Genomic DNA, 53,292 nt, shown 5'->3' with positions numbered 1-53,292 from the left:
CAGATGTCGCAACGGTGCAAACGACCATGAGCTTGGCGATGCCGATGCCAAGGCCGGACGGCACTGTGACAAATCCGCCGATCCGCGTGTCGAATACCTCGCTGGCGACGCTGTTGCCGCCGATGTAAGTTCCAGCAGCACTGAAATAGCCGACGAACAGGCTTGCTGAGCTCATGTTGCCCGTCGAGACGATGCCGCTCAGCTCAAGGCGATCGCCTTCGATAACTGGCACGCCGCAAGCCGTATCCTGCCCGATGTTCACTCCGGTTCCGGCAGGAACGCTCGATGTTGAGCGCTCGATAAACCGCTTGGAAGTCAAAGCCGTGAAGTAATTCCAGCCCCACGTTCCGGCCGAGGCGTAAGCCTCGGTCCAAGACTTGTTGCCAAGCGTGAACTCGCTGTCGATAGCCTGATTGGCGAACCCGGACACGAAATTGTTATCGACCGCCGCCTGCGAGCCATTGGTGGCTGCCCACGCTTGACCAGCGATCGCCGCGGCAGTCCGCGTCTCCGTGACGTTCGCGTTCGCCTCGGCCGGCTTGAGGCTGTCGATCGTCTGGCCCGACTGATAGAGCGCGCCATTGGTCGCCTCATCGGTCCATGGTGTGCGCGCGCCGCCAAACTCGAGCTTCCACTTGGAGGTCCAGATCGTGCCGCCTCCAAGGGCGATCTTGTTTGAATTCATCACGCACCGGGCAAAGGCAGCGCCCGGCGGCGAGGTCACAGTGACAGAATACACCGCATATCCGACATTCATGGTGATGAATTGGCCAGCGCTGCTCGAAATAAAGGCCCCAGCCGAATTGTGCCAGTCGACGTAAAAAACCGGACGATCATTGCCAGTAGAACTGCCGTTGGCGGCAGCGTAGACCTGAAACGTATAGGTGTTGTTGGCGAATACCGGAGTTTTGGTGACATCGGCGCTGTAGAGGAATTGATCGTTCGTGGTGCAGGCCATGAACCATGCGCCGACATCGCCGCCAGATTTGCCCGGGCCAGCCCACCCATTCACCACGTAGCCCAGCGTGCCGATATTGAAGCTGCTGTTGAACAGCAGGTTCGCGCCCGGGTTGGTCACCTGCGCCGGGGTGAAGCCGGTGTAGGTCGCCCACGCCGCCTGCCCGGTGATCCCCGCCGCGGTGCCCATGATCGTGCGGATGTCCGCGTCCGACAGGGTGCCGAATGAGGTCGACACCAAGCTGTTGCCGGTGATCGCGCCATAGCTCGCCTGCCGGTCAGCCTGCCCGGGCGAGTAAGCCGGGATGGCGGTCTGATTGACCGGCACCTTGGCGAGGAACGGCGCGGCGATCACGGCGCGAGGGTTGACCGGGGATCCGGTGATGAAGAACCGCGTGCCGAGCGTCGCCCACCGGCGGCGCCCGGTCCCCCCGCCGGTGCCATCGGCCGGCACGGTGACCGCGTGCGATGCCTGAGTGAGGCTGCTGCGGGTCAGGGTGTTGTAAGCCGCCGCGCCGATGTTCGCCGTGACCGACGAGCCGCCGTACTCGTCCACATAGGCGTAATTCTCGTCGTAGAAGAAGATCGTGACGCCGGCGTTCTGGCACCCCTGATAGCCGAGGAGCGCGCTCGCCACGATCCGCTCGCCCGGCAGGACCGGGATGCCGTAGCGGGCAAATGCGTTGCCCGGCGGGTAGCTGCCAGCGCAGTCGAAAGCGGTTCCGTTCGGCGCCCCGGTCACATCGCGCGCGATGGCGAACGAGCCGTCCCGCAGCGCCACCCGGCGGTCGTTGAAGGTCACCGAGCCGAGGTTGGTCGAGTTGCCGAACCACCCCGGCTGCCAAGCCACCGGCATGTTGCCGCTGTAGTGGGTCGGCTCGGTCAGCGCGAACTCGGTGTTGATCAGCAGGTTGGAGCCAAAGGGCAGGGCCGCGCGGTTGGTCGTGGCCAGATCGCCCTGGCCGACAATCGCGTTGGCAAGGTCGGCCGGGCTCTCCAGCGCCTTCATGTTGCCGGTGATCGTGTAGGTGTAGGCGCTCACCGAGGCGAGACTCTGCTCGGCCGCGCCGTAGACGTTGAACGAGCACACCTTGATGTAGACCGTCTGGCCGATCATCGACAGATCGAGGTCGCTCATGACCAGCACGCCATCGTCCACGCGGACCCACGTTGTGCCGCTGCCCTTGGCGCCGCTCGCCGTCCCGTAGAGCCCGCGGTTGAGGGTGGTCAGGCTGTAGGCGTTGGTCCCCGTCAGCGTAGCGGTCTGATAGGCGAGGTACTCGCCGCCGACGTTGATCAGGGTGGTCTTCTTGGCGAGGTCGGCTGCCGAGCCGGACAGCATCTGGCCGCCCGAGCGCAGCGATACCGCCAGCGTGCTGGTGCCGTCGATGCCGGCCGCCGCCGCGGGCAGGGTCGCCGTGGTCGTCCCGTATCGGGACTTGCCGACGATCACCCCCTGATCCTTGTAGTTGACCCCATCCAGCGACAGCCACACCCGGCACCCGCCGTACATGCGGTCGTTCGGCTGGCCGCCGCAGGCGATCGCCACGGCGAGGCCGGTGGTGACCTGATCGGGCGGCATTTCGAAGATGACCGGCGCAGCGCAGTTGCCGGCCGGGATCGCGGTGGTGTTCTGCCAGCGCAGGCCGTTGTCGTGGGTATAGGTCGCAGCCGCCGCTACGCCGATCGGCAGATCCTCGGCGACGCACCGATACCCGTTGTCCGTCTCCTCGATTTCGATCAGGCGGACCGGCACCCGGTTCATCGCCAGCCCGGGATCGGTCAGGGTCACGATGTCCATGGGCTCGAGCATGGCGAAGCGCGCGCCCAGCTCGAACTCGTACTCGTTCCGCTTGTAGAGCTGGCGCTGGAGCGCGAGCTGGACGACCTGCTTGGCGACCGCGGTTTCGCAGATGAAGTCGCAGGTGATCGTGGAGGCGACCTTGAGCCCGTACCGCTCGATCGCGTCCTGATCCTCGGCGCTGACGACCTCCTGGTTGTACTGGTTCGCGCGGTTGCGGAACTGCACCGACATCCGGTTGTAGGCGTCGGCCGGGGTCTTGCGGGTGATGATGATCGGCCCGCCGTCGATGTCGATGAAGTCGTCATCGGTCAGGTCGAACAGTGGCGTCAGGTTGGGAGTGTAGGTGGCGCCGTTCCCGGTGATCGCCGTGTCCCCATAGGGGATGATCTTGAGCAGGCCGCCAGACCACACCGGGGCGGCGTTGGTCGCGTCACACAGCTCCTGAATCACGTCGGACGCGGGCCGGGCCTGCGTGTAGGCAGGCGAGACGAACAGGCCAGCGGCTTGGCAGTAGGTCGCGTAGCTGGTCGAGGCGTCGACGTTGGCGGCCGGGAACCCGACGCCGTAGCGCTGGGCGGTCAGCACGTCATTGATGACCGCGCTCGGCAGCGCGTCGTTGCCGCCGGCGAAGATCAGCTTGCCCTGCACCTCGAACGAGTGGTTCGGGATCGTCGCGCTATCGCCCAGCTCGTAGGCCGAGGCGGCGAGGTAGGCCGTGCCGGAATAGTTGATCGCCTGATCGACGAAGGTGGGCGAGCCGAGGTAGCCGAACGAGGTGTCGTAGTCGAAGTTGGCCGGGGTCGCGTAGCCGGTCAGGAAGGACCACGGCGCCTGTGTGTCGCTGCCATTGAACACGCTCAGGCCGAGCGCCGCCAGCGTGGTCTTGTCCTTATCCTTCCAGACGCTGCCGATGCCGGTGATCGTGCCCTCGGCCAGCGCCAGAATGGCAGCCGCGCGGTAGGTGTACGTCGTCGTGGTCGACGATCCGCCCTTGCCGCCGGTCTTCTGCGTGGCGGAGATTGGCGTGAAGTTGCCGAACCACACGAGGTTCCCGCCGATCCGGTTGGTCCCGTAGACCACGGGCACGCAGATGCCATAAGCGCTGGTCTGGATCTGGATGCTGGTCTGCCGATCGGCGACGGTACGGCTGGAGGGACCGGCCATGTCAGTCCTTCACGAACAGGGAGAAGTAGAGGGAGGGGCGGCTGATCAGGTCCGCGTCGCGGTCCATGTCGCCCAGCTCGACGCGCCCGGCGCGGTTCACCGCGTGGATGATCGTCGGCCGCTCGATCACGATCGCGCTATGCGAGTAGGTCCGGCCGAACTTCCACATCACGAGGTCGCCGGGCTCAAGCTGGTCGCGCTCGATTTCCCGGGCGTGCGGCCGAACCCACGCCAGATACTGCTCCTCATCCCGGTGGAGCATCCACTGCGGCGAGTATTCCGGCTGGAGGTCGGGGATCAGGCCGACAGCGTGGTAGACGGCGGCCGGGAGCTGAGCGCAGTCGACGCCGACGCCCTTGATCCGGGCGTGGTGGTGATAGGGGGTGTCGATCCAGCTCATCGCCTCGGCGACGATGGCGGCGCGGGCCTCGGCTTCCGTCACAGGCCGCTCCTCGCCATGCCTTCGGCAACGCGCATCATCGCCGCGGCTACGTCCTCGAGCTCGAGGTCAGCGAGCAGCCAAGGCGCCGCGGACAGCAGGCACACCCCTGCCACCGCCAGAACGGCGGCTGTGGTTTCAGGGTCGATCAGCATTGCTAGGTGCGGTCCCTCACTTGCCGCTCTTGGTGTAGCCGGGCACGGCCGGCGCTGCCGTTTCGGGGTTTGGCACCCACGGGAAGCCGCGGAAGTTGCCCGCGTTGTTGAACTTGGACCGGCACGTCGCCAGCGTCTTGTCGCACCCGGCGAACACGCTGATCGTGTCGCCGATCGCCGGCGCCACAGGCAGGGGCAGCGCGAACGTGAACCCGGTGGCGGGGTTGTAGCTCTTGACCGTGCGGCGGATGCCGGCATTGGCCCCGCTGGTGAACGTGATGACGCCCTGATCGAAGTACCCGGCCGCCTGCGCGTGCCCGGTCTTGAAGCTGGTCGTGGTCGGCGCCGGGCTCGAGGCCACAGTCCCGGTCGACGTGAACAGCGCCTTGTTCGCGCCGCAGCCAGCATCATAGACCGTGCGGCTGCAAACCGACTGGTAGACGTTCCGGGGGAACGGCTGGGCCAGAAGCTCCTGCAGCGACTTCACGACCACCCGGATCATGGTGCGCTCAGGGTAGCAGTCCGACACGAAGCCCTGGAAAACATGGAGCACGCCCACCACGGTCGGCCATGCCTGCAGGTAGGCCGTCTCGACCAGCACGGTGGCGCCGTCCAAGTACCCGGTCCGGGCCGCGGCTTGCCACGTCATGCCGCCAACGATGTCGACGGGCTGGGGCAGCACGGTACTGGCGCAGCACGGTGGCGACGGTGGCCGGCATGTCGCGCTGGTTGAGCGTGACCGTCTCGCTGGCCAGGCTCTTGCTGACCCACTCGATCTTGTCGCGCATCCGGAAGCGCAGGGTCACAAGCTCGTTGACCGCCTGTGCGATGTCGGCCGGAATTTGCGGGTAGCCCGCGGTGAACTGGATCCGGACGTTGCTGTTGCCGATGGTGAACACGGCCCCGCCGGAAAGGATGATCTGCTGGTTGTCGAAGCGGTAGCCGTAGCTGCCATATGCCGGGGCCGCAGGCAGGGCTTGCCCGTCGACCTCAACGAGCTGGACGCTCTGGATCGGCCACTGCGGCAGCATGAGCACCGGGCCGCCGCGGCCGCTGCGCACGATGTCGTAGGTCTGCACGGCGAAGTTGCGGCCGGTCACCGAGCAGACCCACTGCGAGTAGGCCGCCACCATCGACTCCAGCAGGCTGTCGTCGACGTTATCGACCCGGCCCATGAACTGCTTGACGGATTCGACGGTGGTGAGGTCGGCCATTTCGATCAGCCCTCCTTGGCGGGCTTGGCCTTGGCCTCGGGCGCTGCCGGGGCGTTCGGGATCGGAGCGAACCCGGCACCGCACAGCGCGGCATGGTCGCCCGGGGACAGGTCGTCGCGGACCGTCACGGTGCCGTCCTCATCGACCGGCACGGGGCCGTCACTGAGAAACACGGTGCTGATCTGCGGGGGTGCCTTGAACTTCATGGTCTAGCTCCTCGCTTACTCGGCCACCACGAAGCCATGCGCGAGCAGCGTCGCAGCTTCGTCAGCGGGGACCAGAACGGCGGTGACGGTCTGGCCGTCGACCACGCGCTCCTCCGAGGCGTAGGCGTCACAGGTTCCGCCTTCCGGGTGGTACATCGGGATGAGGGTGGCGGCGTTGAGGTCGAGGATCGACGTGTCCTCGGCCGCGTCATCCTCGGCGGGCTCGGCTTCGGTCACCGCAGCGCCGGCTTCGGGCGCAGGATCGGCCGGTGCCGCTTCGTCGGCGGCGGGCTCGGTGGCGGCCACTTCGGCCGAGAGGGCTTCGGGCTTCTCGGCCGGTTCGGCTGCTGCATTCCCGGTCTTGGTCGGGGGTTTCGCCATGATTGCCTCCAGATGAAAAGGCGCCCCCTGCATCACGGCGCAGGGGGCGCGAGGTTGTCGCCGGCCAAGGGGAAAGACGCCGGCGGGTCCGTGGTCAGGCCGGGCTTATGCTTACGGCGCGATGTTGGTGATGACCGCCAGGCAGAACGGCGCGTAGACCGCCGGGACCGTCTGGCAGTAGGTGCCGTAGAACTGCTGGCGCGAGGTGCGCGGCCACTTCTCGACGTAGTAGTCCTGCCGCACGAGCAGCTCGGCCACGGTCGGCGTCTCGTTCGACATGTAGGTGGCCGGCAGGGTTTCCGCGTAGCCGAAGATCGTGCCCGGAACCATGTTCGGGTGCAGGATGATCGGGATGTAGCGGCCGCCGTCAGCGGTGTAGGGGTTGAAGTACCAGCCGACCACGGCGCCGGCGGTGTACTTGACATCGGCCGGGCTGGTCGAGCCGCCGGTGGTGTTGAGCCGCACGAGCGGACCCGAACCGCTGGTCAGGACCAGACGGGTGATCGTCGCCAGCTCCTGCGACGACACATACAGGCGGGTGATCGAAATCCGGAAGTTGTCCCACTGAGTGCGGAGCATGTCGCGGATTTCGGTGACTTCGCCGGTGCCGGTGGCGGTCAGCGAGGTGCCAGTGCCGGCAACGCCGGTCGCCAGCCGGTTGATGAACGCCTGCGTGTTGTTGGTGTAAGCCTGCGTCATCAGGCCGTCGTAGGCGGTGGCGTTGAGCGACCAGTTGGCCGTAATGGCAGTGGCGAGCTGGCCAGTGCCGTTGAGGGGGGCTCGGAAGGTCACCGAGTTGATGGTGGTGACGGCCTCGAGGCGCTCGCTGCCGGCGGTGCCGACATACCACGCATAGGCGACCGCGCCGTTGACCGGGGTGACCGAGGCCGAGAGGGTCTGGCCAAGGGTGACAGCCGCCGAACCGGCAGTCGAGCGAGCCGACGAACCGCCGTTGAGGGTGAACGAGCCCTGCCCGTCGTTCGACACAACCGACTGCGGCAGCAGCAGGCTCATCGGCGCGGTGAGGGTGGCATTCAGGTAGCCCATGGCGGTCAGCGCCACGCAGATCACCGAGTAGGTGGCGGCGGGCAGGGTCGCGCCGGTGCCGGCCGCCGAAACGGTCGGGGTTGCCGGGGTGGCGAGGTTGAGCGTCGCGTTGCCGTGCAGGAGCGAGGCTTCCTCGATCTGCATCAGCTTGTAAAGCGAGCGCATCTGGATCAGCGCTTCCTCGTCCTCGAAACCGACAGCAGCCAGCTTCGCCTCGTCGGTCACGTTGTCCTCGACGCCCATCGTCGCATAGGCGGCGCTGGCGTTGACGACGGGGTAGGTGATCGAGCCGGCGCGGCGGCCTTCCGGCACCCAGCCCATGAAGTTGGGCGCGTAGTTGAGGCTGTTGATCACCTTCCACTTGGCCGAGTCGCCAGGATTCTGGCGGATGGTGCGCTTGAGGCTGTTGCGCAGCGGCGTGATGGTGGGCGAGAACAGGAGCGAAGGCGAGCCGCACGGAGCGAGGCGATTTCGTCCGCCATCTTCTCGATCCGGGGCAGGGCATCCATGACTGCCTTGCTCAGGCGCTCGTTGGTCTGTTCGAGCTCGGCCGCCTTGCCGAGCGCGGCCTCGTCGCTGGCGCAGGTCGCGCCCAGCTCGTGCGCCTTGTCGTGGATCGTCTGGATCCGGGAGAGGTCGCCGCGGCTGTTGCGGGCACCGGCCTTCTCCATGAGGACCGTGTTGGCCTTCACCAGATCCACGATCTGATTGGCCAGCTCCATGTCGTCGCCCTCGATCACCAGCTCGACGTTGCTCGAGTTGGCGTCGAGGCGGGTCAGCATTTCGGCCACCTCCTCCTCGACCAGCGCGATCAGGAACGCCTTGAGCGCGAGCACGATGTCGACGGCCTTCTGCGGGATGCCCGACCCGTTGTCGCGGTAGTCCGCCTCGCAGGTGACCTCGCGGGCGACCCACGAGAACGACTGGAGCGAGGCGACGGCATCGGTCAGCGAGTACATGCCCTTCTCGAGCAGGGGCTCGGCGGCCGCGCGGATCGCAGCGACGGCCGACAGGCTCTTGCCAAGGTCAGCGCCGATCAGTGCCACGGCGTCCGCGCTCGGCGGGGCGATGGGCAGGTCGGTGTCGCACTTGAGCAGGTCGTCACCCAGCGCCGAGGCATAGGCAGCGACCGGCGTGATGGTGGCCGCACGCGCTCGAGCATATCAGCGTCGAACAGGCCAAGCTGCGACAGCGCGCCTTCACCGGCCGCCGCCACGATGCCGGCGAGAAACGGCTCGATCACGGCAGGCAGGTCAGACCACGACCAATCGAGATCATCCAACGCCCGCTCGATCTTCTCGGGCTCCTCGCCCATGGCCTTCCTGAGGACGTTCGCCAGTTGATCCGCGATCGCATCAGCCTTGCCTGCCAGGTAGCTCCCCAGCGCGACCGCCAGCTGCGCCGTGACCGCCGGATCAGCTGCCTTCGCTAGGTCGTCCTCCGCGTCGTCGCTGGCGCCCTGCTCGGGCTCGGCCGGCGGCGTCTCCGATTCGCGCGCGCCGGGCTGACCGCCGGACAGTGCCGCCGGGACCGGCTCGGGCTCGGCGCTGCCGCGCTCGATCGCAACGTCGATCGGGGCGAGGCCGCCGTTCGTCTCGACCAGCGGCTTGTCGCCCCACGGCACGGGCTTATCGCCGCGGCGATCGCGCACCTCGTTGATCGTGCGGCTCAGGTTTTTCAACGCGATGTCGTCGATTTCCGCGGCGGTCTTGGGATCGAACTCGCGGTTGTCGACGAACGCGAACTCCAGATCGGGGCGGCCGAACCACTTGGCGACGATCATCGACATCAGCCGCTCGACGTACTGGAGGATCGGGGCGATGCCGCCCTCCTGCGCCGCCTCGTGATCAGTCTTGGCGCTGCCCTGGCCGAGGCCGACCTGCTTCATGAAGGGGGTCGGGGCGACGCCGAAGGGGAAGCAGAGAAGGCGGATCACCGATGAGCAACTCGACGCCCTTGAGCGCGCTGCCCAGGCACTTGCAAACGGAACTGGAGGCGCTGGCGGGTCAGCCTAACGCCTACCTCGCCAACATCGAGGCTGAGCGGCAGCGGCGGTTCCTGGAGCGCACCCAGCGCGAGGCTGCCGAAGTACGTGAGCGCTGCCGGACGCTGGCCGGGTTCGTGCGCGAAGCCTGGCCGGTGCTGGAGCCGCGCACCAAGTTTGCCCATGGCTGGCACATCGACGCGATCTGCGCGCACCTGGAGGCCGTGACCTTCGGGCGGATCAACCGCCTGCTGATCAACGTGCCGCCGGGCAGCTCGAAGTCGCTCTTGACCAGCGTCTGCTGGCCGGCATGGGAATGGTCGCAGGGCCTCGCCTCGCTCCGCTACCTCGCCACCAGCTTCAACGACGGCCCGGTCAAGCGCGACACCCGCAAGAGCCGAGACCTGATCCTCTCGCCCTGGTATCAGGCGCTCTGGCCCGAAGTGCGGCTGGTGCGAACAGGAGAGACCAGCTTCGCCAACAGCCAGACGGGCAACCGCATCATGAATTTGGTGACCGAGCAGGGCGTGGCGCGGTCGATCGACAGCGACATCGCCGCCAAGCGCAAGCATCTGCGCGGCCAGGCCGAGGGCTAAGCAGGGAGATCTGACATGCAAAGCTCGACCATCGAACAGACCACCACAATCGCGTCGGCCTTTTTCGCCAACAACGCGATCCCTGCAGCCGACGTGCCCGGCCTCGCGTTACGGCATCACGCGCAGTCAACTGGCGGCCATGCGAGCGCGGGTGACTCGCTGCGAAATCTGCGCGGCCGAGGGGAGGTTGGTGATCGACCACGACCACCGGACCGGGCGGGTCCGCGGTCTCCTTTGCCAGAACTGCAATTCGGCGATCGGCAAGCTCCGCGAGGACCCGGAGCTTTTTGCCAACGCGCTCAACTATCTGGAGAGACACCGTGGCTGAGAACACGAAGATTGAATGGTGCGACCACTCTTGGAACCCATGGATCGGCTGCACCAAGGTCGGGCCGGGCTGCGATCATTGCTATGCGGAGACCCTGTCGCGCGCCAGACTGGGCGTCGTGTGGGGTCCTGGGCAGGAGCGCCGCCGGACCAAGCCCGCCAACTGGGCGAAGCCGCACAAGTGGAACCGCGAGGCGCGTGCGTTCGCCGAGGCCAACGGCGGCCGGAAACAGCGGGTGTTCTGCGCCTCGCTGGCCGACGTGTTCGACAACGGGGTCGATCCGGCATGGCGCCGCGACCTGTTCGACCTGATCGCCGCGACGCCGAACCTCGACTGGCTGCTGGTCACGAAGCGGATTGGCAACGTCGCGAAGATGCTGGCCGAGATTGGGATCGACCACTTGCCACCGCACGTCTGGCTCGGGATCACCGTCGTCAACCAGGCGGAGGCAGATCGGGACATCCCGAAGCTGCGCGAGGCGCCGGCGACGATCCGCTTCCTGTCGATCGAGCCGATGCTGGGCGCCGTGGTTCTCAGGTCCGAGTGGCTGGCCGAGCTGGATTGGGTCATCTGCGGCGGCGAGAGCGGTCCGGGCGCGCGGCCCATGCACCCGGATTGGGCGCGGTCCCTGCGCGACCAGTGCGCCGACGCGGGCGTGCCGTTCCTGTTCAAGCAGGTCGGCGAATGGCTGCACGAGGATCAACTAGGCTGGTGGCCGTATGGTGACGACGCGATCGAGAGCTGCCGCTGGGCCGATGGATTCTACCGCGTCGGCAAGAAGGCCGCCGGCCGCCTGCTCGATGGTGTCGAGCACAACGGCTATCCCCATGCGTGAGGCGCCGATCTACACCGCCTGCGGCAAGCAGGTGCTCCGCGACGGGCGGCACTTCGCCGACCTCTGCGGCCCCGCCGAGGCGTCCGCGGTGGCCGACCTGCTGAACCATTCGCAGGTGATGTTCCCTGATCTCGACTTCACGCGCGTGGACGAAATCGTCGCGGCCCTGTGGCCCGATGCTCGCCCCGCGGCGGACACCACCCCTTCAACCGATAGGATCCCCGCATGACCGACACCATCGAAGCCGAGCCGCAGGTCGCCCAGGCGGCGCCCATGATCCCGCTGGCCAGCATCACGCCGGCAGCCAACCCGCGGCGCTTCTTCAGCCCCGCCAAGCACGAGGAGCTGGTCGCCTCGATCCGTCTCCGAGGCGTGCTGCAGCCGATCCTCGTCCGGCCAGCAGGCGAGGGCTATGCGATCGTCGCCGGTGAGCGCCGGTATCGCGCCGCGGCCGAAGTCTATGGGCGCACCGGCATGATCCCCGCGATCGTCCGGACCATGACCGACCAGGAGGCGCTGGAGGCGGCGATCGACGAGAACGACATTCGCGAGGATGCCTCGGAGACCGAGCAGGCCGACGCCGCGGTGCGCGTGCTGGCGGCGTGCGGCGACGATCGCGCCGAGGCGGCCAAGCGCCTCGGCTGGTCGACGGCCAAGCTCGATCGGCGCCTTGCCCTGGCTGGGCTCTCGGCCACGGTGAAGGCTGCGCTGGACGAGCGCCGGATCAAGGTGGGCCACGCCGAGCTGCTCGCCGCGGTGCCCGGCGACAAGCAGGACCGCGCGCTGGAGACTATCCTCTCCGCCGGCATCGATGTCGCGAAGACGCGCGAGCTGCTCCAGCGGATGACGCAGAGCCTGGCCGCGGCGACATTCGACAAGACCGAGTGCGCGGGCTGCGGGTTCAACTCGGCCCGGCAGAAGGCGCTCTTCGAGACGCACGTCGAGGACGGGCACTGCACCAACGGCGCCTGCTACACGCTCAAGGTCGAGGCGGCGGCGAAGCTGGCGGCCGAGGCGAGGCCGTCGCCCGAAACTTCGAATTCCGAGGGTGCAGCCGATGAGGTCGTTCCGGAGGCTCAGGCCTCGGACGATCGGCTTCGGAGTAGCCCGGAAAGCTCCCCTGTCTCGAAGCCGGGGCAGGGGAGCACCACCTCCAAGCCGGCCGCGCCCGCCAAGGCCAAGGTCACCGTCGAGAGTCTGCGCGCCAAGCTGCAGACGACGCGTGAGCGGGCCTGGCGCAACGCCGTCGCCGCGGTGATCGCGGACTATGCCGACCACCTGCGGATCGCCGACCTCGCCGCCACCTGCGTGAAGAGCGGCGCGCCGTTCACCTTCGGCCAAGTCATGGGGCTTGTCTCGGAGCTCGAGGTTGACCTGCGTGACCACTGGCGCGTCGATCAGGCCTTCCTCGACCAACTAGGCAAAGACGAGCTCAAGTTCATCGCGATCGAGTGCGGCCTGGTCGCGCACATGGGCGAAAAGGCGTTCGCGAAGATCCTCGGTCAGACCGCCAACTCCGTCGCCGCCAGCATGCTCGCCGCCACCGGCTTCGACTGGGCCGGGCGCATCCCGAGCGCGATGTCGCTTGACGGCAAGTACGGCCCGCCGATCGCGGCCGAGGGCGTCGACGAATGACTTGGCAGCCACCAGCAACGAAGGACGTCGACGCGATCAAGGCACACGCCGAGCGCTTGCTGGAGCGCATGAGGCAGACGCCGCACGGCCCGAAGCGGTCCCTTCTGGCCGAGCAACACATCGCGAAGACAGATGAGGCAAAATTCGCAGAGGGTTGGAACGCTGCGGTTGCCGCGATGAACCTCCCCGAGACTCCCGCCAACACCACCAAGGACTGACCCCGATGCTGATCACCAACCTGCTGCCGCTGCTCGCCCGCTATTCCCTTGGCTTCGACCTTGTTGCCGGAGCCGGTAATATGGTCACGCTCACCATCATCCCGCGCAAGGCCGAGGGCGCCAAAGTGGCGCTGGAGCCCGCCGAGGCCCGGCCGATCTCGATTACCGGCACGGCCGAGGAGATCGACGAGCAGCTCGCGCTCGGCACCGAAGGGGCGCTGAGCCAGATTTTCGTGGCCCGGGTGAACCTCGCCGAGCAGCTGGCCGAGCAGCGCAAGGCGGTCGAGGACGCCAAGGCCGCGGCGTCGGCGAAGGCCAAGCCCGCCGCCAAGGTTGCGCCGACGCCCACCGCCGCCCCTGCGCCCGCTCCGGCCCCGGCTGCCCCGGCCGCCGACGAGCCGCTGACCCTCTACTGATCCAGGAGCCACCCCCATGGAAGTCACCCAGCTCACCCGCGTCTACCGGTACGATGGCATCGACCTGCCGGTCCCGCCGCATCTCGCCAACGATCCGGCCGCGCTGCGCGCCTATCACGCGACGCTCTACCCCGCGATCCTCAACGCCGAGGCGGTCGACGCCGGGGCCAGCGGCGGCAACCTGGTCACGGAGTACCGGCGCGCGGTCGGCACCAAGGGCCGATGATCCCCGCGCCGCCCCGCAAGACCCTCCTCGAATGGATCGAAGCCGATGATGCCGACACTCCCGACGACGCCGCTCCCGTCTGCACCGCCTCGCAGCAGCGCCTATACGCGGCCGTTGCCAGCACGCCGGAGCAGGACAACCGCGAGCCGCTCGCGCCGCCTCCAGGCCTCGCCCTCGCGCTCCTCGGCTGACCTCGCCGGCCGGGCGGTCGCAATCGCGCCGATGGTCCCATCCGGGTTCGACGCTCCGCTCGGCGTCCACCACAAGGCGATTGGCCGATGGCTGGCGGAGCGGGATGGCTCGGCCGAGCGGATCACCCGGGGCGAGGCGCGCCGGTACATCGAGACCGAGTTCGACAAGGCGGTCCGGGCCGAGCTGAGCAAGGTGCAGCTGGCCGACCTGCGCGTGGTCGCGCTCACGGGCGAGGATCACGGGCCGCCCGCGATCGCGCTGATCTGCGACAACGTCGGCGAGATCGAGCTTGGCTGGATCACCAAGGCCAACGTCCTGGCGAACGCGCTGGACGGCGTGGTCGCGCCGGTGGGCTGGCGCGCGGCCGCCTATCGGGCGCTCGAGCAGCTGCTCGGCTACGCCCTGCCGGTGTTTGGGTTCGAGGAGTTCATGGACGAGATGTCGATGTGGATGTGGGACGGCGCCACCGATGATGCCGATGCCATCCGCTTCATGGGCGAATTCCATGGCCTCGACGACATTGAGGAGATGACCCTGCCGTCGCACCTCCGGGCACGCCGGCCGGATTACATGACCCGCAAGCCCGCGCCGCTCAAGGACATGCCTCCTTCGCTGCGCGATCGCCTCCGCCGCCTGCGCGAGACCTGCAAGGCGCTCAATGCTGTGGCTGACACGACGAGCGCCTGGCGCCATGACCGGGAAGCGCTGTCCTACTACCTGCCGCACTACGAGGATGGGTCCTGCACCCTGCCTCTGACGCTGGTCCCCTTCGACCAGTTCGGCCAGCAACTGGACGAGATCGCCGATCACGCGATGCAGACCAACTTCTACGACATCGTCGGCCTGACCACGATCGAGGAGCCCGCCCGGCTCGATGCCTGGTTCGAATCGCTGCGCCTCGGCGCCGAGTTCATCGCCGCTGCGCAGGACCTGATCGACCACAACCCGATGAAGGACCAGCGATGACCGTCTCTGTGGAGTTCGAGCCGACCGAGGGCGGCATGGCGCTGAGCAAGGCGATCCTGCTCTATCAGTCGTCTTCGCGCGGCCGGGTGAACGGGGACGGCCCGGCCTTCGCCAGCATCCACCCTGTGGAGCAGCAGCCGGGTGGGCCGGTGATCGGCGCCGGCGCGCCGTTGACCCGTGCGCACTTGCGGCGCTGGAGCCAGGCTCTCGGCCGATCGGCCCCGCCGGAGATCCTGCCGGCGAATGTCCTGGTCGCGCACCCTGACGTGCTCGCGTGGTGGGTGCCCGAGCAGGTTCGGCCCGCCTACTTCGACATCACCCGGCCGACGCCGGACCTCAAGGTGCTGGGCCAGCGCACCACGGTGCCGGTGCCCTATCCGGCCCACCTGCTGATCGCCACGCGCAAGACGGTCTACGTGGTCGCCCTGCCGAAGAGCGAGCGCCCCTGCGCCGACACGCCAGTCCTGCACTCCCCGGTGCTCAACGTGTTCATCACCGGCGCGCTGTGCTGGGGCAACATCGCCAAGCCCAAGGGGCTCACCGTAGCGGCGATTGCCGAATACGAGCGCGCGGTCTTCGACTCCTGGTCGACCCATCCCAACGCTGGCCAGGATCGATCGATCACCGGCAAGGGCGGTCTGGTCCGCCTGTGGGATGGCCTAGCCGCGCGCTGGGCCAAGCGCTTCCCCGTCTCCCGCCTCAAGCCTTTCGAGGGCCTGACGGTCGGCCAGCTCATCCAGAAGGTGTCCGCATGATCCTCGCATCCCACCCCACCGCCGCCGCCGTGCTTGAGGCGGTGCCCTGCTACCCCGTGCCGCCGACCGGAAGCTCGCCTGCGATCGACGCGCTGCGCGCTGCGCGCGCCGGGCATGGTCTTATCGTCGGCGATGATGGCATGATGCTGATCCTGCGCCGCCCCTGGCTGGCGCTCGACTACCGGGTGACCGAGGGGCCCGAGTGCCATACGCCATATGGCGAGGTGGGGCCCGATGCGCTCACGTTCCGGTGCGGGCCGATCCCGGCAGTGCTGCTCGACGACGTGCTCGACCACTTCGCCGAGGCCATGCCGAACGAGGCCGCGGCGTTCATCGTGTGGAACGAGGTGACCAACCGTTTCCATATCGAGTTCCCGAAGATCGACGCGGCGACGCCATCGCGGCTTGTCTACAGGCCGCCGGTGTTGGGCGAGCGTTGCCACCTCGTCTGCGACATCCACAGCCACGGCGCGGCCCCGGCGTTCTTCAGCGAGACTGACAATGCCGACGACGCGCACAGCACAAAAATCGCGATCGTGGTGGGGCTGCTTGGCGATCCGGGCGGCGGTCCCAGCTTCCTCGCCCGCCTTTGCGCTGGCGGCATGTTCCTGACCCTGCCGGGCCTGCCGTTCGCGGAGGTGGCCGATGCAGCCTGATCGCCACTTCCTCCCCGCCCGGATGCTCGATCGACAGCTGAGCGTCCTGCTGGTCGGCTGCGGCGGCAACGGGGCCCAGATGCTGATGGGGCTCGCCTCGCTCGACACCGCGCTGCGCGAGATCTCGTCGCGATCGATCGCTGTGACCGTGGTCGACGACGACGTGGTGACCGAGGCGAACCTCGGCCGCCAGCCGTTCTACCGGTGCGACCTCGGCAATGCGAAGGCGCGGACATTGGTCGAGCGGGTGAACCTTGCCCACGGGCTGGACTGGCAGGCGGTTCACGGGCGCTGCCCGGGCGCTATCGGCACCGAAGGGTTCGAGCTGGTGATCACATGTGTCGACACCGCCAGCGCGCGCCGGGCGATCGGGGCGGACATGCTCACAGGTGAAAATGGCTATCCCCGGACCACGCCGGCCTACTGGCTCGACCTCGGCAACCGCGCGACGGATGGGCAGTTCATCATCGGCCGGCCGAGATGGAGCGGGGCCAAGGGCGAAAGCCTGCCGACCGTGCTCGAGTATTTCCCCGAGCTGGACGACGAGAGCGTGGTCGAGGACGACGCGCCCAGCTGCTCGGTAGCCGAGGCGCTCGAGCGGCAATCGCTGTTCGTGAACAGGGTGGTCGCCAGCCATGCCCTGGCGCTGCTGTTTGAGCTGCTCGGCCGCGGCTCGATCGGTCACGCCGGCGGGTTCATCAATCTGGCGAGCGGGCAGTGCGTGCCGATCCCGCTGCCGAGCGTGCAGGAGGCCAAGGCAGCATGACCCGCTACGCAGCAGACACCTCGGTGTCCGTCGCCAACAGCAAGGCCGAGATCGAGCGCATCGTCGAGCGCTACGGCGCAACCGGCTTCATGTCGGGCTGGAGCGGTAACCAGGCCGTCGTCGCCTTCGCGATGGCCGGGCGCCAGATCCGGTTCAACCTCACCATGCCCGACAAGGCTGACAAGAGCTTCACCCACCATAGCCGGGGCCCTCGCACGCCCGAGGCCGCGCTCAAGGAATGGGAGCAGGCCTGCCGCCAGCGGTGGCGCGCTCTGGCGCTGGTGATCAAGGCGAAGCTCGAGGCGGTCGAGAGCAACATCAGCACGTTCGAGGCAGAGTTCCTTGCCGCCATCGTCATGCCCAACGGCCGGACGGTCGGCGAGGAGATCAAGCCGATGATCGCCACCGCCTATGCGAGCGGCACCATGCCGCCGCTGCTGCCGGACTACAGCGCATGACCTGCGAGCGCGTCACTCTCCCCGGCGGCGGACACGCGATCGTCTGCGGATCGTTCAAGCGGCAGAAGTGCGAATGCGGTCGGCGCGCCACCCTGTTGTGCGATTGGAAGACGCCGAACACGGTCCGCAAGAGCCAGACTTGCGATGCCCCGCTGTGTGAGCGCTGCTCGACCAAGCCGGCGCCGGACAAGGATCTCTGCAGCCGCCACGCGCGCGAGTTTGAGCGCTGGAAGGGCGGAAAGGCGGTGCAGCCATGAACTGGCCCTTCGGCGACCACGCCCCGCTCAGCTACGACTTCCTGCTGGCAGACCCGGCCACCCGGTTCGAAACCCGCTCGGCCGCAGGGCAGGGGAAGGGGCCAGACGCGCACTACGCCACCATGACGTGGGACGAGCTTGCGGCGCTCCAGCCGGCGCGCCTCGCCCGCGGCGACGCGATCCTGTTCATGTGGGCGTGCTGGCCGACCCTGCGGCAGTCGCTGCAGCTGCTCGATGACTGGGGCTTCCGCTATGTCACCGGCGGGGCCTGGCACAAGCGGACCAAGTACGGGAAGAGCGCCTTCGGCACAGGCTATGTCCTCCGCAGCGCGACGGAGCCCTACCTGATCGGGACGCTCGGCAGCCCGGTGACCGCCAACAACGTCCGGGGCGTGATCGAGACCGAGCAGCTCGAGGTGATCGATGCGCCGACCCGAGGTCACAGCCGCAAGCCCGATGAGCAGTACGCCTACTGCGAGCGCCTGGCGCCGCGGGCCATCCGCTTCCTCGAGATGTTCGGCCGCCAGCGCTGGCCGGACCCGAAGTGGAGCGTGTGGGGCAATCAGGTGGATCGATTCGAGGTGGGGGCAGCATGACCGCGCCGGCACGCATCACCCAGGCGGACATGGAGCGGGCAGCGAAAGCGGTGAAGGCCGCCGACTTCCAGCGGGCCCGGATCATCATGGATTTTGCGCATTCGCGCATCGAAGTCATCATTGGCGAGCAGCAGGGCGATTCGCCCGCTGAGCGCAACCCATGGGATGACGAATGATGGCCCGCAAGCGCGTCGGATCGAACCGGTTCCTCCCGAAGTACGTCAGCAAGTTCGAGAGCCAGCACGGCAAGGTGCGGTATGTGTTTCGGCGCAAGGGCTTCAAGGGCGGGTACTTCAGATCGGAGCTGGGCACAGAGGACTTCCGGGCCGAGTATCACGCCTTCATGCACCCCGATCAGGTGGAAGCGCCGAAGCCGGTGCCCAGCAAAGCGAAGCCAGGCACGATCGACGACCTGGTGGATCGGTACTTCGCCGTTCCCGAGCGACTCGGCCCGTCGGAGGTGACCCAGCAGAAAGTCAGGGCTGTGATCGAGGATTTCCGCACCGGGCGCGGGGACAGACCGGTCTCACTCGTGACCTTTGAGGCGATCGACAAGATCGTGGCGAAGAAGCTGGTGAAGACCGGCACCGGGAACAAGACCAAGGGCGGCATCCATGCCGCGCGCAAGCTGCGCAAGGAGCTGGTCCGGCTGTTCGAGTTCGCGCGCAAGCTCAAGATGCTCGACCATAACCCGGCTGCCGATTCCGAGAAGGTCCGGGTGCCGGTCGAGCAGCGCACCACCGGTTTCCATGCCTGGACTGAGGACGAGATCCAGCAGTTCCGCCAGCACTGGGCGCTGGGTACGAAGCAGCGCCTGGCGATGGAGCTCTACCTGTGGACCGACCAACGCCGCTGCGACGTGTACAAGATGGGGCGCAATCAGATTGAGGGCGGATGCATCCCGGTCACCCAGGAGAAGACCGGCAAGTTGATCTGGGTTCCTCTGGCGCCGCAGCTGCTTGAGGCGATCGTCGCCATGTCGCCGGCTGACACCAGCCCGTTCTGCTTCATCGTCAGCCGCAAGGGTACGGCCTATACGAAGGAGAGCTTCGGCAACTGGTTCAAGGACGCCTGTGTCGAGGCCGGCCTGCCGCACTGCAATGGGCACGGGCTACGCAAAGCCACGCTGCGCCGGATGGCCGAGCTTCAGATGTCGAACAAGACCATGAAGTCGCTGAGCGGCCAGGAGCGCGACGAGACCCTTGCCGGGTACATCGCCACGGCGGACCAGAAGCGCCTGGCGGCGGCGGCGATCCGTGAGTTGGCGGCGTGGGAAAAGGGGCTGGGCGGAGCTGAAAATCAGGCCGCAAATGCAAACTGATGTCTCACCCAAGTTCTGACGTGAGACATTCGCAACCTCGAAAGGCTAGGAAATGCGCCACTTTTCAGAACAGTGTGGCTCCCCGAGTTGGATTCGAACCAACGGCCGCTCGATTAACAGTCGAGTGCTCTACCGCTGAGCTATCGGGGAGCAGCCCCGTTTCCGGGACAGGGGTGCGCCTATAGCAGCGCGTTCGGGCTTTGCAAGCGCTCCGTGGCAAATTCCTGCGGTGCCGGTGTGGCCCGTTTCACACCTGGAACTGTTCGGCGAAAATGCGTTCCTCGAGGGTCTTTCCGGGATCGAACAGGAGCGTCAGGCGGTGGTCGCGCGCGGTGGTGATGTGCACCTCGGACACGTCGCGGACCTCCTTCTGGTCGGCCACCGCGGCGACCGGGCGCTTGTCCGGCTCGAGCACGCGGAAGCTCACCCGGGCGCTTTCGGGCAAGATCGCCCCACGCCAGCGCCGCGGTCGGAACGGACTGATCGGGGTCAGCGCCAACAGCCGCGAGCCGAGCGGGAGGATCGGGCCATTGGCCGAGAGGTTATAGGCGGTCGAGCCGGCCGGAGTGGCGACCAGGATACCGTCGCCAGCCAGTTCGGTCATCTGCACCTTGCCGTTGACCGCCACCTCGAGCTTGGCGGTCTGGCGCGTTTCGCGCAGCAACGAGACCTCGTTGATCGCGTAGTAGCGGTGATGCTGGCCGTCGCGGGTGACCGCATCCATCGCCAGCGGCACCACTTCCACCTCGCGCGCGCGCAGCACCCGCTCGGCGATGGCGCGGCGGGTGCTGCGGTTCATCAGGAAGCCCACGGTTCCGAGGTTGACGCCGTAGCACGGCTTCGACACGCCGCGCTGGAGCATCTCGTGGAGGACGTGCAGCAGGTAGCCGTCACCGCCGAGCACGACCAGCACGTCGGCCTCCTGCGGCGGAACCCATTCGTGCGCCTCGCTGAGCGCGGCCGCCCCGGCCTGGGCCTTGAGGCTGTCCGAGACCAGCAGGGCCAGCTTGGTGCGCTCCTTCTTCACGGGTCCACTCTCTCCTGCCGCGCCGTCACCCTCGCCCGGCCGGGCGCGGGCACCGGGATATGGAAGGCGGGCGGGTTTGGCAATCGAGCTTGCTCGGCCCGGTCCACCCCGCGCGGTTGAGAGTTTCGCAACAGATCGCCGCTAGGCTCAACCGATCATGGCACCTGTTCACCTGGCACCCGCGGTCGAGCGCGATCCGCTGACCGGCCTGCCCGGCCTCGAGGCGGCGCGGCGCCGGCTTGACCAGTGGGCCGGCGATCTGCCGGTGCATGGGCTGCTGCTCAGCCTGTCGCGGTTGGCGACGATCAACCTGGCCTATGGCGACAGTACCGGAGACGCCGCGATCGCCGAGGCGGCCTCTCGCCTGCTGCACTTCGCCGCCGCCGAGTTCGACGGGCCGTGGTTCGCTGCGCGCATCGGCGGGGGCTCGTTCCTGCTGCTCGCGCGCGAGCCACTCAGCCGCGAGCGGTGGGAGCTGCTTGGCAGCGGCCTAGCCGACGCGATCGCCCGACCGATGACCCGCGGAGCGACCACCCTGCGGCTCAGTCCGCGCATTGCCCTGCTCCGGGCGCTGCCGGGCGAGGGCGCGGAGTCGCTGCTCGACCGGCTGGGCCAGACCATGGCGACGCTGGAGCGGCGCACCGGCCGGCGGCTGCTGTGGGCCGACGGCGAGGTGGTCAAGCCGGGCCACAGCGCCGCCCGGCTCGAGGCCGAGCTGCTCAAGGCGCTCGACCGCAACGAGATCGACCTGCTGTTCCAGCCCCAGTTCGCGCTGGACGGCCCCGGGGGACGGGACGGCGCGCTAACCGGTGCCGAGGCCCTGGCCCGCTGGAACCATCCCAAGCTCGGGCGGATCGGCGGCGGGGCCCTGTTTGCGATCGCCGAGCGGATCGATCACGTGGTCCCGCTCTCGCAGCAGATCGCCCGGCTGGCGCTGGCCGAGGCCGCGCGCTGGCCGGCGCCGCTGCGCCTGTCGCTCAACGTGACCCCAAGCGATCTGGCACTGCCCCACTATGCCGAGAGCCTGATCGCCGCGATCGCGGCCAGCGGCTTCGCCGCCGAACGCCTGACCATCGAGGTGACCGAACAGGCCCTGCTGGGTGACATCGTGGCCGTGGCGGCGCAGCTTGGCGCCCTGGCGCGCGCCGGGGTACGGATCGCGCTTGACGACTTCGGCGCCGGCTTCTGCAACTTCCGCTACCTCAAACTGCTCCCGCTCAACTACCTCAAGCTCGACCGTTCGATGGTCGACGGGATCGCCAGTGACCCGCGCGATCTTGCCGTGCTGCGGGCCATCGTGGCGATGGCGCGCGCGCTCGATCTGGCGGTGATCGCCGAAGGGGTGGAGGACGAGCAGCAGCTGGCCATTGTCGCGCGCGAGGGCTGTGCCAGCGTCCAGGGCTTTATCCGCGCCCGGCCGATGAGCGGGGCCGATTTCGCGGCACTCGCGCGCGGCTGACGCGCCCGACCGCCGCTGCGTTTGCCTCGCCTGGCCGGTTCGCCTAGCAGCGCGCCAGGCGCAAGAGGAGCGGCGGGCGAATCATGACAGGGACCGTGGCTGGCTTCTTGGTCCTGATCGGTATCATTGCGCCGGTCTTCCTGATCATCTTGCTCGGCTACGCGCTTGCCAGGATGGGGCAGGTGCCGCCCGCGACCATCGCCAGCAACGGGCGCTTCGTGCTCAACGTGCTGACCCCGGCGGTGGTGTTCCGTGCGCTGTCCGGAGCGAGCCTCGGCACCATCGCCCGGCTCGACTATCTCGCAGTCTACAGCCTCGGCTCGCTCGCCACTTTCGGGCTCGGCTATGTCTGGTTCCGGCGCGGTGGCGGCGCCGGAACGGGGAGCGCAGGCATCGCCGTGGCGGCGGTGCGGGCGCTCGGGATGAGCGGCGCCAACACGGCCTTCATCGGCCTGCCGATCCTCACCCAGCTTTACGGAGCGCGGGCGGCGGGACCGATCGCCCTCAACATGCTGTTCGAAAGCTTCGTGCTCCTGCCGCTGCTGCTTGCCCTTCTGGAAATGGGCGAGGGCGGCCATCAGTCGGTCAGCCAGACGGTGCGTGGAGTGGCGCGCAACCTCATGCGCTCACCGCTGCTCTGGGCGATCGTCCTCGGCACGGTCTGCGCCGCGACAGGGTGGCACCTGCCGCCGCCGTTGGCCCGGACGGTCGACCTGCTGGCGGGCGCCTCGGCCGCGCTCGCGCTGGTCACGATCGGCGCCGGGTTGGCCGGCCTGGTCCTGGCCGGGCGACGCGCGACGATCGCCACGATGGTTGCGGGCAAGCTGCTGCTGCATCCGCTGCTGGTCCTTGTCCTGCTGGCGCTGGTGCCGGTGGCCGACCCGATGTTCCGCAGCGCCGCGATCCTGCTCGCCACATTGCCGATGTTTTCGATGTTCCCGGTGTTCGGCCAGCGGGTCGGCGATGGCGACGCCTGCAGCGCGGCCATGCTGATCGCCGTGGTGCTCAGCCCGCTCACGCTGGTCGTGACGATGCTGCTGCTGGGTGTGCATCTCTAGACACTACGAACGAGCAGGCGCTTGCCGCGCCGGTCAGGACCGGCGGCCACAGCCTTCACCGCTTGGCGATCGCGGAACTTGCCGAGCGCCGCCGCCAGCGACACCGGCCCGAAAGAAAAACCGCCGGGATCGCTCCCGGCGGTTGAAGGGGCGGGTCCCCGTGGACCCGCGGTGGTCGCTCCGGTTGCGTCTCAGTGCGCGGCGAGCGCGGCGAGCAGCAGCAGGGCGACGATGTTGGTGATCTTGATCATCGGGTTGACCGCCGGTCCGGCGGTGTCCTTGTAGGGATCGCCGACCGTGTCGCCGGTCACCGCGGCCTTGTGGGCGTCGGAGCCCTTGCCGCCGTGGTGGCCGTCCTCGATGTACTTCTTCGCGTTGTCCCAGGCGCCGCCGCCCGAGGTCATCGACAGGGCAACGAACAGGCCGCCCACGATCACGCCCAGCAACAGCGCGCCGAGCGCGGCGAAGCCGTTGGCCTGGCCGGCGACCGCGGTGATGATGAAGTACACCGCGATCGGCGCCAGCACCGGCAGCAGCGAGGGCACGATCATCTCCTTGATCGCGGCCTTGGTCACCAGATCGACCGTGCGGGCATAGTCCGGCTTCGAGGTGCCGGCCATGATCCCCGGATTGTCGCGGAACTGGTCGCGCACGTCGACCACCACGTCACCCGCAGCGCGGCCCACCGCCGTCATGCCCATCGACCCGAACAGGTAGGGGAGCAGGGCGCCAAGCAGCAGCCCGACGATGACATAGGGGTTCTCGAGGCTGAAATCGACCGTGATCCCGTTGAAGAACTCCCTGAGGTCGGTGGTGTAGGCGGCGAACAGCACCAGCGCGGCGAGGCCGGCCGATCCGATCGCATAGCCCTTGGTGACCGCCTTGGTGGTGTTGCCCACGGCGTCGAGCGCGTCGGTCTTCTCGCGGACCGAATCGTCGAGCCCGGCCATTTCGGCGATGCCCCCGGCGTTGTCGGTGACCGGGCCATAGGCGTCGAGCGCGACCACCATGCCAGCCAGCGCGAGCATCGCCGTGGCGGCATAGGCAATGCCCATCAGACCGGCCAGCTTGAAGGCAATGATGATCCCCGCGACGATCACCAGGGTGGGCAGGGCGGTCGCCTCCATCGAGATGGCGAGACCCTGGATCACATTGGTGCCGTGCCCGGTGACCGAGGCCTGGGCGATCGACTTGACCGGACGGTAGTTGGTGCCGGTGTAGTACTCGGTGATCCAGATGATCAGCCCGGTGATGATCAGCCCCAGCAGCCCGCAGTAGAACAGGATGCGGCCGTTGTAGTCGGTGCCGGGGATCGGCGTTTCCATATCGCCCAGCGCCGCGCCGATCGCCCACCAGATCGCCGGGATCGAGAGGATCGCGGTGACCAGGAAGCCCTTGTACATGGCCCCCATGATGTTGTTCGAGCCCCCCAGGCGGACGAAGTAGGTGCCGATGATCGAGGTGACGATGCAAACGCCGCCGATCAGCAGCGGCAGCGCCATCAGCGGCATCAGCAGGGCGCCGGCGCTCTTCAGGGTCAGCGCGGTCAGCACCATGGTTGCGCCGACCGTAACGACATAGGTCTCGAACAGGTCGGCGGCCATGCCGGCGCAGTCGCCCACATTGTCGCCCACGTTGTCGGCGATCACCGCCGGGTTGCGCGGATCGTCCTCGGGAATGCCCGCCTCGACCTTGCCGACCAGGTCGGCGCCGACGTCGGCGGCCTTGGTGAAGATCCCGCCGCCGAGGCGCGCGAAGATCGAGATCAGCGAGGCGCCGAAGGCCAGCGCGGTCAGCGCCTGGACCACGGTGCGGTCCTCGCCGCCGACCGTGTAGCCGGCCGGGCCGATCAGGTAGGCATAGAACACCGCGATCGCGAGCAGCGCGAGGCCGGCCACCAGCATGCCGGTGATCGCGCCCGCGCGGAAGGCCAGGGTGAGGCCGGCCTGCAGCCCGCTCTGAGCCGCCGCGGCGGTGCGGACATTGGCGCGGACCGAGACGTTCATGCCGATGAACCCGGCCGCGCCCGACAGGACGGCGCCGATCACGAAGCCAGCGGCAGAGATGCCGCCCAGCGTGCCGAAGATGATCGCGGCGACGACCACGCCGACAATCCCGATGGTTGAGTACTGCCGCTTCAGGTAGGCTTGCGCCCCCTCCTGGATCGCGGCGGCGATTTCCTGCATCCGCTCGGTGCCGGCTGGCGCTCCGAGTACCTGTCGACTGGTGATGAAGCCGTAGACCACGGCGAGCATCCCCAGGACGATTGCGATCGTGACCAAATTCACGCGCTGCCCCTCCTTGTGGTGGTATCCTACTCTCGATCGGCGCCCCGCTGTTGTTCCCGGGGTCGCCGAATCCAAGGGCTATGGAGGTTTCCGGCCGCGTGCAACCGTTATTGCGCGGCGCTGCCTAGCGGTGGACGAAGCCCAGTCCGGCGGCTTCGCCCTGATCGATGCCGTCCACCAGCAGCCGGCCGGGGGCACCGTCCTGCACCGTCCCGATCCGGGTCGCCGGAACCGGACAGGGGCAGCCGGCCGGCAGGGTGAACAGCAGCTCGTAGTCGTCGCCCCAGCGCAGCGCTTCCGCGCGGCGAGGCTCGGGGCAGTCGAGCGGGACAGCGCCGCTCTCCAGCGTCACAGTGACGCGGCTGGCACGGGCCAGCCGGAGTGCATCGAGCAGGAGGCCGTCCGACAAGTCCATCATCGCGCTGACCTGCGGCGCCAGGACCCGTCCTTCGGCGAGGCGCGCCTGTGGGCGGCGGTAGCGCAGGGTCGTGGCCGGATCGGCCGCCGGGTCGGCCCGCAAGGCCTCGAGCCCGATCATCGCGCCGCCGACCGCGCCTGTCACCCACACCGTGTCGCCGGGCCGGGCACCGCTGCGCGTCGGGACCGGGCGATGGGTGGCGCGGCCGAGCGCTGTGAGGCCGAGGGTCTGGGGCCCTGCGCCGCCCACGGTATCTCCGCCGAGCAGCGGGGCGCCATAGTGCGCCAGCGCCTCGCCCAGCCCGGCGAGGAAGCGCTCCGTCCCGGCCGACAACTGGTAGCCGAGCAGCACACCGATCGGCACGGCCCCCTTGGCGGCAAGGTCGGACATGTTGGTGGCGACGAGCTTCCACGCGACGTCGGCCGGATCCTGCCCGGGGAGGAAATGGACCCCGCAAACCATCATGTCGTGGGTCAGCACGAGGCTCTCGCCACCGATCTCGAGCACGGCGGCATCATCGTCCAGCCCGCGCGCCGCCGGATCGGTGGCCAGCGCGCGCAGCGCGGCGATGAAGGCCAGCTCGCCGGTCACGTCCGGCCGGCGCGGCAGGGCGCTCCTCCCGCCGTGCGCCGCTGGCGGCCGGGCGGGGGAGCGTGGTGGCTCACCGGACGGCCCGGGCCACGGCGTCCAGCACGCCGTTCACGAACTTGGCCTCCTTGGCATCGAAGAAGGCGTGGGCGACGTCGAGATACTCGCTGATCGCGGTCGCCGTGGGCACGTCGGCTCGGGCCAGCAGCTCGTAGGTGCCGGCGCGCAGGATCTGTAGCATGGTGCGGTCGAGCCGGTCGAGCTTCCAGCCCTCGGCCAGCCGCGCAGCGATCTGGCCATCGATCTCGTCACGGCGGGCGAGGGTGCCCTTCACCACGTCGTCGAAGAAGGGCACGTCGGCCTCGGCATACTGCGCGTCCTCGATCTCGGCCCCCAGCCGGTGACGGTGGAACTCGTCGAGCAACTGGGCGAGCGGGGTGCGCTCCATCTCGTGCTGGTAGAGCGCCTGGACGGCGGCAAGCCGGGCAGCGGCACGGGCGCGGGCAGAAAGGGTCATGCAGGGTCCTTGAGGCGCAGGCGGCCAAGATAGTCGAGCTTGCCGAGCGGCACGCCCGCGGCGCGCAGCAGGTCGTAGGCAGTCGTCAGGTGGAAGAAGAAGTTGGGCACGGCGAACGACAGCAGGTAGCCCGCCGCGGTGAAGGGCAGCTCCATCCCGCGCGCCGGAATGCGGAACAGCACGGTCTGGTCGGCCAGCGCGTCGAGCTCGGCCGGAGTGACCGCCTCAAGCCCGGCGATGGTCGCGCCGAGCAGCGCGTGCTGTTCGGCGAAGGCGGTCGGGGGCGGGCTCGCGTCGGGGGTGGACAGCCCGGCGCGGCAGGCCTGGATCGCCTGCAGCGAATGGGTCGCAGCCCAGCGCACCTGCCACGGGAAGGGCTTCATGTCGGCGAAGGTCGCCTCCTGGAGCGCCTCCTCGCTCCCGTGCCCTTCCGCACACCACGTCTCGGCCTTGCGCAGGATGCCGGCCAGCGCGTTGAGCTGCTGGAGGAAGGTGGGGACGGTGGCGTCATAGAGCGACAGGGTCATGGCATCGGCTCTCCACAGGATGGACGGCAGGCGGCAAGAGCCCGCGCGGTCCGGTTCAGATCCCCAGCCGCAGTTCGACCGAGCGGGCGTGAGCGGGCAGACCTTCGGCCTCGGCCAGCGCGATCGCGGCCGGGCCGATCGCCCGCATCGCGGCGGCGTCGAGCTGGATGAAGCTGGTGCGCTTCATGAAATCGAGCACTGACAGCCCTGAGGCGAACCGCGCGCGGCGCCCGGTTGGCAGCACGTGGTTGGGCCCGGCAAGGTAATCGCCGATCGCTTCGGGCGTGTGCCGGCCGAGAAACACCGAACCGGCATGGCGGATCGCGCGGAACAGCGGTTCCGGATCGTCCACGGCCAGCTCGACATGCTCGGCAGCGAGGGCATTGGCCAGCGCCGGCGCCTCGTCGAGGCTCGCCACCTCGATGATCACGCCATAGCTGTTCCAGCTTTCGGCCGCGGTGCGAGCCGTGGGCAGCAAGGCCAGTTCGATTCCGACCTGGTCGGCCACGGTGTCGGCGAACAGCGGATCGTCGGTGATCAGGATCGACTGCGCCGAGGGATCGTGCTCGGCCTGGCTGAGCAGGTCGGCGGCGATCCATTCGGGATCATTGTAGCCGTCGGCGATGACGAGGATCTCGCTCGGCCCGGCGACCATGTCGATCCCGACGACCCCGAACAGCTGGCGCTTGGCCTCGGCCACCCAGGCGTTGCCGGGGCCGGTGATCACGTCAACCGGCTGGATCCGTTCGGTCCCGAAGGCCAGGGCCCCGATCGCCTGGGCACCGCCGATGCGCCAGACCTCGTCGACCCCTGCCAGGTGCGCCGCGGCGAGCACCAGCGGGTTGACCTGGCCCTTGGGCGTCGGGGTGACGACGACCAGCCGCTCGACCCCGGCGACCTTGGCCGGGATCGCATTCATCAGCAGCGAGGAGGGATAGGCCGCCCGGCCGCCCGGCACATAAAGCCCGGCGGCATCGACCGCCCGCCACACCGCGCCCAGACGCACCCCCTCGGCATCGGTGCTGTCACGGTCGGCCGGCTTCTGGCCTTCGTGGTAGGTCCTGATGCGCTGCGCGGCGAGCTCGAGCGCCGCCCGTAGCTCGGGCTGGAGCGCGTCGAAGGCCTCGCGGCAGAGCTCGGCCGGAAGGCGCCAGTCCGACCCGTCGGCGGCGAGCGTGTGCCCGTCGAACTTCTGGGTCAGCTCGGCCACGGCGGCATCGCCGCGGTTGCGCACGTCGTCGAGGATGATCTGCACGTCGCGGGCCACGTTCTCGTCGCTCTCGCGGCGGTCGCGGACCAGCCGGCGGAAGGCCTGGGCGAAGCCGGGATCACGGCTGTTGAGGCGCAGCATCAGGCGGCATCCCGCCGGGCGACCAGCGCCCGGAAGCGTTCGACCAGCGCGCCGACGCGGGCGTCGGTCTTGAGCGCGGCGCGGTTGACGATCAGCCGGGCGGTGACCGGGAGGATCACCGCGGTCTCGACCAGCCCGTTGTCCTTGAGCGTGCGCCCGGTCGAGACCAGGTCGACGATCCGGCTGGCCAGGCCCAGCCCCGGTGCCAGTTCCATCGCGCCGTTGAGCTTGACCACTTCGGCCTGGATGCCGAGCTCCTCGAAATGGCGCCGGGTCAGGCTGGGATACTTGCTGGCCACGCGCAGGTGGCTGGCGGTCAGCGGCTCACCGGCGGCACAGGCGGGTTCGGCCACCGACAGCCGGCAGTGGCCGATATCGAGATCGACCGGGGCATAGAGGTCAGGATAGGCGAACTCTTCGACCACGTCGGAGCCGACGATGCCGGCCTGGGCGGCGCCATGCGCGACGAAGGTCGCCACGTCGAAAGCCCGCACACGGATGATGCGCATGGCCGCGTCCACGCAGGCGAAGGACAGGGCGCGTGAGGCCTTGTCGTGGAATTCGGCATCCGGCACCACTCCGGCCGCTGCCATCAGCGGCAGCGCCTCGTCGAGGATGCGCCCCTTGGGGACGGCGAAGATCAGCGGTTCGGGTGCGGCGGACATGGTGCGGCCTCTAGGGGGCACAGAGCCAAAGGGCAAGAAAATGGGAATGCACGGGGGGGCAGGAGTGATGATCGCACAGGAAATGAGCCACTGGCCCAGGGGGGGCTGACGCAGCGGGGAGTCGCTGGCGTCAGTGCGCCGGGGTGAGGCTGTCAAGCAGGGCGGGTAGGTCGACCGGGAAGATCAGCTCGGGCCACTCCGCCAGTTCGGCGCGGGTAAACCAGCGGTGCGACATCTGCGCCGCCCGCTCGACCGCGGTGTGCCCGGCATAGCTTGGGGTGAAGCGGTCGGCACGGACGAGGAAGAAGCGCTCGTCCGAGCGGATCCATTCGCCGGTCAGGGTGGCGAACTCGCCGCCCCGCTGCGCGCGCTCGGGACCGCAATCGGTCAGCCGCAGCCCGGTTTCCTCCCACAGCTCGCGCACGGCCGCCGCGGCGAAATCCTCGCCCGGGTCGCATTCGCCGCCCGGTCCGCACCAGAACGGCGGACGCCCGGACAGGCAGTAGCGGAACAGCAGCAGCCGGTCGTCCGGGTCCAGCAGCAGGATTCGGGCGGCGCGGCGCAAGCGCGGCAGGGTGCCGCCGGCGGCCTCACTCACCGGGCGCGCGGGCCTTGATCGCGAGCGCGTGGACCCGCTGCCCGGGAATATCGCCCAGCGCACTGTTCACCAGACGCTGGCGCTGCAGGCGGGTGTGCCCGGCGAAGGCCGTACTCTCGATCTCGACGGTGAAGTGGCTTTCGCCGGTGCCGTCATCGCCGGAGTGCCCGCGGTGCTGGGCGCTGTCGTTGATCACGGCAAGGTGGGTGGGGGCGAAGGCGGCGGTCAGCCGTTCGGCGATTTCCTGGGCAAGTGGTCCGGTCATGGCTTCCCATCTAGCCGATTCGGCGCCATCTGGCAGCCAGTGAGACGCGACAAATTTCATGGCCGCATCGACGGGGCCGGGCGGCGCTGCGATCGTCCCGGCTGCCGGGAGGAGGGCGAGTTCCGTGCCCCCGGCCTGCGCCCGCCGGGCTTCGACGGTCCCGGTGACTACCGCTGGTTCTGCCTTGATCATATCCGCGAGTTCAACGCCGGTTACGACTGGTTCGCCGGGATGAGCACCGAGGAGATCCTCGCCGCGCAGCACCCTGCGGCGGGGTGGGATTCGGAAAGCCGCGCCTTCCGTCCCACCGCCGGGGTCGATGCGGCGCCGCGCTGGGCCGATTTCAAGGACCCGCTCGACGCGATCAGCGGCCGCGCCCGCGCCTTCCGCAGCCAGGTCCGTTCCGACGGCCGGGTCCCCACCCCCGACGAGCGCCGCGCGCTCGACGCGTTGGGGCTGGCCCCCGACGCCGACCGCAAGGCGCTGCGGAGCCGCTATTCGCAGCTGGTCCGGCGCTATCACCCGGATCGCAACGGCGGTGATCGCAGCATGGAAAGCAAGCTCCAGGCCGTGGTCGAGGCCTATACCCTGCTCAAAACCTCGACCCTGTTCGCCTGAACCAGGGTGAGCTGGCCTTCCTCCGCTATTTCCGCTGCTCCGCGATCAGCGCGTTGTCGATCGCCTTCGCCGTCCGATAGGCCTCGCGCGCCTGAAGCCGTTCGGCATTGGCGACGAAGGCGACGCGTGGCGGCAGCGTGCCGAAGGTCAGCCCCCAGTCGATCTGGCTGCCGACGTAGACATCGGCCATGGTGAAGTGATCGCCGCAGACCCAGTCGCGGCCGTCGGCGAACAGCGTTTCCAGTGTGTCCATCGTCCGCTCGAAGCTGCCGAAGCCGATCATGCCCTGCTTGTCGGCAGGGGGCTCGAAGCCCATTGCACGAGAGATCACCGCCTGTTCGACCGGACCGGCGGCAAAGAACAGCCAGCGGAAGTAGTCGGCGCGCTCGCTGTCATGCGGGAGCAACTCGGCACCCGGCTGGGCCTCGGCGAGATAGGCGCAGATCGCCGCGCATTCGGTGATCACGCGCTCGCCGTCGAGCGCGTGGTGAACCAGAGTCGGCACCTTGCCCATCGGATTGGCCGCAAGCAGCGCCGCCGGCTTGGCGGCCCAGTCGACCAGCACCTGCTCGTAATCGGCCCCGGCCTCGTGCAGCGCCCAGCGGGCGATCTGCCCGCGCGACATCGGATGGGTGTAGAAGGTGTATTCGGCCATGCTGCTGCTCCGTCGCGGGATGGCCCGCCGTGGCAGCTCTTTGCGGCCGCACGATGGCCGGCGGGCGGACTAGCGCCGCCGGGCGTCCTCGATCGCGGCGACGTGCTGCCAGGCCGGCCGGGCCGCGACCCGCGCATACCACGTCGCCGTCGCCGGATAGCGGGCTCGATCCGGCCCCCAGCCGACGGCCGCGAGCGTGCGCAGCACCGAGGCCACGGCGATGTCGGCCAGCGAGAAAGGCTCGCCAACCAGCCAGCCCTCGGGCGGTGCCACCGATTCGAGATAGGCGAGAATCGGCGGCAGCTCGGCCTCGCCCTGCAGGGCCACGGCCTCGTCATAGGGCCGCTTGAGCAGCTTGGGGCCGACCAGGCGGTGGAACAGCACCTTGATCCCGGCGGCGAAATAGATCGTGTCGGCAAATTCGTCGAACCACACCGCGCGGCCGCGCACTTGCGGTTCGGCCGGGAGCAGCGCGGGGCTGGGGCACTTGGCCTCCAGATAGGTCACGATCGCGCTCGAATCGGCCAGCAGGAAGCCGTCGTCGTCGATCGCCGGGATCTTGCCGAAGGGGCTCGCCTGCCGGAAGGCGGCATCCTCGCCACCGGGATTGGCCAGCACCATGGTCCAGTCAAGACCTTTTTCCGCGGCGACCAGGGCGACCTTGCGGACATAGGGCGAGAGCAATGCACCATACAGCTTCATCAAATCCTCGCACCTTCCCGAGAGTCCGTGGAATGCTTATTGCAGCTTGCACCCCGGGACTATAGGCGCGTCGATGATGAGCGAGATGAGCAGCATGACCGCCCCTATGACCGACAGCCGAGACAACACCATTCTGGCCGCCCCCGACACGACCATCGACGTGCGGGCGACCTTCGGGATCGACATCGACATGACGGTCCCGGCCTTCAGCCAGGCGGACGAGCGCGTGCCCGATCGCGACGACAGCTACGTGTTCGATCCGGACACGACGCTGGCGATCCTGGCCGGCTTCGCCTTCAACCGCCGCGTGATGGTCCAGGGCTATCACGGCACCGGCAAGTCGACACACATCGAGCAGGTCGCGGCCCGGCTCAACTGGCCCTGTATCCGCATCAACCTCGATGCCCACATCAGCCGCATCGACCTGATCGGCCGCGACGCGATCGTCCTGCGCGACGGGCTGCAGGTGACCGAATTCCGCGAGGGCCTGCTCCCGTGGGCGCTGCAGCGCCCGGTCGCGCTGGTGTTCGACGAATATGACGCCGGTCGCCCCGACGTGATGTTCGTGATCCAGCGCGTGCTCGAGACCGAGGGCAAGCTGACCCTGCTCGACCAGAACCGCGTGATCCGTCCGAACCCCAATTTCCGCCTGTTCGCCACGGCCAACACCGTCGGCCTGGGCGACACCTCGGGGCTCTATCACGGCACCCAGGCGATCAACCAGGGCCAGATGGACCGCTGGAACCTGGTGGTGGGCCTCAACTACCTGCCGCATGCGGTGGAGAGCGAGGTCGTCGGCAAGAAGGTGCCCGAGATCGACGCCAAGCTGGTGGCCGACATGGTCCGCGTCGCCGACCTGACCCGCAAGGGCTTCATGGCCGGCGACATCTCCACCGTGATGAGCCCGCGCACGGTGATCAGCTGGGCGCAGAACACCCGTATCTTCAACGATCCGGGCTTTGCCTTCCGCCTGACCTTCCTCAACAAGTGCGACGAGACCGAGCGCATGCTGGTGGCCGAGTACTATCAGCGGGTGTTCGGCAAGGACCTGCCGGAAAGCGTGGTCGGCCGGGGGTGACGGGGGCGGGTCTGGCCAGACAAAGGCATGCCGGTTCCACCCGCTGATCGCCCAGGCCACATCGTCATGCTGAACTCGTTTCAGCATCCAGTGTCGACCCGGCGCAGCGGGAGCGACCAAGTCGTAAGCCCTCAGCCAGCTGACCGGCCCTGACGTTGAGCCCGAGCCTGGATGGATGCTGAAACAAGTTCAGCATGACGGTTTCGACGTGGCCAAGCTACGAGCAAAGCCCGATATCAGGACCAAGGCGCGTCACTCTCCCGCGTAGCTCGCGGCCACGAAGTACAGCCCCTCGGGCGGGGCGTTGTGGCCCAGCGCCTGGCGGTCGCGCGCGGCGAGAGCTTCGGCCACCTGCTCCTCGCGCCAGTGGCCCAGCCCGACCAGGGCGAGGCAGCCGACCATCGAGCGGACCTGGTGGTGCAGGAAGCTGCGGGCGCCGGTCTCGATCAGCAGCTCATGGCCCTGCCGCCGCACTGTCAGGCGGTCGAGCGTCTTGACCGGGCTGTCGGCCTGGCACTGCTTCGAGCGGAAGGTGGTGAAATCGTGCTTGCCGACCAGCGCCTGGGCGGCGCGGTGCATGGCCTCGTGGTCCAGCGCGGGGCCTTTCACCAGCCAGGCGCGGCCGGCGTCGAGCGTCAACGGGGCGCGGCGGTTGACGATCCGGTAGAGATAGCTGCGCCCGGTGCAGGAAAACCGGGCGTGCCAGTCGTCCGGCTTTGTATCGCAGGCCAGCACCGCGATGGGCCAGCCCGCCAGCCGCAGCCGCGCGTTGAGCGCCTCCATCAGACGGAACGGGGCGATCGTCTTGGCCACGTCAACATGGGCGCGCATCGCCAGGGCATGGACCCCGGCGTCGGTGCGCCCGGCGGCATGGAGGGTGACCTGCTCGCCCGTGACGGACTCGACCGCCTCCTCCACCGCCTGTTGCACGCTGGGACCATGCGCCTGGCGCTGCAGCCCCATGAAGGGCGTGCCGTCGAATTCGAGGGTGAGCGCGAAGCGGGTCATGGAGTGGGGTGGTCCTGCGCGTGGGCTTCGACAAGCTCAGCCTGAGCGGGTGTTCAAGGGTTGGAGCCTGATTGTCAGCTTTTCAATCCGCTCAGCCTGAGCCTGTCGAAGGCCACGCGCGGCAGAAGGCCCAAGCACAGTCATTCCACCCGCGCTCCGGCCGGGATCGGCTTGCCGCGCAGCAGCTCCTCCACCGGCATCGCAGGGCGACCGGCACGCTGCACCAGGGTCGGGCGCAGCGCTCCAGACCCGCAGGCGATCGTCAGCCTATCGTCCAGCACCGCGCCCGGTTCGCCGGCGCCGTCGACCACCTCCGCTGCCAGCACCTTGTAGCGGTCACCCGCGAATTCGAAGAAGGCCCCCGGCGCCGGATTGAAGGCCCGGACCTGGCGCTCCGCCTGTTCCGCCGGCGCGGTGAAGTCCAGCCGCGCCTCGGCCTTGTCGATCTTGTGGGCATAGGTCACGCCCTCGCTCGGCTGGGGCACCTCGGGGAAGGCGGCGAGGTCCGCCAGCACGCGCACCATCAGGGCCGCGCCCATCGCTGCCAGTTCCGCGGTCAGTTCGCCCGCGGTCTTGCCCGCCACCGGAGTGCGGCCCTCCAGCAGCACCGGCCCGGTATCCAGACCCCGCTCCATCCGCATGATCCCCACCCCGGTCTCGGCATCGCCCGCCAGGATCGCGCGCTGAACCGGGGCGGCACCGCGCCAGCGGGGCAGCAGCGAGCCATGGACATTGAGGCAGCCGTGGCGCGGCGCGGCGAGCACCGCCTGGGGCAGGATCAGCCCATAGGCGGCTACCACGGCCACGTCGGCCGCCAGTGCGGCAAACTCGGCCTGGGCCTCGGCATCGCGCAGACTGACCGGATGGCGCACCGGAATGCCGCGGGCCTCGGCCGCGCGCTGGACGGGCGAGGGGGTCAGCTCCTGACCCCGGCGGCCGCCCGGACGGGGCGGCTGGGTATAGGCGCAGACCACCTCGTGCCCGGCCGCAGCCAGGGCTTCCAGCGTCGGCACCGCGAAGTCCGGCGTCCCCATGACAATGATGCGCATCGGCTTCTCGGCTTTCCGTTTCCGGGCCGGTGCCCTATCTGCCATGCGATGGCATCGCAAGAGATCGAACGACTGGCCGGCGCGCTGGCCCGCCTGCCCGGCCTGGGCCCCCGTTCCGCGCGGCGCGCGGTGCTGTGGCTGATCAAGCGGCGCGACAGCGCGCTGCCCACCCTGCTCGAGGCCCTGGCCGAGGTCCAGGAGGCGCTGGTCGAGTGCCGCCTGTGCGGCAATGTCGATACGGTGGACCCCTGCGCGATCTGCGCCGATCCGCGCCGCGATCCGCGCTCGCTGTGCGTGGTCGAGGACGTCGCCGACCTCTGGGCGCTCGACCGCGCGCACCTGTTCACCGGGCGCTACCATGTGCTCGGGGGCCGGCTGTCGGCGCTGGAAGGGGTCCGGCCCGAGGACCTGACCATCGGCAAGCTGCTCGACCGGGTCGGGCAGGGCGGCATCGACGAGATCGTTCTCGCCATGAACGCCACGCTGGAAGGGCAGACAACCGCGCACTACCTGGCCGAGCGGCTGGAGGCCTTCCCGGTCCGGATCACCCAGTTGGCTCACGGCCTGCCGGTGGGGGGCGAGCTCGACTATCTCGACGAGGGCACCTTGGCCCAGGCGCTGCGGGCGCGGCGGCCAGTGGGGTGAGTGGGGGCAAACCGCTGGGCAAGCGTCTCGTCATCCCGGGCTCGACCCTGGATCCACCCCGGCCCCGGCATCGGGGCCGCTCGCCGCGCTGGATCGGGGGTGACGGCTTGGCGGGACCGCCTTGGTCGTCTGGTGGACAGCGGTCCGTCGCCCGATCAGCCTGATCGCAATTCCCGCAGCCCGCCGCCTTGCACCGCATTCCCACCGCGACTATCTGCACGGCATGGCTATCCGCGAGATCATCGAAGTCCCCGACGCCCGGCTGAAGCAGGTCTCGGCCCCCGTCACCGAGTTCAACGACGAGCTGCGCACGCTGGTCGCCGACATGTTCGAGACGATGTACGATGCCCCGGGCATCGGCCTCGCCGCGATCCAGGTCGGCGTGCCGCTGCGCGTGCTGGTGATCGATCTGCAGCCCGATGATCCCGATGCCGAACCCGAGGTCTGCACGGCGCACGGCGGCCATGCCCACACGCACCAGCCAACCAAGCGCGAGCCGCGGGTGTTCATCAACCCCGAGATCCTTGATCCTTCGGACGAACACCGGATCTACCAGGAGGGCTGCCTCTCGGTCCCCGAGATCTATGCCGAGGTCGAGCGTCCGGCCCGGATCCGCGCGCGCTGGCAGGACCTCGACGGCCAGTTCCACGAGGAGGAGATGGACGACCTGCTGGCCACCTGCCTCCAGCACGAGATGGACCACCTGGAAGGCATCCTGTTCATCGACCACCTCTCGCGCCTGAAGCGCTCGATGGCGCTCAAGAAGCTGGAAAAGCTGCGCAAGGCGGCGTGAGGCCGCTTTGACGCGGTGATGGCGGTGCCCGGTCCCCGGCGCGGCCGGGTGAGGGCATCATGCCGCTCCGGTCATTTCGAGCCCCACCGCGTCATCCCATAGCCCACCTCCGTCATCCCACATCCCACCTCCGTCATCCTGAACTGGTTTCAGGATCCATCGCGCCTCTCGCGCTGCGGTCTGTCGGACGCACTGGACCCTGAGACGCGTTCAGGGTGACGGGCTCAAAGAGCGCGGCATAACGCGCGGGGCCGACAGGGTGTGACAGGAAGCCCCATGGCGGCCCCTCCGGGTTGCTCCGCCCACAGTCTCGTGGGCGGCGACGCTTGCCAGCCGGCGCGTCAACCGGTAGTTCCCGGTTCGTTCCGAACAGGGGAAGCGCGTTGGACTCGCAGATGGTGGCTGTCTTTGCCGTGGTGGTTGGTCTCGCTGGCGGCCTCGCGCTCGGCTGGTTCCTCGGAAGCCGCCCTGTGGCAGACTGGCGGCAGCGCTACACGGCGCGCGATGCCGAGGCGCGGGCGCTCGACGATCAGTTCCGCCGCGCGATCACCGAGCTGGCGGCGGCCAGCGAGCGCGCGGCGCGGGTCGATGACCTGACCAACGCGCTCGAACAGACCCGGGCCGACCAGGCGCGCGTGCTCGCCGAGAAGGGCGAACTGTCCGCCCGGCTTGCCGCGCTCCAGGCCGATGCCCAGAATTTCGAGGAGCAGAAGCGCCTGCTGCTGCAGGCGCAGGACGCGCTGCGCCGCGAGTTCGAGAACGCCGGCAACAAGGTGCTGGAAAAGGCGCAGGAGGCCTTTCTCGCCCGCGCGCAGGAGCGTTTTGCCCAGTCCGAGGAAAAGAACGCCGAACGCCTGCGCACCCTGCTCGCCCCGGTGGGTGAACGGCTGCAGAGCTACGAGAAACAGGTCACCGAGCTGGAAAAGCAGCGGGTCGATGCCTTCGGCGAGCTGCGCGGCGTGATCGAATCGGTCCGCGCCGGGCAGGAACAGGTGAAGGCGGAGGCCGCGCGGCTGGGCAACTCGCTGCGCAACGCTCCCAAGGCGCGCGGCCGCTGGGGCGAACAGCAGCTGCGCAACGTGCTGGAGCAGTGCGGCCTGGCCGAGCATACCGACTTCGTCACCGAACAGTCGATCGACACCGACGAGGGCCGGCTGCGGCCCGATGCGATCATCGCGATCCCGGGCCAGAAGAAGCTGGTGATCGACGCCAAGGTCTCGCTCAACGCCTATCAGGAAGCCTTCGAGGCGAGCGATGAGCTGGCCCGCGACGTGGCGCTGGCGCAGCACGTCGCCTCGATGCGCGGGCACGTTCAGACGCTGGGCGCCAAGTCCTACCAGAGCCAGTTCGAGGAGGCGCCCGACTACGTGGTGATGTTTGTGCCGGGCGAGCACTTCGTGGCCGCCGCGCTCGAAAAGGACCCTGAGCTGTGGGACTTCGCCTTCCGCAACCGCGTGCTGCTGGCCACACCGACCAATCTCGTCGCGATCGCAAGGACCATTGCACAGGTCTGGCGCCAGGACGGGCTGGCGCGCGAAGCACGCGAGATCGGGCGGATGGGCGGAGAGCTTTATGACCGGCTGGCCACGGCGGCCGAACACCTCAAGCGGGTCGGATCGGGCCTGACCTCGGCGGTCGACAACTACAACAAGTTCGTCGGCAGCTTCGAACGCAACGTCCTGTCCGCCGGCAAGCGCCTGCGCGACAAGCACATCGAGATCGGCAAGCGCGAGATCGAGGAGGTGCCGGTGGTGGAAAGCCTGCCGCGGTACGGCTTAGGCATCGAACCCGCCGGCCTGCTCGGTACGGACCCGCCTGCCGGCCAGGCCTGACAGGGCTTCGGTTAGGGCGGCTGTGTCTCTCCACCGGGGAGGAGCCCGGCAGGCGCGGTGGCACAAGGCCCCATCACCACAAAAAAGCCCCCGCCCGGTGAGGGGCGGGGGTGTGAAGTCCAAGGGAGGGGCAACGCAATCGCATTGCAGTGCCCCTTCTAGCGGGCCGAGGTTAGTATGGCCTGAATGGCCTCTACGGGTTTTGTTCAGGTTGCCACGGGATCGAGCGCGGCCAGCACCTCGTAGGCCAGGACCGCCCCGGCGACGGCGGCGTTGAGGCTGTCGGCACGGCCCTTCATCGGCATGGTCACGCGCAGGTCGCAGGCCATTTCATAATCCTCGGGCAGGCCGCGCGATTCGTTGCCGACCATGACGAAGCACGGCGCAGCATAGGGCGCGCCGCGGTAGGGCCGGGCCTCGCGCAGGCTGGCGGCAACCAGCTGCCCCGGTCCGGCGCGCAGCCAGGCGTGGAATTCGTCCCAGCGGGCCTGGACCACCCGCTGGGTGAAGATCGCGCCCATGCTGGCGCGCACCGCCTCGACCGAGAAGGGATCCGCGCAGTCGTCAAGCAGGATCAGCCCGCCCGCACCGACCGCGTCGCCGGTGCGCAGCATGGTGCCGAGATTGCCCGGATCGCGCAGCGCCTGGGCGACCAGCCAGATCGGCGCGCGGCTGCGGTCGAGCGCGGCGAGGCTCGTGTCGAATTCGGCGAAGACGCCGGCGACCGCCTGCGGATTGTCCTTGCCGGTGATCTTGGCGAGGATCTCGGCCTCGGTCTCGATCACGCTGCCCCCGGTGGCGACCACCGCGGCCTCGAGCGCGGCCAGCAGTGGATGCTCGTCGCGGCCCAGCGCCATGACCAGCATTTCGGGCAGGCGTCCGCTCTCGCGCGCATCGGTCAGCAGCCGCAGGCCCTCGGCCAGGAACTTGCCTTCCCGCTTGCGGTGCTTCTTGTCGCGCAGCGAGCGCAGCAGCTTGACCGTGGGATTGGAGAAGCCGGTGATCGTACGGCGATGGGTCACGCGCAGGCTCTCGGGCGGGATGTCGGGCAGGATCGCGGGGCGGGCCGGGCGGTCGGGCTCAGTCCTCGCCGAAGCCGTCCTTCACCAGACCGACCAGCCGCGGCAGGATCAGTTCGGCCTCGGCCCCTTCCACCGTGATCTCGATCGCATCGCCCTTGGCCGCGCCCAGCATCATCAGCCCGAGGATCGAGCCGCCATCCGCCTCGGTCCCGTCCTTGGCCACCTTCACCGCGATGCCGTCGGGCAGCTTGGCCACGGCGTTGACGAACTTGGCGCTGGCCCTGGCGTGGAGCCCGCGCTGGTTGACTATCTCGACAGTTTCGCTGGCCACTCGTGCAATCCCCTCGCTGGGTCATCCTCGTCATGCCGCCGTTGCCGGTCCCCGGGTCAGGCATCCTGACCGAGGAACTCCGAGGCGATCGTGATATAGTTGCGTCCGGCATCGCGCGCGGCGATCACCGCGGCGGTCACGTCCATGGTCTTGCGGGCCCCGGCGAGCCGGATCAGCATCGGCAGGTTGATCCCCGCAATCACCTCGACCTTGCCCGCCTGCATCAGCGAGATGGCGAGGTTGGAGGGCGTGCCGCCGAACAGGTCGGTCAGCACGATGACTCCGGCGCCGCTGTCGACCTCGCGGATCGCGTCGGCAATCTCGCGGCGCCGCCGCTCCATGTCGTCGTTCGGACCGATGCAGACCGTCGCCACCGCGTCCTGCCGGCCGACCACGTGCTGCATGGCGTGGACGAACTCCTCGGCAAGATTGCCGTGTGTGACGAGGATCAGCCCGATCATGAAAAGAATGCGCTCCGAAGTTTCGCGTCAGACCGGGCGAACCGGCCGCGCTCCCCGGCGCTCACGCGGGGCCGCCTTCGACCAGGTCGGCGGCGCGTGACGCGAGGTTGCGGTGCAGCAATGTGGGGGAAAATCCCGCCTCGCGCAAGACTTGCCCCATCTGCTCGGCGACGAACACCGAACGATGCCGTCCGCCGGTGCAGCCGAAGGCGATGTGGACATAGGCCTTGCCCTGCGCCTCGTAGCGCGGGAGCAGGAACAGGACGAGGTCGCGGATCCGGGTGAAGGCTTCGGGAAACGCCGGGTCGCGGCTGACATAGTCACCCACCGCAGGGTCGCGCCCGGTGAGCGGACGCAGCGCGGCGTCCCAGTGCGGATTGTCAAGGAAGCGCATGTCGAACACCAGATCGGCCACCGGCGGCATCCCGCGCGAGAAGCCGAAACTGGAGACGGTGACGGTCAGCTTCTGGTCCGACAGCGGGGCGAAGCGCTCGCGCACCAGCTGCTGGAGCTGGTTCGACGAAAAGTCGGTGGTGACGATCACCATGTCGGCCCAGCGCCGCAACGGTTCGAGCAGCTCGCGTTCGGCGGCGATGCCCGAACTGGCCGGCAGGTCGATCGCCAGCGGGTGGCGCCGGCGGGTCTCGTTGTAGCGGCGCTCCAGCTCCTGCCCCGAGCAATCGAGGAACAGCGTGGTCACCTCAAGATCGGCGCGGGCGCTGAGGCCTTTGACCTGTTCGATGATGCGGTTGGGGTCGAACCCACGGGTTCGGGAATCGAAGCCGATGGCCAGCGGCGGGCGCTGCTCGGTGGGCTTGCGTCCGGCCGGGCCGACCAGCTGGGCGAGCAGGCGGATCGGGAAATTGTCGATCGTCTCCCAGCCGAGGTCCTCCAGCACCTTGAGTACGGTGGTCTTGCCGGCGCCGAGCAGGCCGGTGACCAGCAGCACGCGCTGGGCTGAATCGGGGGGACTGGCGGCGCTCATCGCCATCCGGTTTGATCGTCCCGCGCAGGATTGTAAACCGGCACGAACGCCGGCGGGGCGTCGCAGCCGGACCGCGGCCTCAGCATCCGTAGTGCGCCAGGGCCGCTTCGGCGCGCAGGGCCAGCACGGGGCTGTCGGGGTACAGGTGAACCAGCGGGACGGTGATCCCCAGCAGGGTGCGGGTGGCGGCCTGCGCGATGAAGCGCGGCGCGGCGGAATCGAGCGCGATGACCAGCGCGATCGCGCAGTCGGTCCGGTGTGGCCGGGGCAGGATCCCGAGATTGCGGATCTCGAGCAGCCCGGCCGTGGCCGGGGCGGGGCCGGCGTGCAGGCGGCCCTCCCGGGCGCGCAGCAGCACGCCATCGTCGCCCACCAGCTCGGCGCCGCGGTCGATCAGGGCGAGGGCGAGGCTCGACTTGCCGCTGCCCGGCGGCCCCTCGATCAGCACGCCGCGTCCGGACAGGGCGATACAGGTGGCCTGGTGGAGCATCATCCGGCCTCCGGCAGGTCGATCACCAGCCGGGCGCCGGGGCGTCCGTCAGGGCGGTCGGCCACGGTCAGCGTGCCGTCATGCGCGGTCACGATGGTCCGCGCGATCGCCAGCCCCAGCCCGCTGTGGCTGCCGAAATCCTCGCTCTCGGGCCGCAGCGAGTGGAACCGCTCGAACACCTTGTCGCGCGCTTCGGCGGGAATGCCGGGGCCGTCGTCGGTCACGCTGACCTGGGCCCGACCGCCGCCGGTTGCGGTCGCGATCTCGATCCGGCCGTCTGGTGGCGAGAACGACACCGCATTGTCGATCAGGTTGAGCAGCACCCGCTCGAGCCGGGCCGGATCGCCCAGGACCCGGCACTGCGGGCGGGCATGGACCAGCTCGATCCGCACCGCCCCGTCGATCCCCCGCTCCGCCCGGCTGCGCACGATCGCGGTGGTCAGTGCGACCAGGTCGACCCGCTCGAACGCGGTCCGGGTCAGTTCGGCGTCGATCCGGCTGGCGTCGGCGATCTCGGTGACCAGCCGGTCGATCCGCCGCACGTCGTGTGCGGCAATCCGGGTCAGCTCGCGGCGCAGTTCGGGATCGTCGACCTTGCCGAGCGTCTCGATCGCGCTGCGCAGCGAGGCGAGCGGGTTCTTGATCTCGTGGGCGACATCGGCGGCGAAGCTCTCGACCGCGTCGATCCGCTGGCGCAGCGCGGCGGTCATGTCGGAGATGGCGCGGGCGAGCAGGCCGATCTCGTCACCGCGCTCGGGCAGGCGGGGTACCACCACCTCGCGCTCACGCCCCAGCCGCACGCGCACCGCGGCGCGCACCAGCAGTTGCAGCGGCTGCACGATGGTGCGGGCGAGGAACAGCGAGAGCTGGATCGAGATGACCAGGGCGATCCCGATCACGATCGCCAGGGTCTGGCGGGCATAGCGCACCTTCTCGACGATATCGCGGGCATTGCGCGTGGTCAGCAGGATCTCGTCGCGCTCGCCATAGGGCACGGCGGCCGTGATCACCGGCGTGCGATCCGGGGCGCGACGCAGACGGACCGCAACCTCGCCGCTCTCGCGCGCCTCGCGAATCTCCGGCCAGGCGTCGGCCGTGGCGATGGCGGCCTCGACATAGTCCGGGATCGGCGGGGCGCCGACCACCCGGTCCATCGCGTCATCGATCACCTGAGCCGCCTTCATCGGCCAGGGCTCGCCCGCCGGATCGACGAAGGTGAAGCCCGGCTCGTCGGCGATCAGGAAGCTGTCGGCCAGTTGCCGGCCCTTGGCGTCGTACAGCCGCAGCCGCAGCATCTGTTCGCTACCGATCCGTGCCAACAGCGGCTTGCGCTCGCTGCGCGGGGTTTCCGCGAGGGCATCGGCGATGATGAGGGCCTCGGAGCGGGCCAGCTTGAAGCGTTCGGCGATCAGCTGCTTGCGGTAACTGTCGAGGTAGATCACGCTGGCGCCCATCAGCCCCAGCACGATCAGGTTCACCGCCAGGATGCGCGCGGTCAGCGAGAAGCGGCGGGTCCAGAACAGCCGCTCGGGACGGGGTTGATCATCGCGCTCAGCTGTCGGCAAAGGAATAGCCCGCGCCGTAGAGCGTCTCGATGCCCGAGAACTCGGGGTCCACCTCGCGGAACTTGCGCCGCAGCCGCTTGATGTGGCTGTCGATCGTCCGGTCGTCGATGAACACGTCGTCGTTGTAGGCCGCGTCCATCAGCTGGTTGCGGCTCTTGACCACGCCTGGCCGGGTGGCGAGCGCCTCGAGGATCAGGAACTCGGTGACGGTAAGCGCCACCGGCTTGCCATCCCAGGTGACGAGATGGCGCGGCGGGTCCATCTCGAGCCGGCCGCGCCGCACCACCTGGTCGGCCTCGGCCGGATCGCCGTCGGCCTCCGCGGCGCTGCGCGCCAGTTCGGTCCGGCGCAGGATCGCGCGGATCCGGGCGACCAGCAGGCGCTGGCTGAACGGCTTGGCGATGTAGTCGTCAGCGCCCAACGCCAGCCCGCGGGCCTCGTCGGGCTCCTCGTCCTTCGAGGTCAGGAAGATCACCGGCAGGCTGGAGCGCGCGCGGAACTGCTCGAGCAGCGTGAACCCGTCCATCTGCGGCATCTTGATGTCGAAGATTGCGAGGTCCGGCGGATTGTCGAGCAGCGCGCGCAGCGCGGTCTGGCCATCGGTGTAGACGCGCGTGGCGAAGCCCTCGGCCTGGAGCGCGATCGACACCGTGGTGAGAATGTTGCGGTCATCGTCGACCAGGGCGATGACCTGGCGGCCGTCGGCGGCGGGGGGCACTGGATCGGAGCTTGCGGGCATGCGCGGTGGGGCTTTCGCTCTGGCTTCCTCCCGGAACCAAGGCGACTAGCCGAGGCCGGCGCGGGTTGCAAATCGATCGGTGGTGGCCGCCCGCCGGCTCCGCGCGCCAGGGCCTGCGTTCCGTAGCGACAGGGCGAACACAAGTGCGGGGAAATTAACCACGCGGGTTTGACGCTTGCCCCCCCTTGCACTATGCGCGGCCAGACTCGCGCATACCTATGCGGAGACTTATTCCTGCGCCGCTCCCGGCCAGCCGGGGCCGGTCCCGCTACCAGGGAGACGACCTTGACTGCTACCCTCTTCCATCCGCTCGACCGCCAGGGCATCTCCACCAGCGCAACCGTCTTCGCCAATCTCGGCACGGCCCCCCTGGTCGAGCATGCGGTCCGCAACGGCGAGGGCGTGCTGGCCAAGGACGGACCCTTCGTGGTGGCGACGGGCAAGCACACCGGCCGCTCGGCCAAGGACAAGTTCATCGTCCGCGATGCCGAGACCGAGAACACCGTGTGGTGGGGCAAGACCAACGTCGCGATGACCCCGGAGCATTTTGCTGCGCTCAAGGCCGATTTCCTCGCCGCGCTGGCTGACAAGGACCAGCTCTATGTCGCCGACCTGTTCGGCGGCTCGCAGCCGGAGCACCGCGTCAACGTGCGGGTGATCAACGAGTTCGCCTGGCACAACCTGTTCATCCGCACCCTGCTGGTGCGCCCGAGCGCGGCCGAGGTGGCCAGCTTCGTGCCCGAATACACGATCATCGACCTGCCCAGCTTCCGCGCCGATCCGGCGCGCCACGGTTCGCGCAGCGAGACGGTGATCGCGGTCAACTTCTCCGAGAAGCTGATCCTGATCGGCGGCACGGCCTATGCCGGCGAGATGAAGAAGTCGGTTTTCGGCATTCTCAACTACCTGCTGCCGACCAAGGGCGTGATGCCGATGCACTGCTCGGCCAACATCGGTCCGGACGGCAAGACCGCCGTGTTCTTCGGCCTGTCGGGCACGGGCAAGACCACCCTCTCGGCCGATGCTAGCCGCACGCTGATCGGCGATGACGAGCATGGCTGGTCGGACACGGCCGTGTTCAACTTCGAGGGTGGCTGCTATGCCAAGATGATCCGCCTCTCGGCCGAGGCCGAGCCCGAAATCTTCGCCACCACCAAGCGCTTCGGCACCGTGCTCGAGAACGTGGTGATCGATCCGGTCACCCGCGAGATCGACCTGGACGACAATTCGCTGGCCGAGAACAGCCGCGGGTCCTATCCGATCGACTTCATCCCGAACTGCTCGGATGAGAACCTCGGTCCGGTGCCGGCCAACCTGATCTTCCTGACCGCCGACGCCTACGGCGTGCTGCCGCCGATCGCCCGGCTCACCCCGGACCAGGCGATGTACCACTTCCTCTCGGGCTACACCGCGCGCGTCGCCGGGACCGAGATCGGCGTGACCGAGCCCGAGGCCACCTTCAGCACCTGCTTCGGCGCGCCGTTCATGCCGCGCCATCCCTCGGTCTACGGCAACCTGCTCAAGGAGCGGATCGCCAGGGGCGGGGTCAAGTGCTGGCTGGTCAACACCGGCTGGTCGGGCGGCAAGGCCACGATGGAAGGCATCAAGCGCATGCCGATCAAGGCCACCCGTGCCCTGCTCAATGCCGCGCTCGACGGTTCGCTCAACACCGCCGATTTCCGCAAGGATCCCAACTTCGGGTTCGAGGTGCCGGTGGCGGTGCCGGGCGTGGACAGCGCGCTGCTCGATCCGCGCGGGGCCTGGGCCAACCCGGCCGACTATGACAAGACCGCGCAGGACCTGGTCGGCAAGTTCATCGACAACTTCGCCCAGTTCGCCGACCATGTCGACGAAGGCGTCCGCGCGGCGGCCCCGGTGGGCGCGGTCGCAGCCTGATCCAGACCGCGCGGGGCGGCGGACCGGGACCAGGTCCGGCCGGCCTGCGAGGTTGCAGCACGGCGCCATCCCCGCGGATGGCGCCGTGTTTGTTACCGGGGTTTTTACTTGCTGGCGGTCCCGGCGCGGCGGATCATCCGCGCTATCCTCAAGCCGGAAGGGCGATCGCGATGAGCATGCTGGATGGAATTCTCGGGCAGGTGACCCAGAACGTCGATGTTGCCAATCTGGCGGCCAAGGTGGGGCTTGATCCGGCATTGGCGGAAAAGGCCATTGCCGCGCTCGGCGCCGCGCATCAGGCTCCGGAGGACACGGTGTCGCTGGCCGCAAGCAAGACCGGGATCGATCCGGCCATCCTCCAGCAGATCGTCGGGCATATCGGCGGCGAGGGCTCGCTTGGCCAGTTTGCCCAACTGCTGCAGGGCAACTCCGCGCTGGCGGGCCTGTCGGGGATGCTCGACAAGGACGGCGACGGCAACCCGCTCAACGATCTTGCCGGCATGGCCAAGGGCCTGTTCGGGAGCTGAGCGCACCGCGGCGCGCGGGGTCTCAGCCCCGCGCCGCGGCGACATAGCCGGCGACATTGGTCGCCAGCACGTCAAGCGGGACATTGCCCCCGTCGATCACCGCCTGGTTGAAGTCTCGCAGATCGAAACGGGCGCCGAGGGCGGCGCGCGCCCGCTCGCGCTGGGCGACCATCTCGTTCTGCCCCATCTTGTAGCCGCAGGCCTGGCCCGGCCAGGCGCAGTAGCGCTCCACCTCGGACACGGCGGTGGATTCCGGCAGGCCGGTGGCGGCGGTGAACTCGGCCAGCGCCTGCTCGCGGCTCCAGCCCATGGCATGGATCCCGGTGTCGATGATCAGACGCACCGCGCGCCAGGCGAACCCCTGCAGATAGCCCAGCCGCCCGGCCGGATCCGCATCATAGGCGCCCAGCTCGTCGGCCAGCTGCTCGCCGTACAGCGCCCAGCCTTCGCTGTAGGCATTGAACGCCAGCAGCGAGCGGATCAGCGGCATGGTCTGGGTGTATTCGCCCTGCCAGACATGGCCGGGAATGCCTTCGTGGAACACCAGGTCGGGGATGGTCACGCGGTTGTGCATGGCGGTGTCGCGCAGGTTGACCCAGATCCGGCTGGGGATCGAACCGTCGATCGCTCCGGCCCCGCCATAGGCGGGCGGCGCGCCGATCTCCTCGGCCTCGGGCAGGCGGCGGATCTCGAGCTTGCCGCCGACCAGACGGCGGAAGGCCCGCGGCATCTGCGCGCGCGCCCAGTCGACCCGGTCCTGCATGTAGGCGACGATCTGGCGGCGGCCCTCGTCGCCGGTCGGGAAGGCATTGCGCGCGTCCTTCTGCAGCGCGTCGATCCGCGCGGCGATCGAACCGCTGGTCAGGCCCAGCCCGCGCAGGATCTCCTCCATCCGCGCCTGCAGCTCGGCCAGCTGGGCGCGGCCGATGCGGTGGATGTCCTCGGGCGTGCGGGTGGTGGTGGTGCCGGCGCGCAGGCCCCAGGCATACCAGGCCTCGCCATGGGGGCGCCCGCGCATCCCGGCCGCGGCAGTGGCGACGGCGCGCTGGCGGCGCAGCTCGGCCAGCTGGCGCTCCAGCGCCGGAACCACCCGCTCGCGCAGCAGCCCCTGCGCCCGCGCGCGCCACGGCCCGGGCAGGGTGGCGGTCTTCCCGGCGAAGCTGTGCAGCAGGCTGCCGCCGTCGCCGGCGAAGGCGGCAAGCGACTGGCCCATCTGGGCGATGGTCTTGTCGAGCAGGAAGGCGGGCGGAACCAGCCCGATCCCCCGCGCGGCGGCGATCCGCTGGGTCTCGCCATCGAGCTGCGGGGCCATGTCGGCCAGCCGGGCCAGCCAGGCCTCGGCGTCGGCGCGCGAGCCGACCGGCTGATCGGCCTCGAGCAGGCGCGGCACGTCGATCCACGCGCCGACGTTCTGGATCACGGCGTAGGGGCTGTTGCGCCAGCTGCCGATCGCAACATCGCCATAGGGCAGGGCGAACCCGTCGAGGGCGGTGCGGTAGGCGCTCTGCACCACGGCCAGATGGGTCTGGCTGGCTGCGCTGAGCGGCAGGCGCGGCAGGCGCTGCGTCGCCGCCAGATCAGCCTTGAGCAGGGCCACCGCCCGCGCGCGCCCCGTCGCGGAACGATCGCTCGACCGGCCACGCAGCGCGGCATGGGCGCCCTTGTCGAGCCCCAGCGCGGTGGCGCGCTCGGGTTCCAGCGTCAGCAGGTTCCAGGCCACCCGGTCGAGCAGGGCGGCGACGCGGGCGTCGCCGGGGGCGGTGGGCAGCGGGGGGGGCGGGGCGGCGTGGCCTGCGGTCACGAAACCGGGGGCGGCGGCGAGGGCCGCGGCCGAGCCCGAACGGGCAAGCAGCGCGCGGCGCGACAGGGCAGTGCTGGTCATGGTGGGATGCTGGCCGTGGTGGGCCGTCGTGTCAAACCTGCCGGCGCCATCGCGCGCCCGGCATCTTCCACCCGGCGCTGCGGCGCGCTAGAGCGCGGCCATGCAGGATATCGCCTTGTCGCTCGCCATGCTGATGGTCCTCGCGCTGCCGGTCGGCGCGCTGGTGCTGTGGCGCCGCGGCGGGCCGGGCAAGCAGGTGGCGCTGATGCTGGTGCTGGCCGTGGTGATGGCGGCCAATGTCGCGATCTGGGTGCTGCCCACCTCCGGCGGGTCGGCCCCGGTCGGTCAGAGGCCGGACTGACGATGTGGTCGTCCCGGGCCCGACCCGGGACCGCCGGCCTCGTCGGCGCGGGGCTGTTTCGATCCGGGTACCGGTCCCGGCGCAAGGCCGGGACGACGACGCGGGTCCGTTCCTCCGCTCAGCGGATCGGGCAGTCCGGGCTGAGCCGGAAGTCGAGATACTTGTCGACCGACAGCATCATGTCGTCGAGCTCGTTCTCGAAGAAGTGGTTGGCCCGCGGGATCTCGTCGTGGTGGATCGTGATGTGCTTCTGCGTGCGCAGCTTGTCGACCAGCTTCTGCACCGCGTTAGGGGTCACCACCGTGTCGGCGGCGCCCTGAACGATGATGCCGGAAGCCGGGCAGGGCGCCAGGAAGCTGAAGTCGTACATGTTGGCCGGCGGCGCGATCGAGATGAAGCCGCGGATCTCCGGGCGGCGCATCAGCAGCTGCATGCCGATCAGCGCGCCGAACGAATAGCCGGCGATCCAGGTCGTGGTCGCCTCGGGATGGATCGACTGGACCCAGTCGAGCGCGGCGGCGGCGTCCGACAGCTCGCCGATGCCGTTGTCGAAGCTGCCCTGGCTGCGGCCGACGCCGCGGAAGTTGAAGCGCAGCGTGGCGAAGCCGCGGGCCTGGAAGGTCTTGTACAGCGCCATCGTGATGCGGTCGTTCATCGTCCCGCCCGCCTGGGGATGCGGATGCAGGATCATGGCAACGGGCGCGCGCGGCCGCGAGGCGGGCTGGAAGCGGCCTTCGAGGCGGCCTTCGGGTCCGGGAAAGATGACAGCTGGCATGGTGGTGCGGGCTCTGCCTCGGGTTGCGCCTCGGCCGCGGCCTCGCGTCTTTGCGGGTGCCGGGGCGGATGGGGCTGGGAATGGAAGGAGAGCGCTATATAGAAAGCACTCGCCTGAAAGCAACGTTTTGCCCCCGATGACCGCACATTCGCTCTATCTCGACCATGCCGCGACCACGCCGCTGCTGCCCGCGGCGCAGGCGGCGCTGCACGAAGGGTTCGCGCGCTGGGCCAATCCGTCCAGCCCGCACGCCGCGGGGCGCGCCGCGCGGGCGCTGCTCGAGGACGCGCGCGGCCGGCTCAAGGCGATGCTGGGCTGGTCCGGCGAGGTGATCTTCACCAGCGGGGCGAGCGAGGCGCTGGCGTTGGCGATCCGCCAGTCGGTCCTGCCGCTGGCGGCGCTCACCGCGGTCGAGCACGAGGCCGTGCTGCGCCACCGCGGCGAGGCCGCGCTGCTGCCGGTCGACGCGCTCGGCCTGGTCGATCCGCAGGGCTGCAGGCAGCCGGGGCTGGTCGCGGTGCAGCACGTCAACAACGAGACCGGGGTGATCCAGCCGTTGGCCGAGATCGCCGCCGCGGTGCGCGGCGCGGGCGGGGTGCTGCTGGCCGATTGCGCCCAGAGTGCGGGCAAACTGGCCCTGCCGCCGGCCGACCTCATCGCGCTGTCGGCGCACAAGTTCGGCGGCCCGATCGGGGTGGGCGCGCTGCTGGTGCGCGACTGGGCCTTGCTGCGCCCGGCGGGCGGACAGGAGCGCGGCTATCGTGGCGGGACCGAGAACCTCCCCGGCGTGCTGGCCATGGTCGCCGCGCTCGAGGCCGGGGCGGATTGGCTTGCCGCCGCCAGTGCGCTGCGCGCCCGGCTGGACGCGGGGATCACCGCCGCCGGGGGCACGGTGATCGCCGGCGCCGCGCCGCGGCTCGCCACCATCGGGGCCTACCGCATGCCCGGGGTCTCGGCCGCCGCGCAGCTGATCCGGTTCGATGCCCAGGGCATCGCGGTGTCGGCCGGCAGCGCCTGCTCCTCGGGCAGCCTGCGGACCAGTCACGTGCTGGCCGCCAGCGGGCTCGATGCGCGCGCGGCAGGCGAGGTGATCCGCGTCAGCCTCGGCCGCGAGACCACGCTGGCCGAGGTTGACCGCTTCGTCGCCGCCTGGTGCGCGATGGCAGTGCCGGCATGATCTATCTCGACTACCAGGCGACCACGCCGCTGGCGCCCGAGGCGCGCGAGGCCATGCTGGCCTGGCTGGGCGGGCCCGAGACCACCAGCTTCGCCAACCCGCACAGCCCGCACCGCGCCGGCCGCGCCGCCGCCGCCGCGGTCGAAGCAGCGCGCGCACAGGTGGCGACCCTGTTTCCGCCGGGCGGACGCGTGATCTTCACCAGCGGCGCGACCGAGGCGCTCAACCTGGCGATCCGGGGCAGCGGCGCGCGGCGCCTCGCGGTCAGCGCGATCGAGCACGCTGCCGTGCTGGAGCCGGCCCGCGCGGTCGATCCGGAGCTTCAGGTCCTGCCGGTCGACCCGGCCGGGCAGCTCGATCCCGAGGTTCCCCTGGCCCCCGGCACCGGGCTGGTCGCGGTGATGCAGGTCAACAACGAGATCGGCACGATCCAGCCGGTCGCCCGCCTGGCCGAGCGCGCCCGGGCCGGCGGCGCGCTGTTCCTGTGCGATGCGGTGCAGGGGGCGGGCAAGCTGGCGCCGCCCGCCGGGGCCGATCTGATCGCGGTCTCCGCCCACAAGCTCCACGGCCCCAAGGGGATCGGCGCGCTGTGGCTGCGCGACGGGGTGACACTCACCCCCCAGCAGCTTGGCGGCGGGCAGGAGCAGGGGCTGCGCGCCGGCACCCTCAGCCCGGCGCTGTGCGCCGGGTTCGGCGCCGCGGCGGCGCTGGCCGTGGCGCGGCAGGACGAGGATGCCCGCCATGTTGCGGCGCTGTGGGAGGCGGCCCGTGCGGCGCTGCCCGGCTTCACCCTCAACGGCGATGCCGTCCAGCGGTGGCGCGGCAACCTCAATGTCCGCAAGGACGGGTTGGACCTTGCCCGACTTATGTCCGATTTGCGCGATATTGGCTTTGCGGCCGGCTCGGCCTGTGCCAGTGGCTCGGGGCGACCCAGCCACGTGCTGCAGGCGATCGGGCTGGACCAGGCGGCGGCCCGCAGCTCCCTGCGGCTCGGGTTCGGTCGCTACACGAGGATGGCGGAGGTGGTCGCCGCCTGCACGCGGATTGCCGCGGCGGCAGCGAGGCAATGAGGGTCGGGTCTTCGGGGGCGTAAGACGATGGTGGCGGTCTGTTTCGTGAACGACAAGGACGAGCGCAAGGTGGCGACGGCCACGGCCGGGCAGCGCCTGCTCGAGGTCGGCCAGGCCATCGGCATGCCGCTCGAGGGCACCTGCGAGGGCCAGATGGCCTGCTCGACCTGCCACGTCATCGTCGCCCCGGACTGGTTCGACCGGCTGCCGCCGGCCTCGGACGACGAGGAGGACATGCTCGACCTGGCGGCCGGGGTCGCGCGGACCAGCCGGCTGGCCTGCCAGATCGTGCTGACCGAGGCGCTCGACGGGCTCGAGGTGCGCATTCCCGGTGAGGCGCGCAACATCCAGCGCTTCTGACCCGCGCGCCCGGCCATGCCTGTCCGGACCGATAACTTTCGTTAGTTGTTAACCTCTGCGACCTATGACCGGGCACGTTCGGGGGCTGGGGTAGCCGCCGCACATGATCGGGGACCAGACCATGCCTTTCCTGCACAAGCTGCTGCGCGACGACGCCGGCGCCACTGCCATCGAATACGGACTCATCGCCGCGCTGATCGCCGTGGCCGTGATGACCACCGTTTCGGGGCTCGGCACGCAGCTCAACACCACCTTCCAGAAGACCTCGTCGCGGCTCCAGGCGGCCAACGCCTGACGCGATGACTGTCCGCGCGCGTCAGCGCCCGTGCCGGGGGGCAGGGGCGTTTACGGCGTGGCTGCGGGCGTGCATAAGCCGGGGATGACGCGGCGGGCCGGCTTTTCGAGCCGGCCCCCGCAGTGCTACGGCATCAGGCGATGCCGAGCACCACCACCGAAGAGCCCGATCCGTTCGACGCCATCGTCGATGCTCCGTTCGACAGCGCGCTGTCCGAGCGCTACCTCGTCTATGCCCTGTCGACCATCACCGCGCGCTCGCTGCCGGACCTGCGCGACGGGCTGAAGCCGGTCCACCGCCGCCTGCTCTGGGCGATGCGCCAGCTCAAGCTCGATCCCACCGGGGCCTTCAAGAAATCGGCCCGCGTGGTCGGCGACGTGATCGGCAAGTATCACCCGCATGGCGACGCCTCGGTCTACGACGCGATGGTCCGCCTCGCGCAGGACTGGTCGCTGCGCTACCCGCTGGTCGAAGGGCAGGGCAACTTCGGCAACATCGACGGCGATAACGCCGCGGCCTACCGCTACACCGAAGCGCGGATGACCCGCACGGCGATCCGCCTGATGGCGGGCCTCGACGAGGGCACGGTCGATTTCGTCCCGACCTACAACGGCGAGGAGGAAGAGCCCGAGATCTTCCCCGGCCTGTTCCCCAACCTGCTGGCCAACGGCTCCTCGGGCATCGCGGTGGGCATGGCCACCTC

The 53,292-nt window shown here is 69.2% G+C and carries 65 protein-coding genes and 1 tRNA gene (2 of these 66 only partly in view); 33 read left to right on the top strand and 33 right to left on the bottom strand.

Annotated elements, in window-relative coordinates; translation table 11 throughout:
• The 10 genes from H7F53_RS06375 to H7F53_RS06330 form a co-directional block, all read right to left on the bottom strand.
• Positions 1-3,925: the 5' portion of a phage tail protein gene (locus H7F53_RS06375; RefSeq protein WP_185678628.1), read on the bottom strand. 566 nt of this gene lie to the left of the window's left edge; the window shows 3,925 of its 4,491 coding nt (coding positions 1-3,925); the start codon lies at positions 3,923-3,925; its stop codon lies beyond the left edge, outside the window.
• 1 nt (position 3,926) lies between these two features.
• Complete coding sequence (locus H7F53_RS06370) at positions 3,927-4,367, bottom strand: NlpC/P60 family protein (protein ID WP_185678627.1); 441 nt, start codon at positions 4,365-4,367, stop codon at positions 3,927-3,929.
• On the bottom strand, positions 4,364-4,519 hold the full coding sequence (locus H7F53_RS06365) for a hypothetical protein (RefSeq protein ID WP_185678626.1): 156 nt from the start codon (positions 4,517-4,519) through the stop codon (positions 4,364-4,366). The genes H7F53_RS06370 and H7F53_RS06365 overlap by 4 nt, the downstream gene beginning before the upstream one ends.
• Before the next feature lie 16 nt (positions 4,520-4,535).
• Complete coding sequence (locus tag H7F53_RS06360; protein WP_343061955.1) at positions 4,536-5,120, bottom strand: DUF2163 domain-containing protein; 585 nt, start codon at positions 5,118-5,120, stop codon at positions 4,536-4,538.
• The gene (locus H7F53_RS06355; RefSeq protein WP_185678624.1) at positions 5,029-5,733 is read right to left on the bottom strand and encodes a head-tail connector protein; all 705 of its coding nucleotides are present in this window, start codon (positions 5,731-5,733) and stop codon (positions 5,029-5,031) included. The genes H7F53_RS06360 and H7F53_RS06355 overlap by 92 nt, the downstream gene beginning before the upstream one ends.
• 5 nt (positions 5,734-5,738) lie before the next feature.
• Positions 5,739-5,939: a hypothetical protein gene (locus H7F53_RS06350; protein WP_185678623.1), complete on the bottom strand. Its 201-nt coding sequence runs from the start codon at positions 5,937-5,939 to the stop codon at positions 5,739-5,741.
• Positions 5,940-5,954: 15 nt separating this feature from the next.
• On the bottom strand, positions 5,955-6,320 hold the full coding sequence (locus tag H7F53_RS06345) for a hypothetical protein (protein WP_185678622.1): 366 nt from the start codon (positions 6,318-6,320) through the stop codon (positions 5,955-5,957).
• Between the two features lie 111 nt (positions 6,321-6,431).
• Positions 6,432-7,721, bottom strand: a complete 1,290-nt coding sequence (locus H7F53_RS06340) for a hypothetical protein (protein ID WP_185678621.1) — start codon at positions 7,719-7,721, stop codon at positions 6,432-6,434.
• Positions 7,718-8,413: a hypothetical protein gene (locus H7F53_RS06335; protein ID WP_185678620.1), complete on the bottom strand. Its 696-nt coding sequence runs from the start codon at positions 8,411-8,413 to the stop codon at positions 7,718-7,720. The genes H7F53_RS06340 and H7F53_RS06335 overlap by 4 nt, the downstream gene beginning before the upstream one ends.
• The gene (locus tag H7F53_RS06330) at positions 8,404-9,255 is read right to left on the bottom strand and encodes a phage portal family protein (protein ID WP_185678619.1); all 852 of its coding nucleotides are present in this window, start codon (positions 9,253-9,255) and stop codon (positions 8,404-8,406) included. The genes H7F53_RS06335 and H7F53_RS06330 overlap by 10 nt, the downstream gene beginning before the upstream one ends.
• A 50-nt stretch (positions 9,256-9,305) precedes the next feature.
• Between H7F53_RS06330 and H7F53_RS06325 the strand changes: the two genes are divergently transcribed.
• The 18 genes from H7F53_RS06325 to H7F53_RS06240 are packed head-to-tail and all read left to right on the top strand — an operon-like array spanning position 9,306 to position 19,572.
• Positions 9,306-9,947, top strand: a complete 642-nt coding sequence (locus H7F53_RS06325; protein ID WP_221773597.1) for a hypothetical protein — start codon at positions 9,306-9,308, stop codon at positions 9,945-9,947.
• On the top strand, positions 9,922-10,275 hold the full coding sequence (locus tag H7F53_RS06320) for an endonuclease VII domain-containing protein (RefSeq protein ID WP_343061953.1): 354 nt from the start codon (positions 9,922-9,924) through the stop codon (positions 10,273-10,275). Before H7F53_RS06325 ends, H7F53_RS06320 begins: the two co-directional genes overlap by 26 nt.
• A complete protein-coding gene (locus H7F53_RS06315; protein ID WP_185678617.1) occupies positions 10,268-11,110 on the top strand; it encodes a DUF5131 family protein in 843 nt (280 codons plus the stop codon). Before H7F53_RS06320 ends, H7F53_RS06315 begins: the two co-directional genes overlap by 8 nt.
• The gene (locus H7F53_RS06310; protein WP_185678616.1) at positions 11,103-11,339 is read left to right on the top strand and encodes a hypothetical protein; all 237 of its coding nucleotides are present in this window, start codon (positions 11,103-11,105) and stop codon (positions 11,337-11,339) included. Before H7F53_RS06315 ends, H7F53_RS06310 begins: the two co-directional genes overlap by 8 nt.
• Positions 11,336-12,745: a PRTRC system ParB family protein gene (locus H7F53_RS06305; protein WP_185678615.1), complete on the top strand. Its 1,410-nt coding sequence runs from the start codon at positions 11,336-11,338 to the stop codon at positions 12,743-12,745. Before H7F53_RS06310 ends, H7F53_RS06305 begins: the two co-directional genes overlap by 4 nt.
• Positions 12,742-12,963 carry a hypothetical protein gene (locus H7F53_RS06300; protein WP_185678614.1) on the top strand — a complete coding sequence of 74 codons (222 nt, stop codon included), beginning with the start codon at positions 12,742-12,744 and terminating at the stop codon, positions 12,961-12,963. Before H7F53_RS06305 ends, H7F53_RS06300 begins: the two co-directional genes overlap by 4 nt.
• Before the next feature lie 5 nt (positions 12,964-12,968).
• Positions 12,969-13,379 carry a PRTRC system protein E gene (locus H7F53_RS06295; protein ID WP_185678613.1) on the top strand — a complete coding sequence of 137 codons (411 nt, stop codon included), beginning with the start codon at positions 12,969-12,971 and terminating at the stop codon, positions 13,377-13,379.
• A gap of 16 nt (positions 13,380-13,395) precedes the next feature.
• On the top strand, positions 13,396-13,605 hold the full coding sequence (locus H7F53_RS06290; protein ID WP_185678612.1) for a PRTRC system protein C: 210 nt from the start codon (positions 13,396-13,398) through the stop codon (positions 13,603-13,605).
• Positions 13,602-13,796 carry a hypothetical protein gene (locus H7F53_RS06285; protein WP_185678611.1) on the top strand — a complete coding sequence of 65 codons (195 nt, stop codon included), beginning with the start codon at positions 13,602-13,604 and terminating at the stop codon, positions 13,794-13,796. The genes H7F53_RS06290 and H7F53_RS06285 overlap by 4 nt, the downstream gene beginning before the upstream one ends.
• A 31-nt stretch (positions 13,797-13,827) precedes the next feature.
• Positions 13,828-14,763, top strand: a complete 936-nt coding sequence (locus tag H7F53_RS06280) for a hypothetical protein (protein ID WP_185678610.1) — start codon at positions 13,828-13,830, stop codon at positions 14,761-14,763.
• On the top strand, positions 14,760-15,518 hold the full coding sequence (locus tag H7F53_RS06275; protein ID WP_185678609.1) for a PRTRC system protein B: 759 nt from the start codon (positions 14,760-14,762) through the stop codon (positions 15,516-15,518). The genes H7F53_RS06280 and H7F53_RS06275 overlap by 4 nt, the downstream gene beginning before the upstream one ends.
• Positions 15,515-16,174, top strand: coding sequence for a PRTRC system protein A (locus H7F53_RS06270; protein ID WP_185678608.1), 660 nt, complete (start codon positions 15,515-15,517; stop codon positions 16,172-16,174). Before H7F53_RS06275 ends, H7F53_RS06270 begins: the two co-directional genes overlap by 4 nt.
• Entirely contained in the window at positions 16,164-16,940 is a 777-nt protein-coding gene (locus H7F53_RS06265; RefSeq protein ID WP_185678607.1) for a PRTRC system ThiF family protein, read from the top strand. The genes H7F53_RS06270 and H7F53_RS06265 overlap by 11 nt, the downstream gene beginning before the upstream one ends.
• Entirely contained in the window at positions 16,937-17,398 is a 462-nt protein-coding gene (locus H7F53_RS06260) for a hypothetical protein (RefSeq protein WP_185678606.1), read from the top strand. The genes H7F53_RS06265 and H7F53_RS06260 overlap by 4 nt, the downstream gene beginning before the upstream one ends.
• Positions 17,395-17,655: a hypothetical protein gene (locus tag H7F53_RS06255; protein ID WP_185678605.1), complete on the top strand. Its 261-nt coding sequence runs from the start codon at positions 17,395-17,397 to the stop codon at positions 17,653-17,655. Before H7F53_RS06260 ends, H7F53_RS06255 begins: the two co-directional genes overlap by 4 nt.
• Positions 17,652-18,251: an MT-A70 family methyltransferase gene (locus H7F53_RS06250; protein ID WP_185678604.1), complete on the top strand. Its 600-nt coding sequence runs from the start codon at positions 17,652-17,654 to the stop codon at positions 18,249-18,251. The genes H7F53_RS06255 and H7F53_RS06250 overlap by 4 nt, the downstream gene beginning before the upstream one ends.
• Entirely contained in the window at positions 18,248-18,427 is a 180-nt protein-coding gene (locus H7F53_RS06245; protein WP_185678603.1) for a hypothetical protein, read from the top strand. Before H7F53_RS06250 ends, H7F53_RS06245 begins: the two co-directional genes overlap by 4 nt.
• Positions 18,427-19,572 (top strand): tyrosine-type recombinase/integrase, encoded by a 1,146-nt coding sequence (locus tag H7F53_RS06240; RefSeq protein ID WP_185678672.1) that lies wholly within the window; start codon positions 18,427-18,429, stop codon positions 19,570-19,572. The genes H7F53_RS06245 and H7F53_RS06240 overlap by 1 nt, the downstream gene beginning before the upstream one ends.
• 75 nt (positions 19,573-19,647) lie before the next feature.
• Here H7F53_RS06240 and H7F53_RS06235 read toward each other — a convergent pair.
• A tRNA-Asn gene (locus H7F53_RS06235) sits at positions 19,648-19,722 on the bottom strand.
• Positions 19,723-19,819: 97 nt separating this feature from the next.
• Positions 19,820-20,599 carry an NAD kinase gene (locus H7F53_RS06230; protein ID WP_185678602.1) on the bottom strand — a complete coding sequence of 260 codons (780 nt, stop codon included), beginning with the start codon at positions 20,597-20,599 and terminating at the stop codon, positions 19,820-19,822.
• A 157-nt stretch (positions 20,600-20,756) separates the two neighbouring features.
• On the opposite strand from H7F53_RS06230, the gene H7F53_RS06225 reads away from it, so the two are divergent.
• Together H7F53_RS06225 and H7F53_RS06220 are read left to right on the top strand one after the other, a co-directional pair.
• Positions 20,757-22,058: a GGDEF domain-containing phosphodiesterase gene (locus H7F53_RS06225; RefSeq protein ID WP_185678601.1), complete on the top strand. Its 1,302-nt coding sequence runs from the start codon at positions 20,757-20,759 to the stop codon at positions 22,056-22,058.
• A 95-nt stretch (positions 22,059-22,153) separates the two neighbouring features.
• Positions 22,154-23,116, top strand: coding sequence for an AEC family transporter (locus H7F53_RS06220; RefSeq protein WP_185678600.1), 963 nt, complete (start codon positions 22,154-22,156; stop codon positions 23,114-23,116).
• A 191-nt stretch (positions 23,117-23,307) separates the two neighbouring features.
• Here the strand turns inward: H7F53_RS06220 and H7F53_RS06215 are convergent, their stop codons facing one another.
• The 8 genes from H7F53_RS06215 to H7F53_RS06180 all read right to left on the bottom strand — a co-directional run bounded on the left by H7F53_RS06215 (position 23,308) and on the right by H7F53_RS06180 (position 30,333).
• Complete coding sequence (locus H7F53_RS06215; protein ID WP_185678599.1) at positions 23,308-25,404, bottom strand: sodium-translocating pyrophosphatase; 2,097 nt, start codon at positions 25,402-25,404, stop codon at positions 23,308-23,310.
• A 124-nt stretch (positions 25,405-25,528) separates the two neighbouring features.
• Positions 25,529-26,413 (bottom strand): thiamine-phosphate kinase, encoded by an 885-nt coding sequence (gene thiL / locus H7F53_RS06210; protein ID WP_185678598.1) that lies wholly within the window; start codon positions 26,411-26,413, stop codon positions 25,529-25,531.
• A gap of 70 nt (positions 26,414-26,483) precedes the next feature.
• A complete protein-coding gene (nusB, locus tag H7F53_RS06205) occupies positions 26,484-26,927 on the bottom strand; it encodes a transcription antitermination factor NusB (RefSeq protein ID WP_185678597.1) in 444 nt (147 codons plus the stop codon).
• Positions 26,924-27,454: a DUF1993 domain-containing protein gene (locus H7F53_RS06200; protein ID WP_185678596.1), complete on the bottom strand. Its 531-nt coding sequence runs from the start codon at positions 27,452-27,454 to the stop codon at positions 26,924-26,926. Before H7F53_RS06200 ends, nusB begins: the two co-directional genes overlap by 4 nt.
• Positions 27,455-27,509: 55 nt before the next feature.
• Positions 27,510-28,805 (bottom strand): histidinol dehydrogenase, encoded by a 1,296-nt coding sequence (gene hisD / locus H7F53_RS06195; protein WP_185678595.1) that lies wholly within the window; start codon positions 28,803-28,805, stop codon positions 27,510-27,512.
• Entirely contained in the window at positions 28,805-29,470 is a 666-nt protein-coding gene (gene hisG / locus H7F53_RS06190) for an ATP phosphoribosyltransferase (RefSeq protein WP_185678594.1), read from the bottom strand. Before hisG ends, hisD begins: the two co-directional genes overlap by 1 nt.
• A gap of 130 nt (positions 29,471-29,600) precedes the next feature.
• Positions 29,601-30,068 (bottom strand): NUDIX hydrolase, encoded by a 468-nt coding sequence (locus H7F53_RS06185; RefSeq protein WP_343061948.1) that lies wholly within the window; start codon positions 30,066-30,068, stop codon positions 29,601-29,603.
• Positions 30,061-30,333 carry a BolA family protein gene (locus H7F53_RS06180; RefSeq protein ID WP_185678593.1) on the bottom strand — a complete coding sequence of 91 codons (273 nt, stop codon included), beginning with the start codon at positions 30,331-30,333 and terminating at the stop codon, positions 30,061-30,063. The genes H7F53_RS06185 and H7F53_RS06180 overlap by 8 nt, the downstream gene beginning before the upstream one ends.
• 39 nt (positions 30,334-30,372) lie before the next feature.
• On the opposite strand from H7F53_RS06180, the gene H7F53_RS06175 reads away from it, so the two are divergent.
• The gene (locus tag H7F53_RS06175; protein WP_185678592.1) at positions 30,373-30,951 is read left to right on the top strand and encodes a DnaJ domain-containing protein; all 579 of its coding nucleotides are present in this window, start codon (positions 30,373-30,375) and stop codon (positions 30,949-30,951) included.
• 25 nt (positions 30,952-30,976) lie between these two features.
• On the opposite strand, the gene H7F53_RS06170 is transcribed toward H7F53_RS06175, so the two are convergent.
• Together H7F53_RS06170 and H7F53_RS06165 are read right to left on the bottom strand one after the other, a co-directional pair.
• Positions 30,977-31,606, bottom strand: coding sequence for a glutathione S-transferase family protein (locus tag H7F53_RS06170; RefSeq protein ID WP_185678591.1), 630 nt, complete (start codon positions 31,604-31,606; stop codon positions 30,977-30,979).
• Positions 31,607-31,675: 69 nt separating this feature from the next.
• Positions 31,676-32,308, bottom strand: a complete 633-nt coding sequence (locus tag H7F53_RS06165) for a glutathione S-transferase family protein (RefSeq protein WP_185678590.1) — start codon at positions 32,306-32,308, stop codon at positions 31,676-31,678.
• A gap of 85 nt (positions 32,309-32,393) precedes the next feature.
• On the opposite strand from H7F53_RS06165, the gene cobS reads away from it, so the two are divergent.
• A complete protein-coding gene (gene cobS / locus H7F53_RS06160; protein WP_425498156.1) occupies positions 32,394-33,386 on the top strand; it encodes a cobaltochelatase subunit CobS in 993 nt (330 codons plus the stop codon).
• Positions 33,387-33,638: 252 nt separating this feature from the next.
• Here cobS and truA read toward each other — a convergent pair whose 3' ends face one another.
• Both truA and fmt read right to left on the bottom strand, forming a co-directional pair.
• Positions 33,639-34,394, bottom strand: coding sequence for a tRNA pseudouridine(38-40) synthase TruA (gene truA / locus H7F53_RS06155; protein ID WP_185678589.1), 756 nt, complete (start codon positions 34,392-34,394; stop codon positions 33,639-33,641).
• A gap of 140 nt (positions 34,395-34,534) precedes the next feature.
• Complete coding sequence (fmt, locus tag H7F53_RS06150) at positions 34,535-35,443, bottom strand: methionyl-tRNA formyltransferase (RefSeq protein WP_185678588.1); 909 nt, start codon at positions 35,441-35,443, stop codon at positions 34,535-34,537.
• Positions 35,444-35,491: 48 nt separating this feature from the next.
• Between fmt and recR the strand changes: the two genes are divergently transcribed.
• The 3 genes from recR to H7F53_RS06135 all read left to right on the top strand — a co-directional run bounded on the left by recR (position 35,492) and on the right by H7F53_RS06135 (position 38,713).
• Positions 35,492-36,088 (top strand): recombination mediator RecR, encoded by a 597-nt coding sequence (gene recR, locus H7F53_RS06145; RefSeq protein WP_185678587.1) that lies wholly within the window; start codon positions 35,492-35,494, stop codon positions 36,086-36,088.
• Between the two features lie 223 nt (positions 36,089-36,311).
• Positions 36,312-36,881 carry a peptide deformylase gene (gene def, locus H7F53_RS06140; protein ID WP_185678586.1) on the top strand — a complete coding sequence of 190 codons (570 nt, stop codon included), beginning with the start codon at positions 36,312-36,314 and terminating at the stop codon, positions 36,879-36,881.
• A gap of 395 nt (positions 36,882-37,276) precedes the next feature.
• The gene (locus tag H7F53_RS06135; protein WP_185678585.1) at positions 37,277-38,713 is read left to right on the top strand and encodes a DNA recombination protein RmuC; all 1,437 of its coding nucleotides are present in this window, start codon (positions 37,277-37,279) and stop codon (positions 38,711-38,713) included.
• 206 nt (positions 38,714-38,919) lie between these two features.
• Here H7F53_RS06135 and H7F53_RS06130 read toward each other — a convergent pair whose 3' ends face one another.
• The 7 genes from H7F53_RS06130 to H7F53_RS06100 form a co-directional block, all read right to left on the bottom strand.
• Positions 38,920-39,735, bottom strand: coding sequence for a TrmH family RNA methyltransferase (locus H7F53_RS06130; protein WP_185678584.1), 816 nt, complete (start codon positions 39,733-39,735; stop codon positions 38,920-38,922).
• A 58-nt stretch (positions 39,736-39,793) separates the two neighbouring features.
• The gene (locus H7F53_RS06125; protein ID WP_379542871.1) at positions 39,794-40,066 is read right to left on the bottom strand and encodes an HPr family phosphocarrier protein; all 273 of its coding nucleotides are present in this window, start codon (positions 40,064-40,066) and stop codon (positions 39,794-39,796) included.
• A gap of 56 nt (positions 40,067-40,122) precedes the next feature.
• Positions 40,123-40,527, bottom strand: a complete 405-nt coding sequence (locus tag H7F53_RS06120; RefSeq protein ID WP_185678583.1) for a PTS sugar transporter subunit IIA — start codon at positions 40,525-40,527, stop codon at positions 40,123-40,125.
• 61 nt (positions 40,528-40,588) lie between these two features.
• Positions 40,589-41,512, bottom strand: coding sequence for an RNase adapter RapZ (gene rapZ / locus H7F53_RS06115; RefSeq protein WP_185678582.1), 924 nt, complete (start codon positions 41,510-41,512; stop codon positions 40,589-40,591).
• A 79-nt stretch (positions 41,513-41,591) separates the two neighbouring features.
• Entirely contained in the window at positions 41,592-42,002 is a 411-nt protein-coding gene (locus tag H7F53_RS06110) for an HPr kinase/phosphorylase (RefSeq protein WP_246438588.1), read from the bottom strand.
• Positions 42,002-43,573 carry an ATP-binding protein gene (locus tag H7F53_RS06105; protein ID WP_379542883.1) on the bottom strand — a complete coding sequence of 524 codons (1,572 nt, stop codon included), beginning with the start codon at positions 43,571-43,573 and terminating at the stop codon, positions 42,002-42,004. Before H7F53_RS06105 ends, H7F53_RS06110 begins: the two co-directional genes overlap by 1 nt.
• Positions 43,554-44,306, bottom strand: coding sequence for a response regulator transcription factor (locus H7F53_RS06100; RefSeq protein WP_185678580.1), 753 nt, complete (start codon positions 44,304-44,306; stop codon positions 43,554-43,556). Before H7F53_RS06100 ends, H7F53_RS06105 begins: the two co-directional genes overlap by 20 nt.
• Before the next feature lie 285 nt (positions 44,307-44,591).
• Between H7F53_RS06100 and H7F53_RS06095 the strand changes: the two genes are divergently transcribed.
• Both H7F53_RS06095 and H7F53_RS06090 read left to right on the top strand, forming a co-directional pair.
• Positions 44,592-46,202, top strand: coding sequence for a phosphoenolpyruvate carboxykinase (locus H7F53_RS06095; RefSeq protein WP_185678579.1), 1,611 nt, complete (start codon positions 44,592-44,594; stop codon positions 46,200-46,202).
• A 170-nt stretch (positions 46,203-46,372) separates the two neighbouring features.
• Positions 46,373-46,729: a hypothetical protein gene (locus H7F53_RS06090; RefSeq protein WP_185678578.1), complete on the top strand. Its 357-nt coding sequence runs from the start codon at positions 46,373-46,375 to the stop codon at positions 46,727-46,729.
• Between the two features lie 22 nt (positions 46,730-46,751).
• Here the strand turns inward: H7F53_RS06090 and H7F53_RS06085 are convergent, their stop codons facing one another.
• The gene (locus tag H7F53_RS06085; protein ID WP_246438586.1) at positions 46,752-48,611 is read right to left on the bottom strand and encodes a DUF885 domain-containing protein; all 1,860 of its coding nucleotides are present in this window, start codon (positions 48,609-48,611) and stop codon (positions 46,752-46,754) included.
• A gap of 100 nt (positions 48,612-48,711) precedes the next feature.
• Here H7F53_RS06085 and H7F53_RS06080 point away from each other — a divergent pair, with 100 nt between their 5' ends.
• Complete coding sequence (locus tag H7F53_RS06080) at positions 48,712-48,912, top strand: hypothetical protein (RefSeq protein ID WP_185678577.1); 201 nt, start codon at positions 48,712-48,714, stop codon at positions 48,910-48,912.
• A 118-nt stretch (positions 48,913-49,030) separates the two neighbouring features.
• Here the strand turns inward: H7F53_RS06080 and H7F53_RS06075 are convergent, their stop codons facing one another.
• A complete protein-coding gene (locus tag H7F53_RS06075; protein WP_185678576.1) occupies positions 49,031-49,687 on the bottom strand; it encodes an alpha/beta hydrolase in 657 nt (218 codons plus the stop codon).
• A gap of 136 nt (positions 49,688-49,823) precedes the next feature.
• Between H7F53_RS06075 and H7F53_RS06070 the strand changes: the two genes are divergently transcribed.
• From H7F53_RS06070 to parC, 5 genes are all read left to right on the top strand, one after another.
• Positions 49,824-50,864 (top strand): cysteine desulfurase family protein, encoded by a 1,041-nt coding sequence (locus H7F53_RS06070; RefSeq protein ID WP_185678575.1) that lies wholly within the window; start codon positions 49,824-49,826, stop codon positions 50,862-50,864.
• The gene (locus H7F53_RS06065; protein ID WP_185678574.1) at positions 50,861-51,934 is read left to right on the top strand and encodes a cysteine desulfurase family protein; all 1,074 of its coding nucleotides are present in this window, start codon (positions 50,861-50,863) and stop codon (positions 51,932-51,934) included. Before H7F53_RS06070 ends, H7F53_RS06065 begins: the two co-directional genes overlap by 4 nt.
• 27 nt (positions 51,935-51,961) lie before the next feature.
• Positions 51,962-52,294, top strand: a complete 333-nt coding sequence (locus H7F53_RS06060) for a 2Fe-2S iron-sulfur cluster-binding protein (protein WP_185678573.1) — start codon at positions 51,962-51,964, stop codon at positions 52,292-52,294.
• Between the two features lie 103 nt (positions 52,295-52,397).
• A complete protein-coding gene (locus H7F53_RS06055) occupies positions 52,398-52,589 on the top strand; it encodes a Flp family type IVb pilin (RefSeq protein WP_425498155.1) in 192 nt (63 codons plus the stop codon).
• Positions 52,590-52,729: 140 nt separating this feature from the next.
• Positions 52,730-53,292, top strand: the 5' portion of a protein-coding gene (gene parC, locus H7F53_RS06050; protein ID WP_185678572.1) for a DNA topoisomerase IV subunit A. 1,726 nt of this gene lie beyond the right edge of the window; only the first 563 of its 2,289 coding nucleotides appear in the window; it begins with the start codon at positions 52,730-52,732; its stop codon lies beyond the right edge, outside the window.

The sequence above is a fragment of the Novosphingobium piscinae genome (assembly GCF_014230355.1).
Taxonomy (GTDB): Bacteria; Pseudomonadota; Alphaproteobacteria; order Sphingomonadales; family Sphingomonadaceae; genus Novosphingobium; species Novosphingobium piscinae.
This window is presented reverse-complemented; position numbering and strand designations above follow the sequence as displayed.

Bases quoted from the DNA above. Each gene is read 5' to 3' on its own strand.
- H7F53_RS06295 (WP_185678613.1), top strand. From the start codon at position 12,969: ATGCTGATCACCAACCTGCTGCCGCTGCTCGCCCGCTATTCCCTTGGC.
- H7F53_RS06135 (WP_185678585.1), top strand. From the start codon at position 37,277: ATGGTGGCTGTCTTTGCCGTGGTGGTTGGTCTCGCTGGCGGCCTCGCG.
- cobS (WP_425498156.1), top strand. From the start codon at position 32,394: ATGAGCAGCATGACCGCCCCTATGACCGACAGCCGAGACAACACCATT.
- H7F53_RS06355 (WP_185678624.1), bottom strand. From the start codon at position 5,733: ATGGCCGACCTCACCACCGTCGAATCCGTCAAGCAGTTCATGGGCCGG.
- truA (WP_185678589.1), bottom strand. From the start codon at position 34,394: ATGACCCGCTTCGCGCTCACCCTCGAATTCGACGGCACGCCCTTCATG.
- H7F53_RS06305 (WP_185678615.1), top strand. From the start codon at position 11,336: ATGACCGACACCATCGAAGCCGAGCCGCAGGTCGCCCAGGCGGCGCCC.
- H7F53_RS06055 (WP_425498155.1), top strand. From the start codon at position 52,398: ATGATCGGGGACCAGACCATGCCTTTCCTGCACAAGCTGCTGCGCGAC.
- H7F53_RS06110 (WP_246438588.1), bottom strand. From the start codon at position 42,002: ATGCTCCACCAGGCCACCTGTATCGCCCTGTCCGGACGCGGCGTGCTG.
- H7F53_RS06325 (WP_221773597.1), top strand. From the start codon at position 9,306: ATGAGCAACTCGACGCCCTTGAGCGCGCTGCCCAGGCACTTGCAAACG.
- H7F53_RS06180 (WP_185678593.1), bottom strand. From the start codon at position 30,333: ATGACCGGACCACTTGCCCAGGAAATCGCCGAACGGCTGACCGCCGCC.
- H7F53_RS06100 (WP_185678580.1), bottom strand. From the start codon at position 44,306: ATGCCCGCAAGCTCCGATCCAGTGCCCCCCGCCGCCGACGGCCGCCAG.
- hisD (WP_185678595.1), bottom strand. From the start codon at position 28,805: ATGCTGCGCCTCAACAGCCGTGATCCCGGCTTCGCCCAGGCCTTCCGC.
- H7F53_RS06120 (WP_185678583.1), bottom strand. From the start codon at position 40,527: ATGATCGGGCTGATCCTCGTCACACACGGCAATCTTGCCGAGGAGTTC.
- H7F53_RS06065 (WP_185678574.1), top strand. From the start codon at position 50,861: ATGATCTATCTCGACTACCAGGCGACCACGCCGCTGGCGCCCGAGGCG.
- H7F53_RS06070 (WP_185678575.1), top strand. From the start codon at position 49,824: ATGACCGCACATTCGCTCTATCTCGACCATGCCGCGACCACGCCGCTG.
- H7F53_RS06330 (WP_185678619.1), bottom strand. From the start codon at position 9,255: ATGAAGCAGGTCGGCCTCGGCCAGGGCAGCGCCAAGACTGATCACGAG.
- H7F53_RS06080 (WP_185678577.1), top strand. From the start codon at position 48,712: ATGCAGGATATCGCCTTGTCGCTCGCCATGCTGATGGTCCTCGCGCTG.
- H7F53_RS06345 (WP_185678622.1), bottom strand. From the start codon at position 6,320: ATGGCGAAACCCCCGACCAAGACCGGGAATGCAGCAGCCGAACCGGCC.
- H7F53_RS06300 (WP_185678614.1), top strand. From the start codon at position 12,742: ATGACTTGGCAGCCACCAGCAACGAAGGACGTCGACGCGATCAAGGCA.
- H7F53_RS06365 (WP_185678626.1), bottom strand. From the start codon at position 4,519: ATGCTGATCGACCCTGAAACCACAGCCGCCGTTCTGGCGGTGGCAGGG.
- H7F53_RS06280 (WP_185678610.1), top strand. From the start codon at position 13,828: ATGGTCCCATCCGGGTTCGACGCTCCGCTCGGCGTCCACCACAAGGCG.
- H7F53_RS06285 (WP_185678611.1), top strand. From the start codon at position 13,602: ATGATCCCCGCGCCGCCCCGCAAGACCCTCCTCGAATGGATCGAAGCC.
- H7F53_RS06245 (WP_185678603.1), top strand. From the start codon at position 18,248: ATGACCGCGCCGGCACGCATCACCCAGGCGGACATGGAGCGGGCAGCG.
- H7F53_RS06250 (WP_185678604.1), top strand. From the start codon at position 17,652: ATGAACTGGCCCTTCGGCGACCACGCCCCGCTCAGCTACGACTTCCTG.
- H7F53_RS06290 (WP_185678612.1), top strand. From the start codon at position 13,396: ATGGAAGTCACCCAGCTCACCCGCGTCTACCGGTACGATGGCATCGAC.
- H7F53_RS06275 (WP_185678609.1), top strand. From the start codon at position 14,760: ATGACCGTCTCTGTGGAGTTCGAGCCGACCGAGGGCGGCATGGCGCTG.
- H7F53_RS06165 (WP_185678590.1), bottom strand. From the start codon at position 32,308: ATGAAGCTGTATGGTGCATTGCTCTCGCCCTATGTCCGCAAGGTCGCC.
- H7F53_RS06200 (WP_185678596.1), bottom strand. From the start codon at position 27,454: ATGACCCTGTCGCTCTATGACGCCACCGTCCCCACCTTCCTCCAGCAG.
- H7F53_RS06270 (WP_185678608.1), top strand. From the start codon at position 15,515: ATGATCCTCGCATCCCACCCCACCGCCGCCGCCGTGCTTGAGGCGGTG.
- H7F53_RS06260 (WP_185678606.1), top strand. From the start codon at position 16,937: ATGACCCGCTACGCAGCAGACACCTCGGTGTCCGTCGCCAACAGCAAG.
- H7F53_RS06090 (WP_185678578.1), top strand. From the start codon at position 46,373: ATGAGCATGCTGGATGGAATTCTCGGGCAGGTGACCCAGAACGTCGAT.
- recR (WP_185678587.1), top strand. From the start codon at position 35,492: ATGGCATCGCAAGAGATCGAACGACTGGCCGGCGCGCTGGCCCGCCTG.
- def (WP_185678586.1), top strand. From the start codon at position 36,312: ATGGCTATCCGCGAGATCATCGAAGTCCCCGACGCCCGGCTGAAGCAG.
- rapZ (WP_185678582.1), bottom strand. From the start codon at position 41,512: ATGAGCGCCGCCAGTCCCCCCGATTCAGCCCAGCGCGTGCTGCTGGTC.
- H7F53_RS06255 (WP_185678605.1), top strand. From the start codon at position 17,395: ATGACCTGCGAGCGCGTCACTCTCCCCGGCGGCGGACACGCGATCGTC.
- hisG (WP_185678594.1), bottom strand. From the start codon at position 29,470: ATGTCCGCCGCACCCGAACCGCTGATCTTCGCCGTCCCCAAGGGGCGC.
- fmt (WP_185678588.1), bottom strand. From the start codon at position 35,443: ATGCGCATCATTGTCATGGGGACGCCGGACTTCGCGGTGCCGACGCTG.
- nusB (WP_185678597.1), bottom strand. From the start codon at position 26,927: ATGACCCTTTCTGCCCGCGCCCGTGCCGCTGCCCGGCTTGCCGCCGTC.
- H7F53_RS06350 (WP_185678623.1), bottom strand. From the start codon at position 5,939: ATGAAGTTCAAGGCACCCCCGCAGATCAGCACCGTGTTTCTCAGTGAC.
- H7F53_RS06310 (WP_185678616.1), top strand. From the start codon at position 11,103: ATGCGTGAGGCGCCGATCTACACCGCCTGCGGCAAGCAGGTGCTCCGC.
- H7F53_RS06085 (WP_246438586.1), bottom strand. From the start codon at position 48,611: ATGACCAGCACTGCCCTGTCGCGCCGCGCGCTGCTTGCCCGTTCGGGC.
- H7F53_RS06265 (WP_185678607.1), top strand. From the start codon at position 16,164: ATGCAGCCTGATCGCCACTTCCTCCCCGCCCGGATGCTCGATCGACAG.
- H7F53_RS06225 (WP_185678601.1), top strand. From the start codon at position 20,757: ATGGCACCTGTTCACCTGGCACCCGCGGTCGAGCGCGATCCGCTGACC.
- H7F53_RS06075 (WP_185678576.1), bottom strand. From the start codon at position 49,687: ATGCCAGCTGTCATCTTTCCCGGACCCGAAGGCCGCCTCGAAGGCCGC.
- H7F53_RS06060 (WP_185678573.1), top strand. From the start codon at position 51,962: ATGGTGGCGGTCTGTTTCGTGAACGACAAGGACGAGCGCAAGGTGGCG.
- H7F53_RS06240 (WP_185678672.1), top strand. From the start codon at position 18,427: ATGGCCCGCAAGCGCGTCGGATCGAACCGGTTCCTCCCGAAGTACGTC.
- H7F53_RS06170 (WP_185678591.1), bottom strand. From the start codon at position 31,606: ATGGCCGAATACACCTTCTACACCCATCCGATGTCGCGCGGGCAGATC.